This window comes from Rothia sp. HMSC068F09 (assembly GCF_001812775.1).
Classification (GTDB): domain Bacteria; phylum Actinomycetota; class Actinomycetes; order Actinomycetales; family Micrococcaceae; genus Rothia; species Rothia mucilaginosa_A.
In genome coordinates this window covers 182,396-225,401 of sequence record NZ_KV810419.1, presented here as the reverse complement: position 1 = coordinate 225,401, position 43,006 = coordinate 182,396, and the positions used below count along the sequence as shown (strand labels likewise).

Genomic DNA, 43,006 nt, shown 5'->3' with positions numbered 1-43,006 from the left:
CCTCCGCGCCTACGCAGGGGCACCCGTCACACGGGTGCTCCGCACTCTCCTCGCTTCGCTGCGGAGAGCACCCGTGTGACACCCTGAGGGCGCTTCCGGAAGGTGTAGCCTCACCGCCTGGTCCGCATAGGCTACGGAGAACGCCCTGATGTCACTACGGACGACACCGCCCCTCCACGCCTTCCTCAACGACTAGCCTGCCGCCAGGGTCTGTGCCGGATCAATACGCGAAGCCTTCGCCGCCGGGTACAGACCAGCCAACACACCAACCAGCGCACCAGCACCCAGGCCCAGCAGAATAGTGTCGGCACTAATAATCGGCGTCCAACGGTTCAGCAAAGACACAATCGAAATGCCGTTAACCGCCAACACAATACCAGCCACAGCACCCAGGATGCCGGTCAGCAACGCCTCCGCCGAGAACTGCAGCAAAATACCCGAAGGGCGCATACCAATAGCCAGACGCAAACCAACCTCACGGCGACGCTCCATCACCGCAACCAAGAACGTATTCATAATGCCCATCGCACCAATTACGAGGGTAATAACGCTCATGGCTAGAAGCATGGTGCGTTGCTGCTGGTCGACAGCCTCACGAAGAGTCTTCGGCTCCGGCGGCACACTCACGCTATACAGGGCGGGACGTTCCGGCGAGAGCGCGTACGGTGCTTCCTCCGCAATCTGGTTTGCGGCACCTGCAACAGTACTCACCACAATCTGAGTGGAACGCTTACCGGTCTGCGCCGCAACGGCACCACCACCGGCAGCGGGCTGCGCTTCTTCAACATCGGCACCAGGCTTCGCACCCAGAGGCAGGTAGACCGAACCGTACGACAGAGTCAGCGAGGGATTCTCCCGCACCACACCGATGACGGTGTACGGCTCATCATGAATATAGACCGTAACTCCGGGGCTATAGGGCAGCGCGAGCTGGCGCATCACGCTTTCGCTGAGCACCACGACCTTATCGTTCCGCTCCACGTGCCCCTCGTCGAAAGTGCGGCCCCACACCAGTTCGTGACCCTGCACGCTAAAGATACTGGGCGTTGCCGCAAGGACGGCAGCCGTCACGTTCGCGCCGCGCTCGCCAAAGTTGTCGGGACCGCGCTGAATATCTGTGGATTCATACAGCTGATCCACCAGCGCGGTACCGGTCACTCCGTTCAGCTGGCTAACGCGCCGATAATTTTCGCTTGCCGCCAGGCTCAAGAGTTCAGCCCGGCTCATGGATTCGGGGCGGGTAGAGCTAATCGTCAGGTGCTTAGCCCTAAAAATGTCGAAGCTGTCAGCCAGCTGCCCAGAAATGGTGGCGGTCAGACCAACGGTCAGCACGAGCGAAGCGATACCCAGAACCACACCAAGCATGGTGAAGATATTGCGCCTCACCCGGTGCACGGTAGCGTCCCAGGCTTCTTTGAGGGAGGCGAGCGCCCAGGGTGCACGACCACTGCCCTGCGGCTTAGAGGCTTGTTCCTCAGCAAAGCTAGGCAGGTTCAGAGACGCGCGGGCGGTCGTTTCTTCCTGCCGCGGTGCATCCTGCTCGATGAGCTGCCCCTCGTGCATACGTAGCACCCGGTCGCAGTGCTCCGCCACGAGCGGGTCGTGAGTAATCACAATCGTGCTTTGCTGATCGCCCGTACATTCGCGGAGCAGGTCAATGACTTCGCGGGTGAGCTCTTCATCCAGCGAGCCGGTCGGCTCATCGCAGAGCAGCAACGCCGGTTCCCCAATGAGCGCACGAGCAATAGCCACACGTTGCTTTTCGCCGCCGGAGAGAGTGGTGATGGGTGCATCCGTTCGGTGGCTCAGCCCCAGCAGGGCGAGAGTATCCGCAACCCGTTGTGCTCGTTCCGCTTTGGGCACGCCACGGTAGATGAGCGGTAGCTCAACGTTGCGGTACACGTTCTTATGCTCGATGAGGTGGAACGCTTGGAAGACGAAACCGATGCTGTCCAGGCGCGCTTCAGCTCGCTGTGCCGCGTTGAAGGTTGCGGTGTCTGTACCGTCCAGCAGGTAGCTGCCGGAGGCGGGCGTGCTGAGCAGACCGAGGATGTTCAGCAGGGTTGATTTGCCGCTGCCGGACGGTCCCAGGATTGCGACGACTTCTCCGTAGCGGACTTTCAGGTCAATATTTTTGAGCACGTCAATTCGAGTGTCACCCTGCATAAAGTGCTGGGACACTCCCTGAATATTGACGCTATAGGCTGGTGGGTGCGCGTGAGCGGCGCGGGAGTCAGTCATGGCTACTCCCTACTTTTTCTCGCGCATGATTTTGACGCTGTCGCCTTCGTGCAGGTCACCGGTGACGGCGTTCTTGCCGTTGGCGTTGCTGATGACGGTAACGGTTACCTCGCGTTCTTCGCGGGTCTTCGATCCGTTGGAGCTTTCGGGGCCGAGCACGATGACTCGGGTCTGTCCGTCACGGGTGTAGAGCGCCGATGAGGGTACAACCAGGTGCGCTTCGGGGGTTTCTTCGAGGGTGAGTTCCGCGTTGACGGCGCCTCGGAGGCTGTCCGCCTTATCCCCTACGTCGAGGGTGAGGATGCGTTCCCCTTCGGTGCTTCCTGCCGCACCGGCTGCACCGTTGAGGTTGGAGCCAGCCGCACCTTCTGCACCATTGGCCTGGCGACCGGCCTGGCTGTTGCCTGCGGCACCGGCGGCTTCGGTGGTGTTCTTGTATCCGAGGGTTGCGACGTACTCAGTATCACCGAGGGAGGGCACGGTTACCTTCTGACCGCTACGGGCTTCGGGGGTGAGCCTACCGGTGGTTCCGGTGCAGCTGAGGGTCTTGCTACCTTCTGCGATGGTGGCTACGGGACCATCTGCGATAGCGCCGGTTGCGCGGGGGTTGCCGGTGACAACTCCGGCACGGTTGATGATAAGGAAGTAACGGGAGGGAATAGGCTGGTCAGTCTTGACGTGCGCGTAGCCGAGGCTGTCAAGGAGGTTGTTGAGAGCCTCGTAGGTGTCTTCGGTAATGCGCGCGGGCTGCGGACCCTGACGCCCCATGGCAGTCAGTGCCTCGTTGAGGAGTGCAGCATCGGGGCCGCTATCGTCGAGTTTGAGATCGCGGTAGAGCGCGAAGCCGCCGGTGAGGGTGATGAGAGGTTCACCGTTGACTTCTGCGATGAGGGTTCCGTTGCCGACGGTGTCACCGTGTTTGATGGTGATTGCGGTGTATTGTCCTTCGCCGCTGTAGCGTAGCGGGGTTGAGGTGGCGTAGTTCGCGGTGCAGGTCAGGGGTACGGTGGTGCGCAGTTTTTCGCGGGCGACCGTGGCGGTGATGGTGGAGGGGTCCGGGGGTGCCGCTTCCGCGTCTTTTTGGGCGGTGGTTTTGATGTTTTGGGCGCTGATGAGCGTACCGACGGTGATGATGAGGAGCAGGGCGATAATGCCGTAAAGCCAGAGGGTTTTCTTCTGGCGGGTGGGGGTGGCGCTCATGGGGTCCCTTCTTTGGGTGCGCGTACGGGAACGCTATTGTCTGTGCCGTTTGGGCTTAGGCGGCGGTGCCGTGTGGGGTTAGTTTGTGCCCGGCACGGGGATACGTGCCGGGCACAATACGCTGTGACGAGGTGCAGCCTCCGTGGCTACTCTGTATGCCTGTTCTGGATAGTCCGGTCTGATTAGCCCGGAGAGTTAGCTCAGAATCTTTCGGGCGTTCTCTTCAGCAGTTTTCTTGGCGGTGGTCACCTGCTCGATGAGACCCTGCTCCTTTTCGAGGAAGGAACTCAGGTAAGCGATAGCCATCTTTCGCTGTTCTGCATCTAGCCCGGTTGCTTCGCGGCAGGTCGCATCGTTGATTGCCAGTTCGTGGGTGTCTTGGTTGTTCTGGCGGTACTGTTCGCGAGCCATAACCGGCGTGGTGTAGTCTCCCCCGAAGCGTTCCTTCATACACTGTGCCCACTTCTCGGTGGCGGGCCCAAGGTCTTTGAAGATTGCGTCGTTGTTGAGGTAGTGAACCGCAGTGACGTAGACCTTTTTTATGGTCGCACGGGATTCTTCTGAACCGAAGACTGCGCGGGTGGCTTCTTGTTGGCAACCACCCTTTCCTTCGGTGCCGTTTAGAGCCTGCATTTCGGCTTCGCTCATAGTACGGCTCTGCTCTTCCAGTGCTGTAGTAGCCAAAGAGTAGCGCTCTTCGTATCCGCGAGCGCGGGCGTCCGCAACGGTGAGAGGTTCAAGATCAGCCTGCAGAAGCAGCGGGATTTCAGTTTCTCCGGCAGGAACCTTGTAGTTCGGGAAACCTCGTTCAGTCATGCACTGGCTCAGGGAACGCTGGTAGGCACGAACAACGTTGTCAGAAAGTGAGGCGAGGTTCTCTACTTTTTCGATAGCTTGACTATCGGGGCTCTTGGAGGCGCTATACGCCTTCTCAGCGTTAGCGGACGCCGAGGAGTCGGCACTGGGCTGCCCGGATGCGCAGGAGCTAAGCAGCAGGGTTAGCGGGAGTAGAGCCCCGGCTAGGGTTCGTAGGGTGTTCTGTCGACGCATAGGTGGGCACTTCCTCGTGAAATATAGCTGCATCTTTGTCCGCTCGTTCAGGGGCTCTTCGTTGTTTGCCCTTGAGAGAAGATGATTTGAACACTAGCCTACTATGCGCCGGGGGGGAGGCAATAGGAGACGGGGTCCGCCTTCGGACCCCATGCAGTGTTTGGGAGGCACTCCGCATGTTTCTCCATCGGGATACGACTGGAGGGGCGGCGTTCACCGGAGCGGGGTAGCTATACCCTCCGGAAGCGACATCAGGGTGCCCACCCGGGCGCTCTCCGCCGCGAAGCAAGGAGAAGCGGAGCGTCCGGGTGCGGCGGGTGCCCCTGCAGGAGCGGAGGAAGGGTATAGCGTACCCACCCGCCCTGTAGGAACGAGGACGATAACCGCCTTTCCAAGCGGAAGCGACCGTACAGAACCATACGGAACCTGGCATGGGGTAAAGCATGAAAGAGGCGCCGCTTCCCACCTCGGGAGACGACGCCTCTTTCGTTAGAACCGGGTCAGCGGAAAAGCTTAGCCTTCCACGCCGCACTCAGCCAGGATCAGCTCACGCACGCGGGCGGCGTCAGCCTGACCGCGGGTAGCCTTCATGACCTGACCGACGATAGCGCCAGCAGCCTGAATCTTGCCGGCACGGATCTTGTCGGCAACGTCGGGCATTGCTGCCAGTGCTTCCTGAACGGCTGCGGTGAGTGCGCCGTCGTCGGAGACCACTGCCAGGCCGCGGGCTTCAACGATTTCGGCGGGGGTGCCTTCACCGGCGAGGACGAACTCGAGCACCTGGCGGGCGATCTTGTCATTAATCTTGCCTTCGCCAATGAGCGCTTCGAGGGCGACCACGGTTGCGGGCTCCACGCCGAGGGCGGTGAGCTCAACCTCAGCCTGCTTTGCGCGGCGGGCGATTTCGCCCATCCACCACTTGCGGGCTGCTGCAGCGGTTGCACCCGCGGCGACGGTCTCTTCGATGACGTCGAGTGCGCCTGCGTTCACCACATCGCGGAACTCTTCGTCGGAGTAGCCCCATTCGTTCTTGAGGCGGCGGCGGCGCTCTGCCGGCGGTTCGGGCAGCTCGGCGCGCAGACGCTCAATCCACTCGCTGTTGGTGACGACCGGTACGAGGTCCGGCTCCGGGAAGTAACGGTAGTCGTCAGCATCGGACTTGGGGCGACCCGAGGAGGTTTCGCGGGTGTCTTCGTGCCAGTGGCGGGTCTCCTGGGTGACCTTCTCGCCGCGTTCAAGGATTGCGGCGTGGCGGCGAATCTCGTAGCGGACGGCGCGTTCGACCGAGCGCAGGGAGTTCACGTTCTTGGTCTCGGAGCGGGTGCCGAACTTCTCTGCGCCCTTGGGCATGAGGGAGACGTTGGCGTCGCAGCGGACGTTACCGCGTTCCATGCGGGCGTCGGAGATGCCGAGAGAGCGCACGATGTCGCGGATGGCGGCAACGTAGGCGCGGGCCAGCTCGGGTGCTCGCTCGCCGGCACCGACGATGGGTCGGGTCACGATTTCGATGAGCGGCACGCCGGCACGGTTGTAGTCGACCAGGGAGAAGGTTGCACCCTGGATGCGGCCGTCGGCACCACCGACGTGGGTGAGCTTACCGGCGTCCTCCTCCATGTGGGCGCGCTCAATCTCGACGGTGAAGATGGTGCCGTCGTCGAGCTCGACGTCCAGGGAGCCGTTTTCGGCGATGGGGCCGTCGGCCTGGGAGGTCTGGAAGTTCTTCGGCGAGTCCGGGTAGAAGTAGTTCTTACGGGCGAAGTAGGACTTATCCGCGATATCGCAGCCCAGCGCCAGGCCGAGCTTGATGGCGGACTCGACGGCGGTCTTGTTCACCACGGGCAGCGCGCCGGGCAGGCCGAGCGAGACGGGGGTGATGTTGGTGTTGGGCGTATCGCCGAATTCGTTGGGTGCGGAGTCGAACATCTTGGTGTTGGTGTTCAGCTCGACGTGCACCTCGAAGCCGAGGACGGGGTCGTACTTTTCGATGGCTTCTTCGAAGCTGAGGACTTCTTCACTCATTACTTGGTTCCCCCAAAGTCAAAGTCGCGGATCAGGGTTTCGGTGTCGGGCAGGCTCTTGTAGAGCGGTGCGCCCCACTTTGCGGTCAGCAGTTCTTCCAGGGCTGCACCGACGCGGTAGAGGCGTGCATCCTCGCGGGCGGGTGCGGTGAACTGGATGCCGACGGGCAGGTTGTTCTCCTCGGAGAGGCCGCCGGGCAGGGAGAGCGCCGGGACGCCAGCCAGGTTGACGGGCACGGTGGCGACGTCGCCCAGGTACATGGCCATGGGGTCGCCTTCGGTCTTCTCGCCGAGCTTGAACGCGGTGGAGGGTGCGGTCGGGGAGATCAGCACGTCGCACTTTTCGAAGGCGGCGGCGTAGTCGCGCTGGATGAGGGTGCGCACGCGCAGTGCGGCGCCGTAGTAGGCGTCGTAGTTACCTGCGGACAGCGCGTAGGTGCCGAGGATGATACGGCGCTTCACCTCGTGGCCGAAGCCGGCGGCGCGGGTAGCGGCCATGACTCGCTCGATGGTGACGGGGCCGTCCTCGGGTACGACGCGCAGGCCGTAGCGCACGCCGTCGTAGCGTGCCAGGTTGGAGGACACCTCGGAGGACATGATCATGTAGTAGGCGCTGATGGCCTCGGTGACGGAGGGCAGGGAGACCTCAACGATCTCGGCGCCCGCGGCGCGCAGAGCCTCGACGGATTCGCGGAAGCGCGCGAGCACGCCGGCCTCGAAGCCTTCGCCGTCGCCGCCGCCGAGCTCCTTGATGACGCCGACGCGCAGGCCGGAGAGGTCACCCTTGCGGGCTGCTTCTGCGCCTGCCTTGGCCTCTTCGGCGAAGTTGCCGGGCGTATCGGGCAGAGAGGTGGAGTCGAGCGGGTCGTGACCTGCGATGGCCTCGTGCAGCATGGCGGTGTCGAGCACGGTGCGTGCGACGGGACCGACCTGGTCGAGGGAGGAAGCCATGGCAATGACGCCGTAACGGGAGACGGAGCCGTAGGTGGGCTTGACGCCGACGCTACCGGTCAGCGCTGCGGGCTGGCGGATGGAGCCACCGGTGTCGGTACCCAGGGCCAGGGGCGCCTGGAACGCGGTGACGGCCGCTGCGGAGCCGCCGCCGGAGCCGCCGGGGGCGCGGTCGAGTGCCCAGGGGTTGCGGACCACGCCGAACGCGGAGTGCTCGTTGGAGGAGCCCATGGCGAATTCGTCGAGGTTGGTCTTGCCGAGGATCGGCATGCGTGCCTCGCGAACCTTGCGGGTGACGGTGCCGTCGTAGGGGCTCATCCAGCCTTCAAGCATGCGGGATGCCGCGGTGGTGGGCTGACCCTTGGTGACGATGAGGTCCTTAACGGCGATGGGCACACCGGCCAGCGGGGGCAGTTCCTTGCCCGCTGCGCGGTCTGCATCCACTGCTGCCGCGGTGGCGAGTGCTTCTTCGGCGTTGACGTGCAGGAAGGCGTTGAGGCCGCTCTTGCCGTCTGCGCGGTTATCGCTCAGGGGTGCGCCATCGGTGGCGGCGATGCGGTCCAGGTGCGCCTGGGTGAGTTCGACGGAGGTAATCTCGCCGGCGGCCAGCTTGGCGGCGGCTTCGGCGGCGGTGAGCTGAATCAGTTCGTTCACTTGGTGTGTCTCCTCTTAGTCTTCGTCGAGGATTGCCGGCACGCGGAACTTGCCGTCCTGTGCGTCGGGGGCGCCGGAGAGCGCCTCTTCCTGGGTGAGGGTCGGGACGGGTACGTCTTCGCGGAAGACGTTCTCGAGGGGGATCGGGTGGCTGGTCGCGGGGATGTCGGCAGTTGCTTTCTGCGACATGGTCTCAACGGATGCGACGATGATGTCGAGTTCAGACGCCATCGCGGTGAGTTCTTCATCGGTCATCTCAATGAGTGCCAGCGATGCCAGGTGCTTGACCTGTTCAAAGGTGATGGCAGACATGGTTCTCCCGTAGTTTTGTTTTTTGTTTCTTCTCTAGTGTAGTGGAGGTTGGGTTTCTCGTCTCTTCGGGAGGCGTTCTGCCTACCTATCGGTCGGGGTATCGCCCGAGGGGGCGTGCGGCGGCGACCTTCACCGGGTACGTTCGGCTCCGCTACCGGAGGTTAACGCACAACGCCCCGCTCCTTCGGTGAAGGGCGGGGCGTTGTGGTACAGCGTCAGAACGACCGCTTCAGGGGTGAACCTTATGCGGGGATGTTCAGGACCTGGCCGGGGAAGATCAGGTCAACGTTGTAGATGATGTCGGTGTTCGCAGCGGCGATTGCCTGGTAGCCACCTGCAACGCCGAGCTTCGAAGCGATCAGCGAGAGGGAGTCACCGGGAACCACGGTGTAGGTGCCTGCTGCAGCCTTGGGAGCTGCAACGGGTGCGGCTGCGGGAGCCTCAACTGCCGGTGCTGCTGCGGGTGCCTCAACTGCTGCGGGAGCTGCCTGAGCTGCCGGTGCTGCTGCGGGAGCCTCAACTGCTGCGGGTGCAGCCTGAGCTGCAGGAGCTGCGGGTGCAGCCTGTGCCGCGGGAGCGGTGTAGGTCTGCTGGGTCTGCGACTGTGCAGCCACGGTGGTGGTGGGCTCGGTGTAGGTGGGAGCTGCGCCGGTCTTGCCGTAGAGGCCAAGCTTAGCGGAGCATGCGGGCCATGCGCCCCAGCCCTGGATAGCGAGCAGACGCTCGCCTGCCTCGATCTGCTGTGCACGGGTAGCGTTCGCGGGGGAGCCGGACATGCCGACGCCGTTCCAGGACTGCTGGGTGAACTGCAGACCGCCGTAGAAGCCGTTACCGGTGTTGATGGACCAGTTACCACCGGACTCGCACTGTGCCAGTGCGTCCCAGGTAGCACCGTCTACTGCGTTTGCAGCGGGCATCGACATGGTAGCTGCTGCAACGCCACCGATGGCGAGAGCTGCTGCGGTACGACGAATGGAAGTGTTCTTCATAATGCTCCTTGGGGCCGTCCCCGCTCGTTCCGTCCCCGGAACTCTGGCGCGGCGCCGCTCACCCTTTGATAACGAAGTAGGTTACTCATTTTCTGGCTCTACCATGTGAGCGGCTCTCCATCGATTTCACGTCACCGTGAGCGATTCTGCGCTAGTGCGCGGAATCCGGTGGCACTTCCTCGGTGGGGACGTGCGGTAGAACCGGGCATCGTTTCAAGCATTCCAAGCTTGAAACCACATAAGCGATTCCCTGACGAGAATCTTTCTGGTCTCCAAGATAGCCGAGGTTGTGGCGGTTTCCAACCCCGTTTTAGGTTCACAGCGAACGTCCCGACTTCTCCCAGGGTTCTTTAAGGTAAAGAGTGCAGGAAACATTAATCCCCCGGTTGAGCCCCTGGGTTTTCACCCTGTTTCCCCCGGTATTCCAGGGTTTTCTAGGGGGTTTAGCCGGATGCGCTCCCCCGCCCCCGCCTCCTTAAATGGATACCCGTACCACCCCAATAGGGGATTCGAACAGCGTGTAAAAAAATTTTAAATATTTCTACGCTCTCGGAGTGTTTTAAGCTCTCCAACCCCCAGAAACTGTGGTAATTACAAATGCCAAATTTTGGTATTCGGGCCCCGAAGAACACTCTTCGGGGCCCGAATGGCGTACATATATACCTCAATACCCCGCGGCACGCAGTACCGCGCCCCGCGGAGACAGGGGGAATACCTCGACGGCTTACGCCTCCGACTCCCCGGGGGTGCTGCCGGAGCCGGTCTCAAGCGCCTCCGGGCCGCCCTCGAGCAGGGTGGTGAAGCCCTCCTCATCCAGCACCCGCACCCCCAGAGCCTCGGCCTTATCCAGCTTCGAGCCGGCGTTCGCGCCAGCCACCACAAAGTGGGTCTTCTTCGAGACCGAGCCGGAGGCCTTGCCGCCTCGAGAAATAATCGCTTCCTTTGCCCCGTCGCGGGTGTAGCCGTTCAGGGTGCCGGTCACGACCACGGTCAGACCCTCCAAGGTGCGCTCCACCGATTCGTCGCGGTTATCCTCCATGCGCACGCCGGCGGCGGCCCAGGAATCCACGATTTCGGCGTGCCAATCCTCGGCAAACCACTCGATAATCGAGTCCGCGATGGTGGGGCCCACGCCGTCCACCGAGGCCAGACGCTCGCGATCCGCCTCGCGGATAGCCTGCATCGAACCGAACTCGGTCGCAAGCGCACGGGCGGCGGTCGGACCCACGTGGCGAATAGAGAGGGCAACCAGCACGCGCCACAGCGGCTGCTGCTTAGCCTTCTCCAGCTCGGCGAAGAGGTTCAGCGTATTCTTCGTGGGCTTCGGCTCGGGGCGCGCCTTGGTCGGCTTGGTGTAGAAGTAGGGCACGCGCTCCATCTTCCCGGTGCCCACGCCCTTGACCTTCTTCTCACGCTCGATGGTCACCTCGCGCAGGTCCTCGGGGGTCAGGTCGAAGAGATGCGCCTCGGTGGTCAGCGGAGGGGTGTCCGGGGTTGCGGGGCTGGTGAGCGCCTTGGCGGCCTCGAAGCCGAGTGCCTCAATGTCGAAGGCGCCGCGGCTTGCCGCGTAGTACACGCGCTCGGTCAGCTGTGCCGGGCAGGAGCGGGGGTTCGTGCAGCGCAGGTCCACGTCGCCCTCCTTGCCGGGGGCCAGCGGCGAACCGCAGGAGGGGCACTCGCTGGGCATGACGAACTCGCGTTCGGTGCCGTCACGCAGGGCGACCACGGGGGCGACGATTTCGGGGATCACGTCGCCTGCCTTGCGCAGCACCACGGTGTCGCCGATGAGCACGCCCTTAGCCTTGACCACATCCTGGTTGTGCAGGGTGGCTCGCTCCACGGTCGAGCCCGAGACAAACACGGGCTCCATGACGCCGTAGGGGGTCACGCGGCCGGTGCGCCCCACGTCCACGCGGATGTCCAGCAGCTTGGTGTTCACCTCTTCGGGCGGGTACTTGTACGCCACGGCCCAGCGCGGCACGCGAGAGGTGTAGCCCAGCTGCGCCTGGGTCGCGAAGTCGTTGACCTTGATGACGATGCCGTCAATCTCGTGCACGAGGGAGTGGCGCTGCTCGCCGTAGCGGTTGATGAAGTCGAAGATGCCCTCGACCGAATCGGTCAGCTCGCTATAGGGGCTCACGGGCAGGCCCCAGGAGGCGAGCAGGTCGTAGGTCTCAAACTGGGTGGCAATCTCCAGGCCGGTACGCGAGCCGATGCCGTGCACGTACATGCTTAGCGGTCGGGAGGCGGTCACCGCCGGGTCCTTCTGGCGCAGCGAACCTGCCGCGGCGTTACGCGGGTTCGCGAAGGGGTTCTTGCCGGCGGCAATCATGGACTCGTTGAGCTTCTCGAAGTCGGCGGAGGAGATGAACACCTCGCCGCGAATCTCGATTTCTTCGGGGTGGCCCTCGCCGCTCAGCTGCTGCGGGATACTCGCAATGGTGCGCACGTTGTGGGTGACGTCCTCGCCGGTGGTGCCGTCACCGCGGGTTGCGGCGCGCACGAGGGTGCCGTTGCGGTAAAGCAGGTTCACGGCCAGGCCGTCAATTTTCAGCTCGGTGAGCCAGCGCGGGGCGGCGCCGGTAAGGTTGCGGACGCTCTCCTCGGTCTTGGTCAGCCAGGCGCGCAGCTCCTCGAAGGAGAAGACGTCCTCGAGGGAGTACATGCGTTCCAGGTGGGTGACGGGCGCGAAGGCTTCGATGGCTTCGCCGCCGACCTCCTGGGTGGGCGAGTCGTTGGCGATGATGAGCGGGTGCTCGGCCTCGATGATTTCGAGGCGGCGGTAGAGAGCATCGTACTCGGCGTCGGAGAGGAAGGGCGCGTCCTCGTTGTAGTAGGCGCGGCGGGCGGCGCGAATCTTATCTGTCAGCTCCGCGTATTCGGCGCGCAGGGCATCCGTAATCTTCTCGGAGTTTTCTGCGGGACTCCCTGCTCGAGTCTCGGCGGGTGCGGTGGTGGGGGCGTTGTTCTCAGTCACCCGTCCAGTTTAACGTGTTGGGGCGCGCTCCTCCCCCGCCGCCGTCACGGCGGGTCTTTCCCAGCCGGTTTCCCGCGGGTAGAGTTCACCCCCGCATCCTGCCGGCACTCGAGCGAGTACCCGCTGAGGGCGGGGGTGCATCAGAACTATGGGTTTAGGCCTCGACGGCATCCGCCACGATGACGGTGATGTTATCGCGGCCGCCCGAGCGCAGCGCCTCGTGCTGCAGCACGTCCGCGGCGTCCTGCGGGTGACGAATCGAGGTGAGCACGCGGGCCATGTACTCGTGCGAAAGCTCACCGGAGAGGCCGTCGGAGCAGAGCATCAGGCGGTCGCCGGGGCGTGCGGGCAGAACCCAGAAGTCCGGTTCCCAGTAGTTGCCGGTGCCCAGCGCGCGGGTAATCACATTGCGGCGCGGGTGGGTTAGCGCCTCCATGGGCGTAATCTGGCCCTCGTCGACCAGGTACTGCACCTCGGAGTGGTCCGTCGTAATCTGCTCCAGCGATGCGGCGCCCTCGGAGCCGGGCAGCTTCTCCATGCTGGAGTGGTGGATGCCGTCGTCCTCGCGCATCAGGCGGTAGGTACGGGAATCGCCGATGTTGAAGACGACCCACAGGTTCTGCCGGCCGATGCGGGTCAGCCACGCACCGGTCACGGTGGTGCCGCCGGAACGCGAGAGAGCTTCCTTGATCTCCTCGTTGGTTTCGCCGAGGATGTCGTGCAGACGGTCGAGTGCCTGCACGATTTCCTTGTTCAGCTCGGCGTTGATGCGGCGGCGGCGCTTGACCGGGTCGCTCTCGTCAATGGCGGCGATGCGTTCGGTGTAGGCCGCCTGCTCGCTTTCGCTACGGCCGCCGGGCATCGTGAAGAAAGGCGAGTAGGCGAGCTGACGCACGCACAGGCGTGAGGCGACCTCGCCAGCTTCGTGGCCGCCCATGCCGTCCGCGACCACGCAGAGGGAACCGGCGACGACCATCGAATCTTCGTTGTTTTCTCGATGTGCGCCACGGTGAGTGGCACCGCCGGTACGTAGTTTCAGTTCAGTCATGAGAGGTTGATCTCCATAGTGTAGTGTGCGCGACGGGTCACCGCCACGGGGTCTACGTTACCAAAGCTTCGGACGTTTCGCGTTCCCTGGGATGTGAGGGTGTAATGATTTCCCACCTGTCGGAGTGTGTTTGCCGTCTCATTATCGGTGAGCACGGTTCCCGGTTCGGCCAGGGAAACCAGGCGCGAGGCCAGGTTTACGCTGGAGCCGTACACGTCGCCGCGGTTGGCCAGAACCTCGCCCCAGATAAAGGCGACGCGCACATCCGGCAGCTGCGGGTCTGCGCCAATCTTTTCGGAGAGCTGCAGGCTAATCTCGGCTATCGCATCCGGGGTTTCGGTGAGGAAGAACACCTCGTCGCCGAGAGTCTTAATGATGCGTCCGCCCAGAGGCGCGATGACGTCCAGGCAGCTCTGCTCGAAGTGGTTAATGAGCTGCGAGAGGGCCGCCGCGTCCAGGTTACGCACCAGGGAGGTGTACGAGACCAGGTCCACGAAGCCCACGCCGCGCACGAGCGGCAGGTGGGCGATGCCCGAGCTAGTGGCGTTGTTCTCGCGCAGGCCCAGGCGCAGGATTCCGGCGTACATCTGGCGGCGGTAGGCGTAGACAGCCAGGTGCTCGAGCGCCTCGAGGTAACGGGGGAAATCCAGAAGCAGCTTGCGGCGGGCCTCACTGTCGTCCACGTTCTCGGTGACCATGATGTTGTGCACCAGGGCCTCAATCTGCCAGGCGACCGTGCGATCGGTCAGCTGGCCCTCGGCGCGCACCAGGGACACCACGTACTCCATGCGAATCGTGCCCTCGTCGTCCAGGGCCCGCAGATCGGCGAGCATGCGCACATCAGTATCGGTGAAGTAGGGAACGTTCGGGGCGATATCGGGGAACCCCATGTTGCGCCAAATGCGGCGGGCCGCCTCCAGCGGAATCCCGGCAAGCTCCGCGGCCTGCGAGGGGGTGTAACGGCTGCCTTCGCCGAGCAGAGACTTTTCGAGGGCGCGCACGCCCTCCTTGGAGCGTTCATCCCGGTAGATGTTGTTTTGAGCGAGGTTCTGCAGAATCTTGAGGTTGAGCATCTGGGTTTCGGGGCCCATGCTCCCGCCGGAAGCACCCACCGAAGCGGTGCCGCCCGATTCCCGCGGAGAGGGTTCGGGTCGGTAGTGGTTCGCCGTGCTCATAACCGTTACCGGTCCTTTCTTCTCTGCCGGATGAATAGTTCGTTGTTCTGCCCGGGCTTGCGCAATCCGCCGGGGCAATAATGCCTGCCGCGCGAGCGCTTCCCGCCGGTTGGGGCACCTTCCGCCGCGGCGAATCGTGCCTTGCACCCCGCCCGGCGTGTGGTTCCGGGCTCACCTCTACCCCCATGAGAGGGCGCGGTAGTGGAGTATTTCACAGTTAAGGATACTCCAGTCAGCGTTTTTCCGGCGGGGTTCAGCCGAGGGGCCGTCCCGCGAGTCCGCTTTGACGCGGCGAAACGATGAGGTTTAGATGTAGCCGGCGCGCAGGGGGTAGTGCTCGCGGTAGGCCGACTCCAGCTCCGCGTCGAAGCGCTCGGGAGCGGGAACGTAGCGCAGACGGTGGTGCACTCCGCGGCATACCACGTAGACCGAACCGTACCCCAGCCAGGACCCCGGAGCGCCCTCGCGCACCCAGCGCTGCCCCAGCGAATCCAGGTAGAGAGACTCGTCGCCTGTGCGGGTCACGAGCCCCCGTCGCACCACCAGGCGGTGCGTGGTGATGAGGTACCCGGTGGTCAGCCAGCGCCACCCGATGCGCAGTGCGCCGATGAAGAACGCGGCCGCCGCAATTGTGCCGACCCACCAGAGGATCGCGGAGGAATGCGCCGTGGATGCGAAGGCCGCAGCCGCGATGCCGAGCAGCAGGCAGGTGAGGCTGGGCAGCAGCGCCCCCGGGTGCTGGCGGGTCGCGACGATGACGTATTCGCCGGGGTTGAGTTGTCCGCGCAGGCGCATGGCACTCCTCGATTGGTGGTGGGTCTGGTGTTGGCGAGGTGGTCGCCGAGGTCTTCTCGTACCTCTAGTGTGCCGGGCGGAAGTCCCCGTAGCTACCGTTGGCCGGGCGCAGGTGCTCAATATCGCCCACCGCGTAGGGGGCGAGCGTGCCGTCCTCGCGGCGAATCAGGATGCGTCCCTGCGCGTCCATGTCCTCGGCCACGCCGCGCACGACGCTGCCGTCGGGCAGGCTCATGGCCACCTCGGCGCCGAGGGTGGAGCACACGGCGCGGGCCGCATCCAGCAGGCTGGGTGCGCCGGTGAGGGGGTCGGCGGCCTCGGGGTCTCCCCCGGCGCGCAGGAAGGCGCGGTAGCGTCGGGCGAAGGCGACCAGCAGGCGCTCGAGCACCTCGGTCGAGTCGACGGTGCATCCCGTGCACAAAAGCAGGCTCGTGGCGGTGGGGACCGGGAGTTGCTCTGCGGTCATATTGGTGTTCTGGCCGATGCCCACGATAATGCTGCGCAGCCTCTCATTGGCTCCGCTTTCGGGTACGAGCTGGGCGAGCACGCCGCAGCCCTTCGCCCCGTTGGCGATAACGTCGTTGGGCCATTTGAGGTGGGCCTCGGCGCCGTAGTGCCGCCAGATGTCCACGACGCTCAGCCCGGCCACGAGGGTGAGCCAGTGGTAGCTGTCTTCGGGCAGTTCGCGGGTACCGGGTTCGGTCGAGGCGTGCGGGCGCACCACGATGCTCGTGGCAAGGCACGCGCCGGGCGGCGCAGTCCAGGGGCGAGCCAGCCGGCCTCGGCCGTCGCTTTGGTAGAGGGTTGAGAAGACGGAGAGTTCGCCGAGGCTTTCGCGGTCGGCGTCGGTTCCGTTCATGAGCAGTTCGCGGGCCCGGGTGGTGGTGGAGTCCACGCTGTCGAAGAGGTGCACGCTCGCGTAGCCGGCATCCAGGGCGGCGGTGCGGGCGCGGGGTGCATCCAGCACGGTGGTATCCAGCACGGTGGCCGGAGTCCGTTCGCTCTCGTTGCTTTCGGTCATATTCTCCCCCGGTTTGTTCTGGTTTTTGGTTTGTTCTGGTTTTCGTGCTTCGCGCGGCACCCGTCGGCACGTTGCGACCCGTTCGGTTCTGCCCAAACGGTGCGGGTTCTCACGATATCATCAAGCGGCCGTCCACCGCGCCCCTTCCCTCGCTTTCTTTGCGTGCCCGCTGTTCCCGGCGGCAACGAGACGGTACATTAGACAGTGCGGGTGTGTAATGCACCGAAGCAGATGCGGGGTCCGCCCCGCTCACCCCGAGTTTTAGCCCGAAGGAAGTCCCCATGGCTCACTACGCAATTACCTACGTTTACGCCGCACCCGAGGAGCAGGCCAAGTACCGTCCGGCTCACCGCGAGTACCTGGCCTCTCAGATTGAGGCCGGCAACCTGATTGTTTCCGGCCCCCTGCTCGACGGCGAGGTCGCAACCGGCGCCCTGCTGATTGCGAAGGTCGATTCCGCTGAGGACGCCGAGAAGATTGTGGCTAACGACCCCATGAACGTCGGCGGCGCCGTGGTTTCGCACACCGTGACCGCCTGGAACCCCGTGCTGGGCACCATCTAGTCGTTTTCCGTCGTCGATACGGACGCTTCCCCTCCCGCGGCTCATAAGGGCCCGCGCGGAGGGGATTTCTGCGTGCACGCGAGTGTATCTAACGATGGGATGTGCGCTCTTCGTCTGGCATGTGTGCCCCAGTTCGCACTATAGTTTAAGGATATGCACTGTTATGCCCGTCCCGTCGTCGGGGAGGGCAAACATCCATCACCGCAACCACTGGCTCCCGTCGCGTCGGGTAGGAGCAGGAACGAGGAATAATGTCCGAGAACCTCCAGCAGGAATACGATCTGAGCACCACCGCCGGTAAGCTCGCCGATTTTTACGCGCGCCGCGAGCGTAGCTACGTGCCCAGCGGTGAGGCAGCCATCGAAAAGCAGCATGCCCGTGGTAAGAACACCGCCCGCGAGCGCATCGAAATGCTCCTGGACGAGGGCTCTTTCGTTGAGTTCGACGCCCTGGCGCGCCACCGCACCACGGCCTTCGGCATGGAGTCGAAGAAGCCTCTCGGCGACGGCCTGGTCTCCGGCTACGGCACGGTGGATGGCCGCCTGGTCGCCGTGTACTCTCAGGATTTCACCGTGTACGGCGGTTCCCTCTCGCAGGTCAACGGCGAAAAGATCGTGAAGGTGCAGAAGTTTGCGCTGAAGAACGGTTGCCCCGTCATCGGTATTAACGACGGCGGCGGCGCCCGCATCCAGGAGGGCGTGGCATCGCTGGCGATGTTCGCCGATATCTTCCGCATGAACGTGCGCGCCTCCGGCGTGATTCCGCAGATTTCGGTCATTATGGGCCCGTGCGCCGGCGGTGCGGCGTACTCCCCCGCCCTGACCGACTACATCGTCATGGTGGATAAGACCTCTCACATGTTCATCACCGGCCCGGACGTCATCAAGACCGTGACCGGCGAGGACGTAGACATGGAGACCCTGGGTGGCGCGCGTCAGCACAATTCCGTGACCGGCACCAGCACCTACCTGGCCGAGGATGAGGACGACGCCTTCGACTTCGTGCGCGAGCTGCTGGAGTTCCTGCCCTCGAATAACCTCACGGAGTCCCTGCCGCTTGAGCACGATCAGGATCCCGAGGTGACCGTGGACGACCTGGATCTGGATACCCTGATTCCGGATTCGGCCAACCAGCCCTACGATATGCGCGAGGTTATCGAGTCGGTCGTGGACGACGGCCACTTCCTCGAGATGCAGGCGCTGTACGCCCCGAACGTGATGATTGGTTACGCCCGCGTTGAGGGCCGCACGGTCGGTATTGTCGCCAACCAGCCGATGCAGTTCGCCGGTTGCCTGGACATCGCTGCCTCCGAGAAGGCCGCCCGCTTCGTGCGCAATTGCGATGCCTTCAACATTCCGATTCTGACCTTCGTGGATGTGCCCGGCTTCCTGCCCGGTACCGATCAGGAGTTCAACGGCATTATCCGCCGCGGTGCGAAGCTGCTCTACGCCTACGCGGAGGCGACCGTTCCGCTGGTCACCGTCATTACCCGCAAGGCCTACGGTGGCGCGTACATCGTGATGGGCTCGAAGAAGCTGGGCGCCGATATCAACCTGGCCTGGCCCACCGCGCAGATTGGCGTGATGGGTGCGCAGGGCGCCGTTAACATCCTGTACCGCCGCGAGCTGGCCGCGCTGGCCGCCGAGGGCGGTGACGTTGAGGCACGCCGCGCCGAGCTGATCGCCAAGTACGAGGAGGAGCTGCTGAACCCTTACCAGGCGGCTGAGCTCGGTTACATCGACGAGGTGATTGCCCCGAGCGAGACTCGCGTGCGCATCATCTCCTCGCTGCGCGCCCTGCACGATAAGCGTGCGGCCACCCCCGCGAAGAAGCACGGCAACATCCCGCTGTAAACCTCGCGACAATAGCGTTTCTACTCCCATGTATTGGGGTGCCGCCCGCGCCCCGTACCGCACGGTTCGCTCCCTCCGAAACCAGGAGGGTCGAACCGTGCGGGTTCTTAGGTTCTAAGGAGGCGTGCCGATGGCAGGCTACAATCCGCTGAGTTACTTCTCGTTCGGCAAGAAGAAGGATGCGACGAGCACCTCGGCGACCCCCGCCCCGTCGGGTCGAGGCCGCGAGGGCGCGCACGCTTCCTCGCGCAGCGCGTCCCGGGCACATTCCGAGGCGGTCGCCCCTTCGCCCCGCGGTCGGGCTGAGGCGCATCACGAGGAGGCCGAGGAGCACGAGCCGTTCCTGAAGGTCACGAAGGGCAACCCGACCGAGGAGGAGCTCGCGGCTCTGACCGCCGTGGTGGCCGCGATGCAGGCGAACGCCGCGCACCAGGAGCAGAACACGTTGGTGGGTGCGGCTTCGCGCATCTTGAACCGTCGTCAGCGTCTGGGCGCCTCGTTGCGTCCGGGCCCCGGTTCGTGGAGGCGCGCGCGCCCCATGTAGGCTCTCTCTCCGATTTAGATTGGTTCCCGCCGATTGTCGAAAGACACGGCGGGAATCATTTATTTTCGGGCTTCTTTATCGAAATAGCACCGTATTCACCGCAAAATACAGATAACCGAGCGGTTCCGTCATAATTCACCCGGATAGGGCATAATGATGCGCTTTAGTGATACGATATACACACAATCATAATAGTGTTGATATACGACAGGGAACGTGTCTAAAAATATGACTAAAAATCACAAGCCCCCTCCGGATGTCTACATCACACTTCTCCTGCCGACGCTCCGGCGCCTGTCGAAAACCTCACCTCGCACAGCCGCCTATATTTGTGAACAGCTACGACAGCAGACAAAGGCCCTCGGCTCGCGGAAGGATCTTCCGGACCTCGAATCCACCGATTTTGCGGCTGCGGTGCGTACCACCCTTAAGATCTTGGTGGCGTTGCGTTACGCCCAGCTCATGCCCCGGCTTACCCCGTGGGAGAAGCGCAAGTACCTCCTCACTCCCCTGGGTGCGGAGCTCACCTGCACCCCGCATCTGCACGGCACCGTGCCGCCGCGCGTGGTCAAGCAGGTTCAGTCGCTGTGCGCGCAAAACCTGACCGCCAAGAGCGCCAAAAAGCTTAAGAAACAGGCCAACGCCCTCCTTCAGGAGGCGCAGACGCGGCGCTCGCTCTTCTCTCATTCCTCCGAGGATTCGGGGCTGGATGCGTTCCTCCCGGCAGAGGCTGAAAGCATGCAGGAGCAACTCGCCGCGGCCGGCACCCCCGGAGAGGCGGGTTTCGGTGACGGGTCACCACAGGGCACTCCCCTCGACGTGATACTCAAGGCCAGCGAATCGCCAATTATGCACGCCCAGGCTGAATTTGCCGAGCATTTTACGCGGGATTTAATTCAGCATATTTACGCCGTTACCCCGGAATATTTTGAGCATATTGTGGCCGATATTTTTACGGCCCTCGGCTTTATCACCGAAGTGACCGGCGGCGTGGACGATAAGGGCGTCGACGTTATTGCCCGCTATTCCGACGGTCTCGATTTCGCTCCCATTTACATTCAGGTTAAGCACTATTGCGGAACCATGAAGGTTACGCCCAATGAGATTCAGAAGCTGGCCGGGGCGGTTCTTCTGCACGGCGGTCTGCAGGGGGTGCTCGTGACCTGCGGTTCGTTCGCCCAGCCGGTTCCCGAGTACCTGCAGGGTCTTCCGGGCGCGCGCAATATTGCGCTGGTCGATCAGCACAAGCTGGTGGAGCTCATGATTCGCCATCGCGTGGGCGTGCGCGAGGGCGAGGGCGAATGTGGCTACACAATTGACGAAGAGTACTTCGAGAAGGGCATAGAACCCTAACCTACCCCGTGCTGGTGGCGCAGCTACCGCAGCCGCTCGCACGGGGATTTACGCCTGCGACACGAGCCTGCGATATACGTATGTATATTCGCCGGATATTTGCCGGCCACGATATGCGCTACGACAAATTCGCTCGGCGCCTGTTTCCCCGCGGTGCCCGTTGATGTCTCGGTAGATTTCCAGGTATTTCTCGTCATTAATTCCGGCACCTATCTTCCGCATATTTTCTTCCGCGTATTTCTCGGCCTACCTCGAAATGGGGAGCGCCGCCTTGTACGGCTAGAATAAAGAATGTTATGCGACGCATATTCCTCGCGTTCTCAGAGCAGAGGACAGCTCCGGGTTAGGGAGATAAGCCCCGCAATATTCACTCGGGGGCCGCCCTTACTCGGCCCGAGCGTCGTTCGCGGCGCGTCGCACCACCATAAATTCATACATTTAAATCACGATAAGGAATCCCCCCAGTGGCTTTTGTGAATAAAACGATGCTTCACCTCGATCACTCCGACCTGCGTCAGCTGCAGGAACAGACTTCCTGGGAGGCGCTGCCCGAGCAGGCTCACACCCTCAGCCTCGCGGCCGTTTTCTCGCTCCTGCACCACTTTGAGCGTGCATCCGAGCGGGGCGAGAAGGTTTTCTTCCCCGATACGTACACCCCGGTCGGTGTGGACCTGGGCTTCACCATGACTCAGCGTTTTATCGCCGTCGATGACACCGTGCTCTTCCGCGAGGCCGTCAATAAACTCATCACCGCCCTCGTCAACAGCGACTACCTGGAGGTTTCCCTCAGCCAGCTGCACCCCGGCAACCTGAACTACGCGCTCAGCGAGGCCGGGCGCGAGCTACTCGCCGCCCCCAAGGAGAGCCAGGCCCGCGACCTCGCGAAGATTCTGCCCCTGCAGACCGGCGTCTACCTGTACTACCTGCAGCGCTTCTACCCCGAGCTGCTCTCGCATCTAACGGTCCGCGAGCTGCTGCCGATCGTGCTGAGCGTCACCCCCTCCTACCCCGCGACCGCCCCCGTTAAGATTCGCGAACTGGTGCTGCGCGAGTGCGGTTTCGTGCAGGGCTGGTACGGCCTGTCCTACCTGGAGCAGCGCATCGTTGAGCCAGCCATCGCCCGGGCGCTGAGCCTGCTGACCCGCGCCGGATACCTGCGCACGAAGACCATCCACGAGCACACCGATTCGCCGGTGACCCTGTACTCGCTCTCGCCCGAGGCGAAGGAACTCGTGGCACGCTACCCCGAGCAGGCGGTACCCGCCGCCGAGCTGTCCTCGGTGCTGAAGGAGGTCCCCGAGGACGATGCCGCCGCCGTAACCGCAGAGGATATTCTCGCGACCGAGAAGCTGCTGGTGCACATGGGTGCTCTGCTCTTCGGCGTGCTCAACGATGGCGGCGCGGACGTCGAACTGAGCCTGCCCAGCCTGGAGCAGGTCTTCGAGCGGGACGAACGCCTCAAGGCCGCCGCGGAGAACCCCTACTTCCAGCGGATTGAGGCGCAGGACTACCTCTACGACGTGCTGACCGCGCACCGTTACCTCTCCGAGCGCGACACCGTGTACTCGCTGGGACCGGATTTTGCCCCCGCGCTCGCGCAGGCTCAGGAGCCGAAGGTTGAACGCCTGGTGACCGCAACCCTGCTCGACCCCGCCGCGGTGGACGCGCTGCCCTACCCGCACCAGCTGCTCTACCCGATCCTGAAGATTGTGAGCGAGAGCCCGCGCATCTCGTACTACGACGTGTACGACGAGCTGAAGGCTTCCCTCAACATCCCCTACCTGCAGGGGGAAATCGCGCCGCACCGCTACAAGCTGACCCCGCGCCTGCGCAACCGCTTCTCGGTGGCCATGCACGTGCTCAAGGGTGAGCGGCTCTTGAACGCCCTGCGCGAGGGTACGGGCCGCACCTCCCGCAAGAACCCGGAACGCTACGAGCTGAGCGAGTCGGGTCGCGAGCTGCTGGAGCGCTTCCCCGAGGACGCCCCGGAGGCGGTGACCGCCCGCATGGCGCCCCTGCCGCCGCAATCGCTCAAGCACAAGCTGCCGCAGGATATTGCCGAGGAGCTTGCCGCCCGCGAGCAGGCGGTGCAGGCAGCCAAGGAGGCGCGCGCCGCCGAGCGTCAGGCCCGCCTGGCCGCTCGTGAGCAGTCGCATCGTGCCGAGCCGGTGCCGGGCGCTTCCCCCGCACTGCTAGCCCGCCCGGGTGCCGCCGCGTCCGCTACCCCCTCGGCCTCGGAGACCCCCGCGGTACCCGCCTCGGTTCCGGCCCCCGCACAAGCGTCGGCCCCCGCCGTTTCCGAGGCACCCGCTGCGACCGTGAGCGTCGAGCCCTCCGCAGCCCTTGAGGTCGCCGCATCCCAGGTGCGTGAGGCTCTCAAGCGGTACCGTGCGGTCTTCCGCCGCGAGGCCCTGGCCCCGGCGCTGGCGGGCGTGAGCGACGAGCGCTTCCGCCGCATCGGGTTCGATCTGTTCCTCATGCGCGGCTACAGCGTTGAGCCGTTGGATGCTCAGGACGTGGACGGCGTGGCGACCCCCGCCAGCGGCGATGCAGAACGCGCGTTCTACATTCGGGCCCTACGTCTGGATTCCGGAACGGTTTCCCCGCGGGAAGTCACCCAATTCTTCCTGGCCGTACACGCCCGAGGCGGTCAGCTCGGCACCTTCATCACGAACACCGCGTTCAGCGATGAGGCCTACGACGAGTTCATCCGCTGCTCGACCAAGTACCCGCAGATTCTGGTGGATCTGGTTTCGGGTAATGAGCTACAGGATCGCCTCATCGCGCACCGCCTGGGCGTGGCCGAAGGAACCGGCGGTCTGCTCGAGCTGAAGGGCGAGTACTTCACGAGCTAACGGCTCGCGGGGTGGCCGGGCGGAGCCGGGAGGTCCGCATCCGGACGAAAGAGCCGCTATCGAGAGGCCCGTGCACACGAGAATCATCCGTGTGCGCGGGCCCCGTGCTCTCCCGGTGCCCCCCCCGACCGGCCTGCCCCGTCGCGGTGTGTAATAATACCGCCACAAGAGGGGCATATCGTGGCAGAAGGCACACTGCTGGGTTAGGATATGAACATGAGCACCTACCAGGAACTTCCGAGCATTTACCGTGTGAAGCGCCAGTTGAGCGACGTCGATCAGCTGGCCAACGATTACTTCGAAAAGGTCCTCGACCTTAACCCCGTGCTGGCTACAGAGCTGGGCCGCAAGGGCGTCGAAACCCTCTACCCCGATTACTCCCCCGCCGGTGAGAAGGCGCTACACCGCCTGGCCAAGAAAACCCTCAAGAAGATTGACAGCGTTCTGCCCATCGACGACGTCGACCTGGTTACCCTGGACGCCCTTCAGGAGCGCTTGACCCTGTACCGTGCCCAGCGCAAGGCGGGCTTCGGCTATTGGCAGCTCAACAACATCACCTCTGTTCCGCAGGAGGTGCGCTCCGTCTTCGACCTCATGAAGCGCAACTCCCGCGAGGACTGGGAGCACATTATCGGCCGCATGCACCGCGTACCCGAGGCGCTGGACGGGCTCGTGCTGAGCCTCGAGGCTGCCCGTGCGGACGGCAAGATTTCCCCGCGCCGCCAGGTGGACATCGTCATCGAGCAGACCGCCGCGTACTACGCGCCCGGCGGTTTCTTTGACGAGCTGGCCGCCGAGGTTGCCGCCGCCGAGCCCGAGCTGGCCGAGGCCGCCGCAGAGGGTGCCGAGCGCGCCAAGGACGGCTACCGCCACCTCAATGACTACCTCGTGACGGTTCTGCAGCCCGCCGCACCCGCCCGCGATGCGGTGGGCCGCGAGGCGTACAGTCTGCACTCGCGATCCTTCCTGGGCACCACCGTCGACCTGGACGAAACCTACGTCTGGGGCGTGAAGGAGCTGGAGAGCATCATCGCCCGTCAGCGCGAAGTGGCCGAAGAGATTGAACCCGGCGCCAGCATCGAGCGCGCCAAGCAGCTGCTCGACGAAGACCCGAACCGACAGCTGAACGGCACCGACGAGCTGAAGGCGTGGATGCAGAAGCTTGCCGACGCGGCGGTGGAGGACCTCTCCGCCGAGCACTTCGCGATTGGCGGCCCCATGCGCCGCATCGAGTGCTGCATCGCGCCCACCCACGAGGGCGGCATCTACTACACCGGCCCCTCCCCCGACTTCTCGCGTCCCGGCCGCATGTGGTGGTCCGTGCCCGAGGGCGAGGACCGGTTCACGACCTGGCGCGAAACCTCCACCGTGTACCACGAGGGCGTTCCGGGGCACCACCTGCAGATTTCCATCGCCACGGCGCTGGCCGGCACCATGAACTCCTGGCGTACCAACATGCTGTGGGTTTCGGGTCACGGCGAGGGCTGGGCCCTGTACGCCGAGCGTCTCATGGAGGAGCTGGGCTACCTGAAGGATCCGGGCGACCGCATGGGCATGCTGAACGCGCAGCGGATGCGCGCGGCCCGCGTGGTCTTCGATATCGGCGTTCACTGCGAGATGCCGATTCCCGCGGAGTGGGCTGAGCAGCTCGGCGTTGAGCCCGGCACGATTTGGACCTCCGAGCTGGGCTACGAATTCCTGAAGCAGAACCTGGACGAGTCCGAGGGTCACCTGCGTTTCGAGTTCCTGCGCTACCTGGGCTGGCCGGGCCAGGCCCCCAGCTACAAGATCGGCGAGCGCCTGTGGCTGCAGCTGCGCGAGCAGGCCCTGGCCCGCGGCGAGGATATGCGCCAGTTCCACACTCGAGCCCTGATGCTCGGCTCGGTGGGTCTGGACACCCTGCGTCGTGCGCTCACCGACGAGATGATGCTTCCGCTCGAGGCCGAAGACGACGATGACGACGACTAGGCCGTAGCGCCGCGTCGGTTTTTCGTCACGGCCCCGCCGCAACGGCTGGCATAACGCCGAAGGCCCCCGCCTCAGCTAGTGAGGTGGGGGCCTTCGGCGTTAGCGGGCTCGGTGGTTCAGCCTCAGCTGAACCCGGCGTGCGTGCCTAGTAGCCGAAGTTTGCCGTGCCGGGATCCTGCGAGGCGGAGCCCAGCGAACCGGGGGTGTTCAGGTCAACCAGGTGCGGCGCGAAGCGGCACCAGTAGTCGGTGAGCGCGCCGTTGGACTCGCGGATGCCCACGCCCACGCAACGTCCGCCGACGACCCACACGCCCAGAACGGGGTGGCTCACCGGCTGGATGATGCCCTCGTAGCGGGGTGCCGGGATGTACTCCTGGTAGACGAACTCGCTCTCGGGGGCGGTGGAGAAGAAGTCGTCCTCCTCCGGCTTGACGAAGACGTTGTAGTCGGGGGCGTAAATCTCCACGCCGTCGCCTTCGCGCCCGAAGATGGGCTTGCGCACCCAGTTGCGCAGGTCGCCGCGATGCCCGGCGTAGGTGGGTACCAGGTTCGGGTGGCCCGGGTACTTATCCCAGAGAGCGGCCAGCAGCAGCTTATTGGACAGGAACATCTTCCAGGCGGGCTCAATCCAGCGCTGCACCGCGCCGTGGTAGGCGAAGAGCAGCTGGTCGTAGCCCGAGTCGCTGTCGGTGGCCAGGTCCTCCCAGGGGTAGAGCTTGAAGAGGTTGCTGATGGGCCGACCCTCGGCGTCCTTCCAGCTCTTGGTCGGTTCGTCAAAGATGATCTCGTCGATGGGCACGAGGATGGTTTCGATGCCGGCCTGCTGGGCAGCGTAGGCGATGAGCCACAGGTTGTTGTAGTCTTCCCGGTTCTCGTCGATGTCCTCGGGCACGTGGGCCAGGTGCAGGACGGGGCGCTGGCCACTCGTGAGCTCGGGCGCAAAAATCTGTCGCCAGCGGTCCACGAAGGCCTCGCCGATTTCGCCCCAGTGCGCGTAGCCCTGCATGTCGAGGCGCTGATCCTTGGCCCAGGTCTTCTGGCAGACGGCCGCCTCCACGATGCCGGTGGGGGTGTCGGCGTTGTACTCCAGCAGCTTGAGGGGTTCGCCGGGCACGCCGGAGTAGATGAAGTCGAAGCGTCCGTAGAAGTCGGGGTCGCGGCGGTTCCAGGACTCGACGGCCAGGTTGAAGGCGCCGTGCGGCAGGCCCAGGGTGCCAAAGGCCCCGGAGGCCAGGTAGTCCACGGCGCTCAGGCACATGCGGTGCATTTCTTCGGCCTGGGCGCGGACGGAATTCATCTCTTCCGGGCTGAAGATGTAGGCTGCGTACTCGTTCCAGTAGTGGTCGGGGTCGTCGGGGCCGTCCACGCTGTAGGTGAGGCCTTCTTCGACGATGACCTTCTCCCACTCGGGGCGGCCCAGGGGGAATTCTTCACGGCGCATAGTGGTTTCCTTGCCGGTAGCGGGGGTGATGTACGGGTGCGGATGCGGGAGGGCTTAGCCGCCGGAGCGGCCGCCGCCGGACTTGGAGCCACCGCCGAAGCCGCCCTTGCTGCCGCTGGACTTGCTACCCGACTTGTTCGAGCTGGACGAGCCCGACTTGCTACCCGACTTGTTGCTGGACTTGTTGCTGGAGCTGGTACCCGACTTAGAGGAGTTGGAGGAGCCAGAATTGCTACCGCTACTGCCGTTGCGGCGGGAGTTCGAGACGGTGCCGGTCGTGTTATCGCGCACCGAGGAGGTCTTACCGGTGTTCTTGGTCGAGGTTTCCTTACCCGACGAAATCGTCGAGGACTTCTTGGCGCTGCGGTAGGAGTCCTCGAATCCACCGCCGCTTGAGGGCACGCCGCTGTACACCGTGCCGTTCGAGGGACGGGTCGTGGAGCCACCCGAGAGCTTCTCGCCCACGCGCGGAATGTAGTTGCTCGACGCTCCGTTCGAGTTGGCGGCGCTCTGACGGCCCAGGTAGTACCACAGGAAGGCGTTGGAGCCGCTGTGGTGGGTCGTGGTGGAGGAGTTCGAGGTGCCCGAAGAACCGGAAGAACCCGAGGAACCCGAAGAGCTCGAGGAATTCGAGGAGTTCGAGGAATCCGAGCTGGCCGACTCCGAGGGGCTGGCGGTCGTTTCCTGCGCACCTGCCTTCTCACATTCGGAGTCGTCCACGCGCTGACCGGTCGTGGCATCCTGGCAGACGCGGGCGTACTCATCGTCGGAGGCGAGGAAGGCGTTCTCCTCCTGATGCATGCTGTTGTAGGCAAAGATGCCGCCACCGATGAGCAGCACGCCGGCGCCGGCCACCGCGATCATCTTGGTCACGCCGGGGCGGGTGGCGCCCAGATTCACGGCGTTCTGCGAGGTGGAGCGGGCGGCGCGGCTCGCGAAGTCGGCAATGGAGTTGAGGGGGCCTCGCGAGGTCTTGGGCTGATCAACCCGGTGGGTTCCGCCCGGGTGTTGGGGTGCAGAACTCATGCATCTCTCCTTGAAGGTGTCGTGCGGGGGCGTTCTCGCCGGATGTGCGGCCGGCCGGTGAGAGCCTGCCGAGGACGGCCTCGGCAGGGGGGGGCATCACCGGGCCGTTGCACGGGCCGGAAGAGCGAAAACGGCGCTGGTCCGGGGCCTATCCCGGACGCACATCCAGCATAGCAAGGGAGTCTGGGAGTCGCCTTGGTTCGGGGAGCCGTCTCACGAGGTTTCACGCGTTGTGCCGGTCTCGTTATGCCCGCGTTCCATTCGAGTTTGCCTGTTGTTTGCTTTTCGGCGCTCCGAAGGCTTCGCACCTCGTTTCGCGCAGCCTGCTCTCTCGTCGCCGCTCACCCCAAGCCGCCTCGTGCCGGAGGCGCTGTACGAGGAGCAGGTGGCCGACGAGCCGAAGCGCCTGCAGGTGGCCGAGACTCGCTAGGCCCGTTAGGTCGGCCAAGTCGGGTGTTCCCGCAGCTCCGCGCGGACGGTTTTGAGGCCGCCGGCACGCTAAGCGACCGTCACCATGTTTACGGCGTCATGTTTACGGCGTATCTCGCTCCCCGCGGTTGCGGGGATTGGGATACGCCGTTTGCGTACCCGCAGCGGGGTTCGTCGCATGAATCGCAGACCTAGACAGCAAGCCCATAATTGCAAACCTAGCCCGCGGCCTGTACTCGGCCTATCGCGGTCCGTTCGCGCGCTACCTGTACGCCCATCGCGAGCGCGGCAAGCTTCAAGGTGCACGTGAGGGTAAACTTCCCGCTCCCGGCCTTAAAATAGAGAGCATGACTGCAGTAGACCCCTCCCCCGTCCCTTCCGCCGAGGCCGCGCCGGCACGATTGGTGCTCGCCTCTGCATCCCCCGCGCGCCGTAAGCTCCTGGAGGATTCCCGCATCGCCTTTACGGTGCGCGTCTCCTCGGTTGATGAGGACGCCGCGCTCGCCGCCGCCAACGAGCGGGCACGAGCCGAAGGACGCGAGGGGCTCAGCCCGGCCGAGACCGCTTCCCTCCTGGCGAGCCTCAAGGCCCGAGCGGTTGCCGAGGAGCTGGCCGCCGAGGGCGTGCGCGATGCCCTGGTGCTGGGCTGCGATTCCGTCTTCGAGTTCGAGGGGCGGGCCTACGGCAAGCCGCACACCGCAGAGAACGCCCGCGAGCGCATCACCGCCATGAGCGGGCACCACGGCACGCTCCACACGGGTCACGCGCTCGTGGACCTGCGGGAGTTTGACCCCGAGAAGCATGCGGAGGCGCCCGCCGTTGCTGAGCTGCGCAGCGCCGTCGTGCACTTCGATGAGCTGAGCCCCGCCGAGGTCGAAGCGTACATCGCCACGGGCGAGCCGCTGTGGGTGGCGGGCTCCTTCACCCTGGACGGCTACGGTTCGGCGTTTATCCGCGGTATCGAGGGCGAGTTCCACACGGTGGTTGGGCTGTCCATCCACGCCCTGCGCGAGCTGCTGCGCCGCCGCGGCGTAGCCGTCACGGACCTGTGGCTACCGCCCGAGGACTGATCCAGCGGACCAGTCCCGAGGACGAAAACACCCGCGCGGGCGCGCACGCCGGACCGCGCCCCGCCCCCCAACACACGTATTTGAACACTAATCGATATCATGGAACAGTACGATGCGCGATATATTCGCCATTCTTGCCGTTTCTCGATATGCTTTCGGCAGGAGATAAAGGAGAGCTTTAAGTGACTCAGAACCAGGCAGAAGCCGCCAAAAAATTTACCGCGGTCCCCGGCCGACACACCGGCCCGGTCAGCAAGATTCTCGTCGCCAACCGCGGCGAAATCGCCGTCCGTGTGATTCGCGCGGCCCGCGACGAGGGCCTGCAGACCGTCGCCGTCTACGCTGATCCCGACCGCGACTCCCTGCACGTGAAGCTGGCCGATGAGGCGTACGCCCTGGGCGGTTCCACCGCGGCGCAGTCCTACCTGGTGATGGATAAGCTCATCGAGGTGGCCATCCGTTCCGGTGCCGACGCCGTGCACCCCGGTTACGGCTTTCTCTCCGAGAACGCGCAGTTCGCGCAGAAGTGCATCGACGCCGGCCTGACCTGGATCGGTCCCTCCCCCCAGTCCATTACCCAGCTGGGCGATAAGGTGGCCGCGCGCCACATCGCCCAGAAGGTGGGCGCTCCCCTGGTTCCGGGCACCAAGGATCCGGTCAAGTCCGCCGACGAGGTTGTTGCCTTCGCCGATGAGCACGGCCTGCCGATTGCCGTGAAGGCCGCCTTCGGTGGCGGTGGTCGCGGCATCAAGGTGGCCCGCGACCGCGAGAGCATCGTCGAGATGTACGAGTCCGCCGTGCGCGAGGCAACCGCGGCGTTCGGTCGCGGCGAGTGCTTCATCGAGCGCTTCCTGGATTCCCCGCGTCACGTTGAGACCCAGTGCCTGGCCGATGCGCACGGCAACGTCGTGGTGGTCTCCACCCGCGACTGCTCACTGCAGCGCCGCAACCAGAAGCTCGTCGAGGAGGCACCCGCCCCCTACCTGAGCGAGGAGCAGACCAAGCGCCTCTACGAGGCCTCCCGCGCGATCCTGCGCGAGGCCGGCTACCAGGGCGCCGGTACCTGCGAGTTCCTGGTCGGCACCGACGGTACCATCTCCTTCCTCGAGGTCAACACCCGCCTGCAGGTGGAGCACCCCGTCTCCGAGGAAATTTCGGGTCTCGACCTGGTGCGCGAGCAGTTCCGCATCGCCCGCGGCGAGAAGATTGAGGAGAAGGACCCCGTGCTGCGCGGCCACTCCTTCGAGTTCCGCATCAACGGCGAGGACCCGGGCCGCTCCTTCATGCCGGCCCCCGGCACCATCGAGAAGCTGAACGTCCCCACCGGCCCCGGCGTGCGATGGGATTCCGGTTTCGTGGCCGGCGACGTCATCGGTGGCAACTTCGACTCCATGCTGGCCAAGCTGATTGTGACCGGCGCGGATCGCGAGCAGGCCCTGCAGCGTGCCCGCCGCGCCCTGTCCGAGCTGAGCATCGAAGGTATGCCCACCGTCATCCCGTTCCACCGCGTGGTTCTGGAGGACCCGGCGTTCGTTCCGGCCGAGGGAGAGGACTTCAAGGTGCACACCCGCTGGATTGAGACCGAGTTCAACAACACGATTCCCATGTACGATGGCGCCCCCGGTAGCGTGGATTCCGATGAGGATGAGCGCACCACCGTGGTGGTTGAGGTCAACGGCAAGCGAATGGAGGTGTCCCTGCCCGAGATGGGTGGCGCCGCCAAGCCCGCCGCCAAGCCGGCTTCGAAGAGCCGCAAGTCCCGCTCCTCCCGCACATCGGCGAAGGCCGGCGGCGACGAGCTGACCAGCCCCATGCAGGGCACCATCGTGAAGGTGGCCGTCTCCGACGGAGATACCGTGGCCGAGGGTGACCTCGTTCTGGTCCTGGAGGCCATGAAGATGGAGCAGCCCATTACCGCGCACAAGGCCGGTAAGGTTTCGGGTCTGTCGGCTAAGCCGGGCGACACCGTCACCTCCGGTGCGGTCCTGGCGACCATCAAGTAGCGACCATCAAGTAGCGTTTGCGAAGCATCCCCGTAGCGAGTTCCTCTCGCGGCGGGGATGCTTGCGTATTGGCTCATCACGCGCGCGGCGCACCGCCACCCCCGTTCCCCCGCTGAGGATTATCCGGGGATGCGCCGCCCCTGAAAATTACCGTTCGGAGGGCCGCCGTCCAAATAGTGACGGGGACTGCGCCAACTTTTCTGAACGGTTTATAATAATGCACTTTAGGGGAACCTTTCGTTCCGAACCCGCACACCCGGTTCAATTCCTCCGGCCTCACGCCGCGGCACTATCCCCGCCGCCTAGCACGCCGAGAGCTGCGTCACCGACGCCACCGGTTCCCTTTTGTACGCACAGTCCATCCTCGGGAGCATCTCTCATGAGCACCACCGTATCCGGCACCAGGGCCTCCGCCGCGCCGGTCGAGAACACGACGCCTCGCAGCCGCGTGATTCTCGCATCGCTCATTGGTACCACCATTGAGTTCTACGATTTCTATATCTACGCCACCGCCGCCGTGGCCGTCTTCCCCGTGCTGTTCTTCCCCTCGAAGGACGCCACGACCGAGCTGCTGGCCTCCTTCGCAACCTTCGGTGTCGCCTTCGTCGCGCGTCCCCTCGGTTCCGTGATTTTCGGTCACTTCGGCGACAAGATTGGCCGTAAGGCAACCCTCGTCGGTGCACTGCTCACCATGGGTATAGCGACCTTCATCATCGGCCTGCTGCCCACCTACCACCAGATTGGCCTCTGGGCACCGACCATGCTGACCATCATGCGCTTCTGCCAGGGCCTGGGCCTGGGCGGCGAATGGTCCGGCGCGGCTCTGCTCGCCAGCGAGTACGCGAAGGACGGCAAGCGCGCCCGCGCCGCCATGTGGCCCCAGCTGGGTGCCCCCATCGGCTTCGTTCTCGCCAACGGCTTCATGCTGATTCTGACCAGCTTCATCGCTTTTAACTCCACCACCGACGCGAAGAACCTCGAACACCCCTTCCTCGTCTGGGGTTGGCGTATCCCGTTCCTGCTCTCCATCGTGATGGTCGCCGTCGGCCTCTACGTGCGTTTCCGCCTGGAGGAGACCCCCGTCTTCGCCAAGGCTGCCGCCAACAACGAGAAGGTTAAGACCCCGCTCGTTGAGGCGTTCAAGGTTGCCTGGTGGCCCATGATTCAGGGTACCTTCATCATGGTTGCCTGCTACGTGCTGTTCTACCTGATGACCGCGTGGGTTCTCTCCTACGGTATCGCCAAGGCAGAGAAGGGTGGTCTGGCCATTCCGTACCACGAGTTCCTCATCATTCAGCTGGTCTCGATTATCGGCTTCGCCATCTTCATCCCGATCTCGGGTTGGCTGGCTGATAAGTACGGCCGCCGCACCCAGCAGCTGTGGACCACCATCGCCATGGCAGTCTTCGGCCTGTGCTTCGGCCCGCTCATCTCCCCCGCCGTCGTCGGCACCGGTGCGAACGTGGACACCGTCGCCGTGACTGTCTTCATCTTCATCGGCATGTGCCTGATGGGTCTGTCCTTCGGTTCCATGTCGGCCTACCTGCCGGAGCTGTACCCCACCAACGTGCGTTACACCGCCAGCGGTATCGCCTACAACGTGGCTTCCATCCTCGGTGCGGCCCTGACCCCGTTTGTGGCTGTGTGGCTGAACTCCTCCTACGGTGTGGCTGCGGTGGGCGGCTATCTGGCCTTCGCCTCGATCCTGAGCGTTGTCTTCATCCTGCTCACTCACGAAACCCGTGACGTGGACATGAACGCTGTCAGCACCAAGAAGTAAAGTTCTACGAAGTAGCCGGACGCAATAAGCGGTGGGGGCCGCCTTCCATATCTCATGGAAGGCGGCCCCCACCGCTTTTGTGTCTGTTCCCGGATGCGGTTAGAACTTACCGCGGGTATGCAGCTTGCGTGCCGCCTCGGCAATCGAGCCGGACAGCGAGGGGTACACCGTGAAGGTCTCGGCCAGATCGTCCACCGTGAGCTTCTTCTCCACGGCCAGGGCGATTGGGTAAATCAGCTCGGAGGCGCGCTGGCCCACGACCACGCCGCCGATGACGGTACCCGAGTGGCGGCGGGCGAAAACCTTCACGAAGCCGTCACGCATTGCCATCATCTTGGCGCGGGGGTTGGTGCTCAGCTGCAAGGTCACGGCCTCGCCGCGGTAGGAGCCCTCGTGCAGGTCGTTCTCGCTGATGCCGACGGTCGCGATTTCGGGCGAGGTGAAGATGTTCGCCGCAACCTTGTCGGTGCGCAGGGGACGCACGGCGTCACCCAGGATATGCGCCATCGCGATGCGGCCCTGCATGGCGGCCACGGAGGCCAGCGGGTACACGCCCGTACAGTCGCCGGCCGCGTAGATATTGTTCACGCTCGTGCGGGACACGCCGTCCACCGTAATGTGGCCGCTCGGGGCGTGCTCCACGCCCGCCGCGTCCAGGCCCAAATCTTCGGTATTGGGAATCGAACCGATAGCCACGAGGCAGTGCGTGCCCGAGACCTTGCGGCCGTCCGAGAGGGTCACGATGACACCCGAGCCGTCCTCGGTGCGCTCCACTGCGGAGGCGCGGGAGCGGGGCATGACGCGCACGCCGCGACGCTCGAAGACGTCTTCCAGCACGCGGGCGGCGTCCTCGTCCTCGCCGGGAAGCACGCGGTCGCGGGAGGATACCAGGGTCACCTTCGATCCCAGACCGTTATAGGCCGAGGCGAACTCGGCGCCGGTCACGCCCGAACCGATCACGATGAGCTCCTCGGGCACCTCGCTGAGGTTGTACAGCTGGGTCCAGGTCAGGATGCGCTCGCCGTCGGGCATGCCCGTGGGCATCTCGCGCGGATGCGTGCCCACCGAAAGCAGCACGAAGTCGGCGTGCAGCGGGTAGACGAGGCCGGCCTCGTCGGTCACCTGCACCGTGTGGCGGTCCAGGAGCTTGCCGGCGCCGTGAATAATCTTCACGCCAGCCGAGGCCAGGGCGCGCTTGATGTCTGCAGACTGCTGCTGGGCCAGGTCGCGCACTCGGCGGTTCACGCGGTCCATGTCTACCCGAAGCTGCGGGGCCTTGCCCTTGGTATTCTCAATGCCCAGGCTTCCGGCTTCGGAAAAGCGGGTCATCATATCCGCCGTGGCGATAAGCGTCTTGGAGGGCACGACGTCCGTTAGCACGGCCGAGCCGCCGATGGCCTTGCGCTCGATAAGCGTCACGTCTGCCTGCGAGGATGCGGCCACCATCGCGGCCTCGTAGCCGCCGGGTCCACCGCCAATAATTACAATGCGCTGGGATGCGTAGTTCACCGTTGAAGTCATGCCTTAATTGTGAGCTATGCCGCCCGTGCGGGGCAAACGCACTCGCCGTGCAGATGTGCCATATTATGACACTCCGCACGGCGAGCTTCATCCACGGCGTGCTTCCCCCGAGGGCGCGGGTCGTGCGGGCCGGGTGCTCCCCCGGCCCGCTGCTTCCCTACCTCGCTATTCCTCAGTCCCGTTACTCCTTGAGGGCCTGCGGCTTCTCCGCGTAAATCGAGTTGATGAACTTCTCGGCCCACTCCAGCATGGGGCGGTCCACCAGCTCCTTGCCGCCAACCGGCATGGTCTTCGGGCGGGGAACCAGGGTCAGCCAGGTATCCATGCCCTTCGGCTGGGCGTGCGTGGAGCCGGGGTACACGCGCTTCAGGCGCATCTGGCGGGACTCCGGCAGGGGCTGGGCGCTCACCACGCGCACCTTCGGCCCCAGCACCACCATCTCGTGAATACCGGCGGCGCGGGCGTGCATCCTCAGCGTGGCCACGGCCAGCAGGTTCTCCACGGCCTCGGGCAGCTCACCGTAGCGGTCGGCCAGCTCCTCGCGGGCCTCCGCAATCTTCTCTTCGGTGTCGGCGGCAGCAATCTGGCGGTAGGCCTGCAGACGCAGGCGCTCCGAGTCAATGTAGGTGTGCGGGATATGCGCGTTGACGGGCAAGTCGATCTTCGTCTCGACCTCGCGCTCCTCCTTCTCGCCACGGTAGTTCGCCACGGCCTCACCCACCAGGCGCAGGTATAGGTCAAAGCCCACGCCCGCGATGTGACCGGACTGCTCGCCGCCGAGCAGGTTGCCCGCGCCGCGAATCTCCAGGTCCTTCATGGCCAGCTGCAGGCCCGCGCCGAGCTCGTTGTGGGTCGCCACGGCCTTCAGACGCTCGTGGGCAATCTCGCCGAGGGTCTTGTCCACCGGGTACAGGAAGTACGCGTAGGCGCGCTCGCGTCCACGACCCACGCGTCCGCGCAACTGGTGCAGCTGGCTCAGGCCGTAGTTCTGGGCGTTGTCCACGATGAGCGTGTTCGCGTTCGAGATGTCCAGGCCGGTCTCCACGATGGTCGTGCACACCAGCACGTCGAAGCGGCGCTCCCAGAAGTCCACGATAATCTGCTCCAGGCGCGACTCACTCATGCGGCCGTGTGCGGTGGCGATGCGCGCCTCCGGCACGAGCTTACCGATTTCGGCGGCCACGTTATCGATATCGGCCACGCGGTTGTGCACGAAGAACACCTGGCCCTCGCGCATGAGCTCGCGGCGAATCGCGGCGGTAATCTGGCTGTCGGTGCGCGGGCCAACGAAGGTGAGCACGGGGTACCGTTCCTCGGGAGCGGTGGCCAGCGTCGAGGTTTCGCGAATACCGGTCAGCGACATTTCGAGGGTGCGCGGGATCGGGGTTGCGCTCATGGCCAGCACGTCCACGTTGGTGCGCATCTGCTTGAGCTTCTCCTTGTGCTCCACGCCGAAGCGCTGCTCCTCGTCAATGATGACCAGGCCCAAATCCTTGAAAACGATGCTCTCCGAGAGGATGCGGTGCGTACCAATCACCACGTCCACCGCGCCGGAGGCGATTTCCTCGGTAATCTGGCGGGTTTCCTTGGCCTTCTGGAAGCGGGAGAGCACGCGAATCTTCACGGGGAAACCGGAGAAACGCTCGGTGAAGGTTTCGTAGTGCTGCTGAGCCAGCAGGGTCGTGGGCACGAGCACGGCAACCTGCTTGCCGTCCTGCACGGCCTTGAACGCGGCACGCACGGCGACCTCGGTTTTGCCGAACCCCACGTCACCGGAGATGAGGCGGTCCATGGGGATTTCCTTCTCCATGTCCTCCTTCACCTCGTGGATGGCGGTGAGCTGGTCGGGGGTCTCGTTGTAGGGGAAGGACTCTTCCAGCTCTCGCTGCCAGGGGGTGTCGGGCGCGAAGGCGTGGCCTCGCGAAGCCTGGCGTGCCGAGTAGAGTTTCACCAGGTCGGCGGCGATTTCCTTGACGGCCTTGCGAGCGCGGGACTTGGTCTTAGCCCAGTCGCTACCGCCCATCTTCGACAGGCTCGGGTTCTCGCCGCCCACGTAGTTGGAGATGAGGTCCAGCTGGTCCGAGGGCACGAAGAGTCGGTCGGGTGCGCCGCCGCGCTTGGAGGGGGCGTACTCGATGACCAGGTATTCCTTCATGGGCTGCACCCCGTTGACGGGTGCGGCGCCGGCCACGGGGCGGGAGGTCATCTCGACGAAGCGGCCGATGCCGTGGCGCTCGTGCACCACATAGTCGCCGGGGTTCAGGGCGAGCGGGTCGACGGCGTTGCGGCGGCGGCGCGTCTTAAACTTCTGGCCCGATGCGGAGCGCGGCGCGTAGGTGCCGCGGCGACCGAGCAGTTCGGCCTCGGTGAAGACGGCGAGCTTGGCGTCCTCGAACAGGAAGCCCGCGGATGCGGGTGCCTCGCACACCTCGACGATGCCGTGTTCGAGATCCCCGGCGGGGTCCTCCTCGAGGCTTGCTCGGCGGGCGGCGGGCACGGAGGCGACCCCCTCCTCCCCGGAGTGGAGCAGAGCGATGAGCCGGTCGGTCGAGCCGCGGCCGTTGGTGAGGGCGAGGACGGTCCACTGCTGCTGGATGAGGTCGCCGAGGCTTTCGAGCATCCGGTGCACGGAGCCGTTGAAGGCGGTGGCGGGCCGGACGGTTAGGGTGTAGGTGTCGATGCCCTCCTCGATGGCGTCGGCCAGGGCCCCGTTCTGCAGGTTTTCGACGGATTCGATGGCCTCGGCGGCGTCTTCGAGCAGGCTGTCGTCGGTGGTGAGCTCGGTGATGTCCCACCAGCTCAGGTGGGCGGCGAGGGCCTCGGCACGGGTGCTGTCGATAGTGCGGAATCCGCTGTCGCTCAGGCGCAGCTGGCCCAGGTCGATGGGCGAGACCGCGTCAGCCTCGGCGGCGGTGTCCCAGGCGGCGGCGAGGAATTCCTCGTTGGTGGCGACGAGGTCTTCGGCGCGGGCGCGCACTCGCTCGGGTTCGACGCTGACCACCAGGGATCCGGCGGGTAGTAGCGCGGTGAGGGTGGTCATGGAGTCGACGAGCAGGGGCGTGAGCGATTCCATGCCCTCAACGTAGATGCCGCCGGCAATCTTTTCGAGCATGGATGCGGCGGCCGGGTAGTCGGCCTTCAGGCGCGCGGCGCGGCTCATAACCTCGGGGGTGATGAGTAGCTCGCGGCAGGGCAGCAGGGTGAGTTCGGTGAGCTCTCCTCCCCCGCTGAGAGTGCGCTGGTCGGCCACGGAAAAGTGGCGCATCTCGTCGAGCTCGTCACCGAAGAATTCGAGGCGCACGGGGGTGGTGGCGGTGGGCGGGAAGACGTCGATGATGCCGCCGCGCACCGCGTACTCGCCGCGCTTGGCGACCAGATCCACGCGGGAGTAGGCGGCGTTGTTCAGGCCGCGCACCACGTCCTTGAAGGGGTATTCCTCGCCGCGGACCAGGTGCACGGGTTCGAGCTTTTCGATGCCGGAGACGATGGGCTGGATGACGGCGCGCACGGGGGCGACCACGATGCGGGGGCGGCTCGCGGCGGGCCCGGTGATGGCTCGTAGCACCTGCAGGCGGCGGCCGATGGTGTCGGATCGGGGCGAGAGGCGCTCGTGCGGCAGGGTTTCCCAGGCCGGCATCATGGCAATGTCTTCTGCGGGCAGGTAGGAGCGCAGGGCGTGGGCCAGGTCTTCGGCCTGGCGGTCGGTGGGGGCAATGACGAGGCTGAGCGCCTCCGGAGTGCCTTCGCGCACCGCGGTGGAGAGGTCGGCCAGCAGGGCCGCGTGGGTTCCGGCGACGGCCCCGATGAGGGTGCGGGCGCTACGCTCGGCGGCGGGTACGGCGGCCGCGGCGCGGATGGCAGCCCAGCGTTCCTGCCGGTTGAGCAGCTTCAGGAGGGGGTACAGCGGTGCGGCGGGGCTCTTCTGTGTCGCGCGGGTGGGGCTCAAGGCTTCTCCTGAATCGTGGTGTGTACGGTACGAGCTGAGTGAGTGGGACGAGTCGAACGGGAGGTATTCCCGCTCTTCCCGCCGCTCGTGTGAACAGCTTTTTTATTCTAGAGCGGCTCCACCCTGCGCGGGTATTTCGCTTTCTTCGTTTCGCAGGGCGGCGAATATTTCTTAAATATTCTGCGTGTCAGTTTCTTATATTTCGAGGGTGCCCGGTCTGCGTGATTTTTGAAGTCTTTCTCTCTCCTCAACATTTAGGGCACAAATCACATTTTTCCGGTATGCGCGCAGAGCCTCCGGGCCCCGAATTCTCAGCTTCATCCTGTACGCTAGTCAATACACCGACGAGAGCACTCTCACGCATTCTTCCGAAACGAAGTGTTTTAAAGAATTACCACCTTTTATATGCATTTCGTGATGCGCTGTGCTTCTTTGAGGTATCAATATCACCGTTTCTTTCGATGTTTCTTCCGGAACGTCGCATCAGAAAGACACATATGACAACCACATACACACAGCGTCCCGACGCCGCGCCCCGCAAGCGGGCGGCGAAAAAGTGGGCCGCATTCGCACTCGCTATGGGCACCGCGTTTGCCGCGGCGCCTTTGATTCCCTCTACGCCCGCCTCCGCCGCGATCGGAACCCACGATGGCTCCAGCAGCGATAAGGCGGCTGCTTCATGTTACGAGGTCAAGCAGGTCAACCCCTCGGCCTCTTCTGGCACCTACTGGCTGTACACCCCGGCCATGAGCGGTCCCGCGCAGTTCTACTGCGATCAGGAGACCGACGGCGGCGGCTGGGTCATGGTTGGCCGCGGCCGAGAGGGCTGGACCGAGTCCTACAACGGCACGGGCGACCCGAACCAGCTGCACCAGAACCCGACCGGACCGGCCGCGTTCACCCCGGTCCAGCTCTCGGGCACCACCGTGGATGCCCTGCTGAACGGTATTAAGCCGCAGGACCTCCCCGACGGCATGCGTCTGCACCGTGCGCACAATGCGAAGGGCACCCAGTGGCAGGACGTGTACGTTCAGCGCCCCCAGACGGATCAGTGGACCTGGGCCATGAGCTACGCCCAGCGCTGGGGTACCGTGCGCTTCTCGGGCGCGGGCATTAACCGCACCGCCCGCATGGGTCTTTCCGCCTCGGAGATGGCTCCGGGCATCACGACCAGCTCGGTTCGTTTCTTCGCCAACCCGAACCAGGGTTACCAGATTGGTTTCGCCTACGGTTCCCTGGTGAACTTCGGTAGCGAAAACCCGGATTCGTACATCTACCAGAAGCGTGGCTCGGCCGGTTACTCCATCCCCTTCACCCAGGTGTTCCTGCGCCCGAAGCTGACGCAGAACGATCTGCATTTCTCCTCGATCGGTTCGGGGTCCGCGGCAAGCAACCGTCGCGCTCTGCCCAATAGCTACACGATGCCCGTGCGTTGGCGTACGAGCGAGCAGACCGGTACCGGCAAGAAGAACGAGATGAACACCTACGTTCAGGCCATCACCCAGGTGGGCGATACGGTCTTCACCGGCGGCGACTTCAAGTACGTCGAGTCGGCCGGTGGCGAGCGCGTGAACCAGTCCTTCCTGGCCGGTTACAACGTGGATTCGGGCGAACTGGTTCGTTCCTTCCGCCCGACTTTCAACGGTCAGATTAAGGCGCTTGAGGCCCTGCCGAATAACCGTCTGGCGGTCGGTGGCGAGTTCACCGAGGTCAACGGCGAGAAGGTCAACCACTTCGTGATTCTGGATGCGACCACCGGCCAGATTGACCGTACCTGGGATGTTCAGGTGCAGCGCCGTAACGGCGATGCGGCTCAGGTGAAGACCCTGCTGGTACAGGACGGTTACCTCTACATCGGCGGTAACTTCACCCACGTGAAGGGCAACACCTCTTCCTCGTACGCGTACTCGCGTGGTGCGGCCCGCATCAAGCTCTCCAACGGTGCGGTGGACTGGAATTGGCGCCCGAACTTCAACGGCACGGTCAATGGCATTACCGCCGCTTCCGATAATTCGACGGTTCACGCCGCCGGTTACTTTACCGAGCTGAACAATCAGCGCGCTTTCCGTCTGGCCGCGTTGAAGGGCTCCGACGCTTCGAACATTAAGTGGGAGTGGGAACCCTCGCTGAAGCTGAACATTACTGACCGCATTGTGTACGCGTTCCAGTTCGATGTTCAGGATGCCGGCTCGACCGTGTGGACCGGCGGTGCCGACCACCTGATCGCTAACTACTCGAAGAACGGTTACGGTCGTATTTCTTCGTCCATCTCTAAGTACGGTGGCGACTGGCAGGACCTGCACCTGAGCGGTAACACGATTTACGGTGCCTGCCACTGCGGTGACGTCCTCTTCGAGGGCTCGACCGGCTACCACACGTACTGGAAGGAGTCGAAGGCCGTTCACCGCATGCGTCTGGTGGCCGCTTTCGATAAGGACAGCGGCGAGGTCATCGGCGAGTTCAGCCCGGTGCTCAAGGGCGCCAGCGGCTACGGCGTGTGGGAGTCCTTCGTGGATTCGCGCGGCAACCTGTGGGTGGGCGGCGACATTAACCGCTCGCTGGGTGCTAACGGTGAGCAGCGTACCGTGGGCTTTGCCCGCTTCGCGGCTCGCGACGTGACTCCCCCGGCTACTCCCTCGAACCTCTCGGCCCGTCGAGATGGTTCGACCGATAAGCTCTCGTGGTCCGGCGTTCGTGAGGGTGGCGTGCGCTACCAGGTGTTGCGCGATGACCGCGTGATTGCCACGGTGAGCGGCACCAGCTACGAGGTGGAGCACACCGACGGCGCCCGCTACTACGTGCGCGCCATCGATGGTTCCGAGAATTACTCGGCCTCCACGGGTGCGGTTCAGGCCTAGCACCCCCGTCGCGGGTTAAATGAGCCCGCATCTTTCCCGGCTGTCGCCTGCGAGAGGTTCCCCGCGGAACTCTCGCAGGCGGCGGCGCACCCGGGGTATCGCTACCCCCCCTAGTTTTGGTTCTTTCCGAGCTCGACGCGGCCCGCAGGGTTCGCATCGGCGGTCAGACCCGTTCCGCATCTTCTTGACGGCCGTTCCGGCGACGTCAGGTGATGCGGTTGAACGCGTTCAGGGGCAGCCGGCGGGTCACCCGCTGACAGGTTCTGAACGTATTCATTCAATTTCCGATAACTACACTCACTGATTCCGATGGTGGACACGCTGTTAGCTCGGGTTGAGCGGCTTTCTTTAAGGCGCTCGCAGCACCGATGCGCAAGAGAGCCGAGCACGAGAAACGCGCCCGCTACCGGTTGAGGTCTCTGAGGAGAGACAATGAATTTTCTTCCGTTGATGCGTCGGGGGCGTTCTCGATCCCTGACCTCCGGCGGCGACGCCGTTCACCCCAGTTCTGGCGTAGCGTCCCGTTCGAGGTCCCGGGCTTGGGGCGCCGCGGTGGCTTCCGCCGCGATGGTGGTTGCTTCGCTGGGCCCGATTGCTTCGGGTGCGCAGGCCGCCGATGCCGGCTACTATGATGGTTCCTCGAGCGAGCGAGCCGCGGCCAGCTGCTGGGAGGTTAAGCAGAACAAGTCGAACGCCAAGAGCGGCGCATACTGGCTGTACACCCCGCAGATGAGTGCCCCGGAGCAGTTCTACTGCGATCAGGAGACCGACGGCGGCGGCTGGGTCATGATTGGTCGAGGCCGTGAGAGCTGGACCGAGAACTACAACGGTCGTGGCGATGCCAAGCAGCTGTACCAGAACCCCACCGGTTTTGACGCGGTGCAGTTGCCGGGTCAGACGGTGAACGCGCTGCTGAACGGTACCCGTCCGCAGGATCTGCCCGACGGCGTACGCTTCCACCGCGCCATGAACGTGAACGGTACCGCGTGGCAGGATTTCAAGGCGACGCGTGCCGCAAGCACCGAGTGGTCCTGGACCTTCCGCGCGACGATGTACTGGTCGAACATTTCGATTACCCATCCGCGACAGTACCGTGGCTACAACTACTACAGTCAGGATAAGACTGAGGGCAATATCTTCCGTTACGGCTATTCGGACGATTACCGTTCCCTGTACTTCGCGGAGAAGCCCTCGCAGGGTTACAAGCTGGGCTTTACCTACGGCCCGAACGCTAGGATTACGGGTTGGTTCCAGAATTACCTGCTGAACAGGACTTCTTCGTATATCTACCGTCCGGCGAACGACCATTCCACTCCCCTGGTCTTTACCCAGATTTTCCTGCGCCCGAAGCTGACGCAGAACGAT

28 protein-coding genes are annotated in these 43,006 nt (G+C 64.3%); 12 read left to right on the top strand and 16 right to left on the bottom strand.

What is annotated here, in order from left to right; all coding sequences use genetic code 11:
• Positions 1 to 192: 192 nt before the first annotated feature.
• The 12 genes from HMPREF2874_RS03135 to HMPREF2874_RS03080 form a co-directional block, all read right to left on the bottom strand.
• Positions 193 to 2,241, bottom strand: coding sequence for an ABC transporter ATP-binding protein/permease (locus HMPREF2874_RS03135; protein WP_070648913.1), 2,049 nt, complete (start codon positions 2,239 to 2,241; stop codon positions 193 to 195).
• A gap of 9 nt (positions 2,242 to 2,250) precedes the next feature.
• Positions 2,251 to 3,441 (bottom strand): efflux RND transporter periplasmic adaptor subunit, encoded by a 1,191-nt coding sequence (locus HMPREF2874_RS03130; RefSeq protein WP_070648912.1) that lies wholly within the window; start codon positions 3,439 to 3,441, stop codon positions 2,251 to 2,253.
• A gap of 195 nt (positions 3,442 to 3,636) precedes the next feature.
• The gene (locus tag HMPREF2874_RS03125; RefSeq protein WP_049332864.1) at positions 3,637 to 4,491 is read right to left on the bottom strand and encodes a hypothetical protein; all 855 of its coding nucleotides are present in this window, start codon (positions 4,489 to 4,491) and stop codon (positions 3,637 to 3,639) included.
• A 513-nt stretch (positions 4,492 to 5,004) separates the two neighbouring features.
• The gene (gene gatB, locus HMPREF2874_RS03120; protein ID WP_049332865.1) at positions 5,005 to 6,510 is read right to left on the bottom strand and encodes an Asp-tRNA(Asn)/Glu-tRNA(Gln) amidotransferase subunit GatB; all 1,506 of its coding nucleotides are present in this window, start codon (positions 6,508 to 6,510) and stop codon (positions 5,005 to 5,007) included.
• Positions 6,510 to 8,114: an Asp-tRNA(Asn)/Glu-tRNA(Gln) amidotransferase subunit GatA gene (gene gatA / locus HMPREF2874_RS03115; protein ID WP_070483073.1), complete on the bottom strand. Its 1,605-nt coding sequence runs from the start codon at positions 8,112 to 8,114 to the stop codon at positions 6,510 to 6,512. The genes gatB and gatA overlap by 1 nt, the downstream gene beginning before the upstream one ends.
• A 15-nt stretch (positions 8,115 to 8,129) precedes the next feature.
• Positions 8,130 to 8,426 carry an Asp-tRNA(Asn)/Glu-tRNA(Gln) amidotransferase subunit GatC gene (gatC, locus tag HMPREF2874_RS03110; RefSeq protein ID WP_049332870.1) on the bottom strand — a complete coding sequence of 99 codons (297 nt, stop codon included), beginning with the start codon at positions 8,424 to 8,426 and terminating at the stop codon, positions 8,130 to 8,132.
• A 242-nt stretch (positions 8,427 to 8,668) separates the two neighbouring features.
• Positions 8,669 to 9,415 (bottom strand): transglycosylase family protein, encoded by a 747-nt coding sequence (locus HMPREF2874_RS03105; RefSeq protein ID WP_070648911.1) that lies wholly within the window; start codon positions 9,413 to 9,415, stop codon positions 8,669 to 8,671.
• 724 nt (positions 9,416 to 10,139) lie between these two features.
• Positions 10,140 to 12,392, bottom strand: a complete 2,253-nt coding sequence (gene ligA, locus HMPREF2874_RS03100; RefSeq protein ID WP_070648910.1) for an NAD-dependent DNA ligase LigA — start codon at positions 12,390 to 12,392, stop codon at positions 10,140 to 10,142.
• Positions 12,393 to 12,546: 154 nt separating this feature from the next.
• Positions 12,547 to 13,440: a PP2C family protein-serine/threonine phosphatase gene (locus tag HMPREF2874_RS03095; RefSeq protein WP_070483069.1), complete on the bottom strand. Its 894-nt coding sequence runs from the start codon at positions 13,438 to 13,440 to the stop codon at positions 12,547 to 12,549.
• Positions 13,437 to 14,615: an adenylate/guanylate cyclase domain-containing protein gene (locus HMPREF2874_RS03090; protein WP_210397951.1), complete on the bottom strand. Its 1,179-nt coding sequence runs from the start codon at positions 14,613 to 14,615 to the stop codon at positions 13,437 to 13,439. The genes HMPREF2874_RS03095 and HMPREF2874_RS03090 overlap by 4 nt, the downstream gene beginning before the upstream one ends.
• 306 nt (positions 14,616 to 14,921) lie before the next feature.
• Complete coding sequence (locus HMPREF2874_RS03085; RefSeq protein WP_070648909.1) at positions 14,922 to 15,410, bottom strand: glucose ABC transporter permease; 489 nt, start codon at positions 15,408 to 15,410, stop codon at positions 14,922 to 14,924.
• Positions 15,411 to 15,474: 64 nt separating this feature from the next.
• Positions 15,475 to 16,431 carry a biotin--[acetyl-CoA-carboxylase] ligase gene (locus HMPREF2874_RS03080; protein ID WP_070648908.1) on the bottom strand — a complete coding sequence of 319 codons (957 nt, stop codon included), beginning with the start codon at positions 16,429 to 16,431 and terminating at the stop codon, positions 15,475 to 15,477.
• A gap of 281 nt (positions 16,432 to 16,712) precedes the next feature.
• Between HMPREF2874_RS03080 and HMPREF2874_RS03075 the strand changes: the two genes are divergently transcribed.
• The 6 genes from HMPREF2874_RS03075 to HMPREF2874_RS03050 all read left to right on the top strand — a co-directional run bounded on the left by HMPREF2874_RS03075 (position 16,713) and on the right by HMPREF2874_RS03050 (position 25,567).
• Positions 16,713 to 16,994, top strand: a complete 282-nt coding sequence (locus HMPREF2874_RS03075; protein WP_049332886.1) for a YciI family protein — start codon at positions 16,713 to 16,715, stop codon at positions 16,992 to 16,994.
• A 251-nt stretch (positions 16,995 to 17,245) separates the two neighbouring features.
• On the top strand, positions 17,246 to 18,847 hold the full coding sequence (locus HMPREF2874_RS03070; protein ID WP_070648907.1) for an acyl-CoA carboxylase subunit beta: 1,602 nt from the start codon (positions 17,246 to 17,248) through the stop codon (positions 18,845 to 18,847).
• A gap of 130 nt (positions 18,848 to 18,977) precedes the next feature.
• Positions 18,978 to 19,391 (top strand): acyl-CoA carboxylase subunit epsilon, encoded by a 414-nt coding sequence (locus HMPREF2874_RS03065; RefSeq protein ID WP_070648906.1) that lies wholly within the window; start codon positions 18,978 to 18,980, stop codon positions 19,389 to 19,391.
• A 414-nt stretch (positions 19,392 to 19,805) separates the two neighbouring features.
• Complete coding sequence (locus HMPREF2874_RS03060; protein WP_246823756.1) at positions 19,806 to 20,744, top strand: restriction endonuclease; 939 nt, start codon at positions 19,806 to 19,808, stop codon at positions 20,742 to 20,744.
• Between the two features lie 485 nt (positions 20,745 to 21,229).
• Complete coding sequence (locus tag HMPREF2874_RS03055; protein ID WP_246823755.1) at positions 21,230 to 23,599, top strand: restriction endonuclease; 2,370 nt, start codon at positions 21,230 to 21,232, stop codon at positions 23,597 to 23,599.
• Between the two features lie 216 nt (positions 23,600 to 23,815).
• Complete coding sequence (locus HMPREF2874_RS03050) at positions 23,816 to 25,567, top strand: DUF885 domain-containing protein (RefSeq protein WP_070648904.1); 1,752 nt, start codon at positions 23,816 to 23,818, stop codon at positions 25,565 to 25,567.
• A gap of 145 nt (positions 25,568 to 25,712) precedes the next feature.
• Here the strand turns inward: HMPREF2874_RS03050 and HMPREF2874_RS03045 are convergent, their stop codons facing one another.
• A complete protein-coding gene (locus tag HMPREF2874_RS03045; protein ID WP_070648903.1) occupies positions 25,713 to 27,008 on the bottom strand; it encodes a glutathionylspermidine synthase family protein in 1,296 nt (431 codons plus the stop codon).
• Positions 27,009 to 27,062: 54 nt separating this feature from the next.
• Entirely contained in the window at positions 27,063 to 28,034 is a 972-nt protein-coding gene (locus HMPREF2874_RS03040) for a hypothetical protein (protein ID WP_141754206.1), read from the bottom strand.
• A 274-nt stretch (positions 28,035 to 28,308) separates the two neighbouring features.
• Here HMPREF2874_RS03040 and HMPREF2874_RS09315 point away from each other — a divergent pair, with 274 nt between their 5' ends.
• From HMPREF2874_RS09315 to HMPREF2874_RS03025, 4 genes are all read left to right on the top strand, one after another.
• Positions 28,309 to 28,464, top strand: coding sequence for a hypothetical protein (locus HMPREF2874_RS09315; RefSeq protein WP_168165151.1), 156 nt, complete (start codon positions 28,309 to 28,311; stop codon positions 28,462 to 28,464).
• A gap of 346 nt (positions 28,465 to 28,810) precedes the next feature.
• Positions 28,811 to 29,533, top strand: a complete 723-nt coding sequence (locus HMPREF2874_RS03035) for a Maf family protein (protein WP_070648902.1) — start codon at positions 28,811 to 28,813, stop codon at positions 29,531 to 29,533.
• A gap of 182 nt (positions 29,534 to 29,715) precedes the next feature.
• On the top strand, positions 29,716 to 31,536 hold the full coding sequence (locus HMPREF2874_RS03030; RefSeq protein WP_070648901.1) for an acetyl/propionyl/methylcrotonyl-CoA carboxylase subunit alpha: 1,821 nt from the start codon (positions 29,716 to 29,718) through the stop codon (positions 31,534 to 31,536).
• Between the two features lie 379 nt (positions 31,537 to 31,915).
• The gene (locus HMPREF2874_RS03025) at positions 31,916 to 33,316 is read left to right on the top strand and encodes an MFS transporter (RefSeq protein WP_070648900.1); all 1,401 of its coding nucleotides are present in this window, start codon (positions 31,916 to 31,918) and stop codon (positions 33,314 to 33,316) included.
• Positions 33,317 to 33,415: 99 nt separating this feature from the next.
• Here the strand turns inward: HMPREF2874_RS03025 and HMPREF2874_RS03020 are convergent, their stop codons facing one another.
• Together HMPREF2874_RS03020 and mfd are read right to left on the bottom strand one after the other, a co-directional pair.
• Entirely contained in the window at positions 33,416 to 34,837 is a 1,422-nt protein-coding gene (locus HMPREF2874_RS03020) for an NAD(P)H-quinone dehydrogenase (protein WP_070648899.1), read from the bottom strand.
• Positions 34,838 to 35,018: 181 nt separating this feature from the next.
• A complete protein-coding gene (mfd, locus tag HMPREF2874_RS03015) occupies positions 35,019 to 38,783 on the bottom strand; it encodes a transcription-repair coupling factor (RefSeq protein WP_070648898.1) in 3,765 nt (1,254 codons plus the stop codon).
• Between the two features lie 497 nt (positions 38,784 to 39,280).
• On the opposite strand from mfd, the gene HMPREF2874_RS03010 reads away from it, so the two are divergent.
• Positions 39,281 to 41,641: a fibrinogen-like YCDxxxxGGGW domain-containing protein gene (locus HMPREF2874_RS03010; protein WP_070648897.1), complete on the top strand. Its 2,361-nt coding sequence runs from the start codon at positions 39,281 to 39,283 to the stop codon at positions 41,639 to 41,641.
• A 552-nt stretch (positions 41,642 to 42,193) separates the two neighbouring features.
• Positions 42,194 to 43,006 (top strand): fibrinogen-like YCDxxxxGGGW domain-containing protein (locus HMPREF2874_RS03005; protein WP_256388356.1); only part of this gene is annotated, 813 nt, incomplete at its 3' end.

Excerpts from the sequence above, each read along its gene's own strand:
- HMPREF2874_RS03135 (WP_070648913.1), bottom strand. The coding sequence starts at position 2,241 with ATGACTGACTCCCGCGCCGCTCACGCGCACCCACCAGCCTATAGCGTC.
- HMPREF2874_RS03130 (WP_070648912.1), bottom strand. The coding sequence starts at position 3,441 with ATGAGCGCCACCCCCACCCGCCAGAAGAAAACCCTCTGGCTTTACGGC.
- HMPREF2874_RS03125 (WP_049332864.1), bottom strand. The coding sequence starts at position 4,491 with ATGCGTCGACAGAACACCCTACGAACCCTAGCCGGGGCTCTACTCCCG.
- gatB (WP_049332865.1), bottom strand. The coding sequence starts at position 6,510 with ATGAGTGAAGAAGTCCTCAGCTTCGAAGAAGCCATCGAAAAGTACGAC.
- gatC (WP_049332870.1), bottom strand. The coding sequence starts at position 8,426 with ATGTCTGCCATCACCTTTGAACAGGTCAAGCACCTGGCATCGCTGGCA.
- HMPREF2874_RS03105 (WP_070648911.1), bottom strand. The coding sequence starts at position 9,415 with ATGAAGAACACTTCCATTCGTCGTACCGCAGCAGCTCTCGCCATCGGT.
- HMPREF2874_RS03095 (WP_070483069.1), bottom strand. The coding sequence starts at position 13,440 with ATGACTGAACTGAAACTACGTACCGGCGGTGCCACTCACCGTGGCGCA.
- HMPREF2874_RS03090 (WP_210397951.1), bottom strand. The coding sequence starts at position 14,615 with ATGAGCACGGCGAACCACTACCGACCCGAACCCTCTCCGCGGGAATCG.
- HMPREF2874_RS03085 (WP_070648909.1), bottom strand. The coding sequence starts at position 15,410 with ATGCGCCTGCGCGGACAACTCAACCCCGGCGAATACGTCATCGTCGCG.
- HMPREF2874_RS03080 (WP_070648908.1), bottom strand. The coding sequence starts at position 16,431 with ATGACCGAAAGCAACGAGAGCGAACGGACTCCGGCCACCGTGCTGGAT.
- HMPREF2874_RS03075 (WP_049332886.1), top strand. The coding sequence starts at position 16,713 with ATGGCTCACTACGCAATTACCTACGTTTACGCCGCACCCGAGGAGCAG.
- HMPREF2874_RS03070 (WP_070648907.1), top strand. The coding sequence starts at position 17,246 with ATGTCCGAGAACCTCCAGCAGGAATACGATCTGAGCACCACCGCCGGT.
- HMPREF2874_RS03065 (WP_070648906.1), top strand. The coding sequence starts at position 18,978 with ATGGCAGGCTACAATCCGCTGAGTTACTTCTCGTTCGGCAAGAAGAAG.
- HMPREF2874_RS03055 (WP_246823755.1), top strand. The coding sequence starts at position 21,230 with ATGCTTCACCTCGATCACTCCGACCTGCGTCAGCTGCAGGAACAGACT.
- HMPREF2874_RS03050 (WP_070648904.1), top strand. The coding sequence starts at position 23,816 with ATGAGCACCTACCAGGAACTTCCGAGCATTTACCGTGTGAAGCGCCAG.
- HMPREF2874_RS03045 (WP_070648903.1), bottom strand. The coding sequence starts at position 27,008 with ATGCGCCGTGAAGAATTCCCCCTGGGCCGCCCCGAGTGGGAGAAGGTC.
- HMPREF2874_RS03040 (WP_141754206.1), bottom strand. The coding sequence starts at position 28,034 with ATGAGTTCTGCACCCCAACACCCGGGCGGAACCCACCGGGTTGATCAG.
- HMPREF2874_RS03035 (WP_070648902.1), top strand. The coding sequence starts at position 28,811 with ATGACTGCAGTAGACCCCTCCCCCGTCCCTTCCGCCGAGGCCGCGCCG.
- HMPREF2874_RS03025 (WP_070648900.1), top strand. The coding sequence starts at position 31,916 with ATGAGCACCACCGTATCCGGCACCAGGGCCTCCGCCGCGCCGGTCGAG.
- HMPREF2874_RS03020 (WP_070648899.1), bottom strand. The coding sequence starts at position 34,837 with ATGACTTCAACGGTGAACTACGCATCCCAGCGCATTGTAATTATTGGC.
- HMPREF2874_RS03010 (WP_070648897.1), top strand. The coding sequence starts at position 39,281 with ATGACAACCACATACACACAGCGTCCCGACGCCGCGCCCCGCAAGCGG.